Origin of the sequence: Mammaliicoccus sp. C-M13 (assembly GCF_022386845.1) — a bacterium.
GTDB classification, from domain to species: domain Bacteria; phylum Bacillota; class Bacilli; order Staphylococcales; family Staphylococcaceae; genus Mammaliicoccus; species Mammaliicoccus lentus.
In genome coordinates this window covers 1-55,221 of record NZ_JAJNHQ010000015.1, presented here as the reverse complement: position 1 = coordinate 55,221, position 55,221 = coordinate 1, and the positions used below count along the sequence as shown (strand labels likewise).

Below are 55,221 nucleotides of genomic sequence, written 5' to 3'. Positions count from 1 at the left end.
CTGAGACATTTTTAACGAATGTCTCAGCTTTTTTGTGGATAATGTTTATGAATGTTGCAAGACGAGGTCCACGTGCAACATACGAGGTCAAAATGTTGCAAGACGAGGTCCACGTGCAACATAGAAGGTTATAATGTAGCAAGACAGAGTCCACGTGCAACATACGAAGTCAAAATGTTGCGAGACAGGGTCCACATGCAACATAGAAGGTCAGAATGTTGCAAGACAAGGTCCACGTGCAACATAGAAGGTCAAAATGTTGCAAGACAGGGTCCACGTGCAACATACGAGGTCAAAATGTTGCAAGACAAGGTCCACGTGCAACATAGAGCTTAACAGCTGTTTACTAACATTATAATGAAACAGGCTGAGACATGATTTTGTCCCAGCCTGTTTTTTACTTGTGTGTTGAACTTTTGGCGCACTCTACATAAGGAAGCGCACTAGACAACTTACGGTAATTTATTGACCATATTAATTAACACGAACAATCAGCTAAACTAAAAATCCTATTATAATAGATATGATAAAAAATACAGTACTAACAACAACAAACGGTATCACCCAATCATATACATTTCTTTCTTTAAGATTTATATCCTTCATATTTGGATTCATTACTTCATCGTCTTCTAAATATGATTGTGAAGCTTTAGATTTCATGTGAAAGTTAAATTTACGTATTGCTTGTCTAGATACTTCTCCAACACCATCCTGTTTCATTGCAATAAGCCAACTAACTGCAAATAAAATAGTCATCATATAAAAGAAAATATTACTCGCTTGATCTAAATCCTTCATAAATACTAAACATAAAATTAAAAATATGCCTATGTAACTGAAGGTAAAAATACTCCAAAATTTCATAATTACCTACCTCTAACGTTAAGAATTAATTGTATTATAACAGATTGAAAAATATTTTTTATATTTTAAGAAACTTAATAAAAATATTTGTGTAATTTTACATATGTATATTTTATGTATGCAAATACATATAAATTAATCCTTTACTTGTAAAAATAGGTAATTATTATACTAGTATTGTATATTTATACCTATAAAATGAATAATTGCTTCGCGTTGTCGCTTTATTGTGATAAAACAACAAGTAGATATTGGGTAATGCTTATTCAAAATTCAGAATATTCGTGTTGATTTAAGTTGAATAAATTCTGTATAATGTATATAAATATTTCTGAATATTAAAAGAAATATGAATTCGATAAGGGGATTGGAGGCAAAACAATGGTTAAGTACACTTTGAAACGTATTCTTTATATGTTCATATCATTGTTTTTAATTATGACGATAACATTTTTCTTAATGAAATTGTTACCGGGTTCACCGTACAACGATGAGAAATTATCAGAAGAACAAAAAGTTATTATAAACGAAAAGTATGGTTTGAATGATCCTGTATCAGTACAGTATGCAAATTACCTAAAAAATGTAGCTAAAGGTGATTTCGGTATTTCATTCCAATACGATAACAGAGAAGTTTGGAGTTTAATAAAACCAAGACTAGGACCCTCTGTTGAAATGGGTACATACGCGATGATTTTAGGTACAATTACCGGACTATTGCTCGGTATAGTGGCCGCAATCAAGCAAAATACGATTATTGACTATGGAGCAACCTTCTTATCAGTTATTTTCATTTCGGTGCCGTCATTCGTTCTGGCAGTGTTGCTACAATATGTATTTGCTGTTGAATGGCAAATCTTCCCTGTAGCAGGTTGGAGTGGATTTATGACTGCAGTGTTACCATCCTTAGCTTTAGCAGCAGGTGTAACAGCAACAATTGCACGTTATATACGTTCTGAAATGATTGAGGTATTGGGCTCTGATTACATAGAATTAGCGAGAGCTAAGGGGATGTCCAGTTCAAGAGTAATATTCGGACATGCTGTACGTAATGGTTTAATTCCAATTATTACAATTATTGTTCCAATGTTAGCTGGGATTTTAACTGGTACATTGACAATTGAAAACATCTTTGGAGTGCCAGGACTAGGTGACCAGTTCGTACGTTCAATTCAAACGAATGACTATCCAGTTATTATGGCATTAACATTACTATTCAGTTTCTTATTTATAATTTCAATCTTTATTGTAGACGTATTGTATGGTCTTATTGACCCTAGAATTCGTGTTGAAGGAGGTAAAAAATAATGGCTAATAACGATCATGAGAAAGATAAATTAAACAATAGCGGTTATGACAATGCCTCAATCACACATTCTACACAAGGGGTGCCGGCTGAAAAGTTTGTTCTTCACGGTAGAGACAAAGTGGTTGAAGAGAAATTTGAAAGAAAGAGTCGTACATTCTGGCAAGATGCTTGGGCTCAACTAAAAAGTAATAAATTAGCAGTAATTGGTTTAATAGGGTTAGTATTACTTACTTTATTATCACTAGTTGGTCCACTTATGAATGATCATAAGTTTAGTGACCAAAACGTGTCACACGCTAACTTGCCACCAAAAATACCAGTATTAGATCAAGTTCCTTTCTTGCCATTTGATGGTACAGATAGAGACGGCTTCGATGTTTACGAAGGATCTAATGTAAATGAGAACTATTGGTTTGGTACAGATGAATTAGGACGTGACTTATGGACACGTACATGGAGAGGTACGCAAGTATCATTATTCATCGGTGTAATAGCAGCAGCATTAGATATATTTATTGGGGTAATATACGGTGCTTTATCTGGCTACTTCGGTGGTAGGACGGATGATATCATGCAACGTATTGTTGAGATATTATCTTCAATTCCAAACTTAATTGTTGTTATCTTGTTCGTGTTATTATTCGATCCGTCAATGTGGACAATTATTTTAGCCATGTCCGTTACAGGTTGGCTAGGTATGAGTCGTATTGTTCGTGGACAATTCTTAAAACTTAAAGAACAAGAATTCGTAATGGCTTCAAGAACATTAGGGGTATCAAATTATAAATTAATCTTTAAACATATTTTGCCAAACACACTTGGACCAATTATTGTAACGTCAATGTTTACAGTACCAAGTGCAATATTCTTCGAAGCATTCTTAAGCTTTATTGGTCTAGGTATACCAGCACCACAAGCATCATTAGGTTCTCTAGTTGATACAGGAAGAAAGATGTTATTGATCTTCCCACATGAACTATTTGTTCCAGCTGTGGTATTAAGCTTATTAATCTTATTCTTCTATCTATTCAGTGATGGTCTAAGAGATGCCTTTGACCCTAAAATGCGTAAATAATAAGGAGGAAATGAATTATGGCTAAGAGAATTTTAGAAGTAAATAACTTAAAAGTTTCCTTCGACATTGACGCGGGGGAAGTACAAGCAGTTAGAGGTGTAGATTTTTATCTTGATAAAGGTGAAACACTCGCAATTGTTGGTGAATCTGGTTCGGGAAAATCAGTTACTACAAAAGCTTTAATGCAATTACTACCAAGTAAAGTAGGCAGAATAAAAGAAGGTTCTATTTTATTTGATGGTAAAGATTTAGCGAAGTTAGAAGAAAAAGAAATGCAAAAAATCAGAGGTAAGGAAATAGGGATGATTTTCCAAGATCCAATGACTTCATTAAATCCAACTATGAAAATAGGAAAGCAAGTTATGGAACCTCTTATTAAGCACCAAAAATTATCTAAAAGTGATGCTAAGAAAAGGGCATTAGATATTTTAGATTTAGTTGGATTGCCTAACGCAAAGAATCGTTTTAATAATTTCCCACACCAATTTTCAGGTGGACAAAGACAACGTATTGTTATTGCAACGGCATTGGCTTGTGATCCAAAAATACTCATAGCGGATGAACCTACAACTGCTTTGGACGTTACTATACAAGCTCAAATATTAGAGTTGATGAAAGAGTTACAACATAAGATTGATACATCAATTATTTTTATCACCCATGACTTAGGTGTTGTGGCAAACGTAGCTGATAGAGTGGCTGTAATGTATGGTGGACAAATTGTAGAAACAGGTTCAGTAGATGAAATTTTCTATAATCCGAAACATCCGTATACTTGGGGGCTTCTATCTTCTATGCCAAGCCTTGAAACATCTCATGAAACAGAGTTGCTTGCAATTCCTGGTACACCACCAGATTTAATAAAGCCGCCTGTAGGAGACGCGTTCGCTAGGAGAAGTGATTATGCACTGGATATCGACTACAAGGAAGAACCGCCATGGTTCCAAGTTTCACCTACACATTTCGTGAAATCTTGGTTGTTAGATGAAAGAGCACCAGAAGTAGACTTACCAGAAGCGGTTAAAAATAAATTAAAAGAAACACCTGACCAGTTTGATAAGCCGAAGCGTGTAGAAAGGGTGACGTTCTAATGGCTGAGAAAAAAGAAATATTAATCGACGTACAGAATTTGAAACAATATTTCAACGAAGGCAAGAAAAATGAAGTAAAAGCAGTAGATGATATTTCATTCCAAATATATCGTGGTGAAACATTAGGTTTAGTAGGGGAGTCTGGTTGTGGAAAATCCACAACTGGACGAACACTTATTAAATTACATGATGCAACGGATGGAAAAGTTATATTTGATAATGTTGATATTCAAAACATCAAAAAACGTAAAGATTTATTAAAGTTTAATCGACGTATGCAAATGATTTTCCAAGATCCATATGCGTCTTTAAATCCAAGATTAAAAGTAATGGATATTATTGCTGAAGGATTAGATGTACATAAATTAGTTTCTAGCAACGAAGAACGAAAAAAGCGTGTTTACGAATTGTTGGAAACAGTAGGTTTAAATAAAGAACATGCAAATAGATATCCACATGAATTCTCTGGCGGACAAAGACAGCGTTTAGGAATAGCACGTGCTTTAGCAGTAGAACCAGAATTTATTATAGCAGATGAACCTATTTCAGCTTTAGACGTTTCAATTCAAGCACAAGTTGTAAACTTAATGCAAAGATTGCAAGAAGAAAAAGGAATTACATTCTTATTCATCGCGCATGATTTATCAATGGTTAAATATATATCAGATAGAATCGGTGTTATGTACTTTGGTAAATTAGTTGAACTTGGACCATCAGATCAAATATATAAACATCCACAACATGAATATACTAAATCATTATTGTCAGCTATTCCATTACCAGATCCAGAATCTGAAAGAACAAGAACAAGATCATCATACGATCCTGACGTACATCAATATACTGATGATGAAGAGCTAGAATTGAGAGAAGTAGGGCCGGAGCATTACGTATATTGTTCTGAGAAAGAATTTGCTAAGAAAAAAGAAAATTACAACAAGACATTTAATTTATCAGAAGCATAATATGTACTAATAGAATTATTATTACAACTAATTATTAATAATTTAAAAGTGTAAAATAACAATTATTTGAAAATTGTGTGAATTTCTATTGTTTTTCATACATTTTTAAAATATAATATTATTAAAGCTTCTGAATTTTCAGAAGACAGAAAACAAGGGGGAGTAACTATATGAGGAAAAGACTTTCTGTACTCATGTCAATCTTAGTTGCAGCTGTACTAACACTTGCAGCTTGTAGTGGTGGAGGTTCCAAAAAAGATGATAGTGGAGGTAAAGGCGGCGTTAAAAGTGAAAAATCTGAAAACGTCTTAAACTTATCTTCAACATCTGATATACCAACGATGGATTCATCGTTAGCTACTGACCAAGTTTCATTCTTTACATTTAACCAAACTTTAGAAGGGTTATACGTGTTAGATAAAGATGATAAACCTGTACCTGGTGTTGCGAAAGGCGATCCAGAGAAATCTGACGATGGCAAGACTTGGACGATGAAGTTACGTGATGATGCTAAATGGTCAAATGGGGACCCTGTAACTGCTCATGACTTTGTATATGCTTGGCAACGTACTGTAGACCCAGACACAGCTGCTGAATATGCATATATGTTTGAAAACATCGAAAATGCATCAGAAATTACATCGGGTAAGAAAAAACCTGAAGAACTAGGCGTAAAAGCTATCGATGATCAAACTTTAGAAGTTAAATTAGTGAAAGACGTTCCATGGATGCAAAGTTTATTCGCATTCGGATCATTCATGCCACAAAATGAAAAATTTGTCGAAAAACAAGGCAAGAAATTCGGTACTACAGCTGACACAACATTATCAAATGGTCCATTCAAAATGACACAATGGAAAACAGAAGACAATTGGAAATTAGAACCAAATGATAAGTATTGGGATAAAGACAAAGTTAAACTTAAAGAAGTTAACTATAAAGTAGTTAAAGAAGTACAAACAGCTATTAATATGTACCAAACAGGTAAATTAGATATGGTAGGCTTAGATGCTTCAAATGTTAGTAAGTATAAAGATAGAGAAGACTTCTCTACTGAACTCAACTCATCTAACTATTTCTTTAGAATTAACAATACTAAGAATAAAGACTTAAAAAATGAAGATTTAAGAAAAGCATTTGCTAAATCAATAGACAAGAAAGAATATGTAAATTCTTTATTAAATAATGGTTCAGTTCCTTCTGATAAATTAATGGTTAAAGACTTCGTTAAAGATGAAGACGGGAAAGACTACATCGATGGTGTTAAATCTCCATTAAACTATGATAAAGAAGAAGCTAAAAAACTATTAGAAAAAGCTAAAAAAGCAACTGGTAAAGATAAATTTGATATTGAACTATTAACTTATGATCAAGATGAATCTAAAAAAGCTGCTGAATTTGTTAAAGAACAAGTTGAGAAAAATTTACCAGGTGTTACATTAAAAATTAAACAACAACCGTTTAAACAGAAATTAGCTTTAGAATCTAAAGGGGACTATGATATCTCATTTGCTGGTTGGGGTCCTGACTATCCTGATTCAACAACATTCTTAGACTTATTTAAGAAAGATAGTCCACATAACCAAACTGGATATTCAAATGCTGAATATGATAAAGCGTTAAAAGAAGCAAATACTGATGAAATGCTGAAAGAAGAAAATAGCGAAAAACGTACTAAAATGTTACAAGATGCAGAAAGTAAATTCTTAGAATCTGCTTCTATTGGGCCACTTTACCAACAAGGTGTAGCACGTTTACGTCAACCTTATGTTAAGAATTGGCAACCACATAAATTCGGTGGTGACTACTCACTTAAAGAAGTAGAAATCGCAGGATCTAAATAATCAAACAATTAAGGCAATCGATGGGAACATTGATTGCCTTTTTGTATAAGCTTCTTAATTAATTAACTGAAAGCTATTAAATCACCAAATGTAAGGGGAGTAATAAAATGAAGAGAAAACTCACAGCTTTATTTGCAGTGATAAGTGCGATTATATTAACGTTAGCAGCATGCGGTAGCAACGAAAAAGAAGATAATAGCGATAACATTAAACAATCTAAATCCAAGAACGAATTAAATTTATCTTCTGGCGATGATATTCCTACTATGGATCCATCATTAGCTTCTGACCAAGTTTCATTTACGACATTTACACAAACATTAGAAGGTTTATATGTATTAGATAAAGATGATAAGCCAGTACCAGGTGTAGCAAAAGGTGAACCTGAAAAATCAAACGATGGTAAAACATGGACGATTAAGCTACGTGATGATGCAAAATGGTCTAATGGCGATCTAGTAACAGCTCACGACTTTGTATTTGCATGGAGACGTACTGTAGATCCAGATACTGCTGCTGAATTTTCATATATGTTTGAAAACATAGAAAATGCAAAAGAAATTACAAACAGTGATAAAAAACCTGAAGAACTAGGCGTTAAAGCAATTGATGATCAAACATTAGAAATTAAACTTGTAAAAGATGTTCCATGGATGGAAAGTTTATTAGCATTCAGCTCATACATGCCGCAAAATGAAAAATTTGTGAAAAAACATGGTGATGATTTTGGTACAACAGCTGAAACAACTTTATCAAACGGCCCGTTTAAATTAACAGAATGGAAATCTGAAGATAAGTGGAAATTAGAGAAAAATGATAAATATTGGGATAAAGATAAAGTTAAACTTAAAGATGTTAATATCAAAGTTGTGAAAAATACACAAACAGCAATTAATATGTACCAAACTGGTAAGCTAGATATGGTAGGATTGGATGCACAAAACGTAAAAAAATATAAAGATAGAGAAGACTTCTCTACCCAGTCTACTTCAGGAAGCTATTTCTTTAGAATTAACAAAGAGAAAAATAAAGATTTAGAGAATGAAGATTTAAGAAAAGCAATAGCAACATCAGTAAATAAAAAATCTTATGTCGATTCCTTATTAAACAACGGATCTAAACCATTAGATACATTAATGATTAAAGATTTCGTTAAAGATGGTAAAGGTAAAGATTATATAGATGGTGTGAAATCACCACTGGAATTTGATAAAGATGATGCTAAGAAATCACTTGAAAAAGCTAAAAAAGATTTAGGAAAAGATAAATTCACAATAGAACTCTTAACATATGATGAAGATGAATCTAAAAAAGCAGGAGAGTTCGTTAAAGAACAAGTAGAAAAAAATCTTCCAGGCGTTACATTAAAAATTAAACAACAACCTTTTAAACAGAAATTAGCATTAGAATCTAAAAAAGATTTCGATATTTCATTTGCTGGGTGGTTCCCAGATTATCCAGACCCAACAACATTCTTAGATTTATTTACATCTGATTCACCTCATAACCAAACAGGCTATGCTAATGAAGAATATGATAAAGCTTTGGAAGAAGCGAATTCAGATGAAATGCTTAAAGAAGAGAACGAAGATAAGCGAATTGAAAAATTACAAGATGCAGAAACGCAATTTTTAGATTCAGCATCTATCGCGCCGCTATTCCAAACAGGATCAGCACGTTTAAGACAGCCTTATATCAAAAATTGGCAAAACCATAAATATGGTGGAGATTATACCCTTAAAGAAGTAGAAATAAAAGGTGCTAAATAATATTTAATAGATAGAACCTTACAAAGCTTAAATGTTTTGTAAGGTTTTTTTATTTTATAAGTGGAATCACTAAATATATGAACAAGAAGAACATAATTTATACATATAATAGAAAAATTAAGTTGCGACAAATTATAAATATCTTTATAATTAAAGAAAGTTCAGAAAATGACTGAATTTTCAAAAATCGAATAAGGGGATATGTTTATGAGAAAGAAGAGGTTGAGATTAATTTCATTAGTACTTTTGTCGATAACTTTAGTTTTGTCAGCATGTAGCGGGGGTGGAAAGGAAAAGAAGGACAGTGATGCTGCAGGGGATGGCAAGTCATTACGTCTTATTTCAATTTCTGATATACCATCGATGGATTCAAGTTTAGCAACAGATGCAACTTCTTTTGATGTATTGAATAACACAATGGAAGGTTTGTACAAATTAGATAAACATGATAAAGCTATTCCGGGTATAGCGAAAGGAGATCCAAAGAAATCTGATGACGGTTTAACTTGGACGATAGAATTAAGAGATGCTGAGTGGTCTAATGGAGAGAAAGTTACAGCAAATGATTTCGTTTATGCTTGGAGAAAGTTAGTTACGCCAAAGACAGCTTCTGAATATGCATTTATCATGTTTGATATCGAGAATGCTGAAGATATTAATAAAGGTAAAAAGACACCTGAAGAGTTAGGTGTAAAAGCGGTTGATGATAAAACTTTAGAAATTAAACTTAATCGTGAATTACCTTATTATCAAGAGTTACTTACTTTCGGTTCATTTTTACCTCAAAATGAAAAGTTCGTTAAAGAAAAAGGAGATAAATACGGAACAACAGCTAAAGACACATTATATAATGGACCGTTTACTTTATCAGATTGGAAAACAGAAGATAATTATACTTTGAAGAAAAATGATAAGTATTGGGATAAAGGAAATGTAAAATTAGACAGTGTTAACTTCAAAGTTGTTAAAGAACCTCAAACAGCTTTAAATATGTATAATGCTGGTGATGTTGATGAAGCTTTAATACCAGCTGAAAACGTAAATAAATATAAAGACGATAAAGCTTATAATACCGAACTAGAAGCTAGAGTTTACTTTATGAGAATGAATCAAAAGGATGTACCAGAATTTAAAAATAAAGATTTAAGAATGGCAATTGCCCAATCGATTGATAGAGAACAATATGTTAAGAGTAATTTAAACAATGGTTCTAAACCAGCTAAAACATTAGTTCCGACCGAATTTGTAAAAGATACTAAAGGTAAAGATTATACTAAAGGCGTCGAAACAGAAAATAAATTTGATAAAGAATCAGCTAAAAAGCATTTAGAAAAAGCTAAAAAAGATCTTGGTAAAGATGAATTTACATTTGAATTATTAACTTATGATCAAGACAATGCCAAGAAAGACGCTGAGTACTTTAAAGAACAAATCGAACAAAATTTACCTGGTGTAAAAATTAAAGTTAAACAGCAACCGTTTAAACAAAAATTAAAATTAGAATCAAGTATGGATTATCAAATTTCATTTGGAAGATGGGCTCCTGATTATCCAGATGCTATGTCATTCCTAGAATTATTTACTAGCGATAATGTTATGAATGAAACTGGATGGAAAAACAAAGAATATGATAAGAAAATTGAGGATTCAGGAAATAAACTACTGAAGAAAGAGCAAGAACGTATTGAAGCAATGCAAGATGCTGAGTCATTGTTATTAGATGAAGCGACTATTATACCTATTTACCAACAAGGTAATGCACGTTTAACTCAAAGTTATGTTAATGACATTGAAAGACATAAGTTTGGGGGAGACACAGACTTAAAGCATGCAAGTAAGCAAAAGTAACAAATCATAGTTTAAATAAATAGAAACTAAGGGGATGAGTTACATGTCAAAAGGTATAAAAATTTTATCGATATTGTTAACTGCAGTTTTAGTATTGAGTGCTTGTTCATCAGGAGGAAGCGGTGGAAAAAGTTCAAAAGATGGTCAAACATTAAACCTCCAAATCAATGGAGATGTTCCAACAATGGATTCTGCAATGGCTACTGATGGACTTTCATTTGATATGTTTTTCCAAACGATGGAAGGTTTGTATACATTAGATAAAGACGATAAAGCTATTCCGGCTGTCGCTAAAGGGGAGCCGAAAATCACTAACGACGGTAAAAAGTGGACAGTTAAATTAAGAGAAAATGCTAAATGGTCTAATGGAGACCCAGTTACAGCAAATGATTTCGTATATGCTTGGAGAAAAGTAGTTGATCCAGATACTGCATCTGAATATGCTTATATATTATTCGACATTAAAAATGCAGAAGAAGTCAATTCTGGAGATAAGAAGCCAGAAGAACTTGGTGTAAAAGCTATAGATGACCACACATTAGAGTTCGAACTAACGAAGTCATTACCATACTATAAAGAATTACTTTCATTCGGTACGTTTATGCCGCAAAATAAAAAATTCGTTGAGAAACAAGGCGATAAATATGGTACAACTTTGAAAAACACATTATATAATGGTCCTTTCAAAATGACTGAATGGAAAACAGATGACAAAGTTACACTTGAGAAAAACGATGAGTACTGGGATAAAGATAAAGTTAAATTGGATAAAGTTAATTACAAAGTTGTAAAAGAAGCTTCTACTGCAGTAAATTTATACGAAACAAATAAATTAGACATTGTTGAATTACCTGCAGAACAAGTTAATAAATATAAAGATGATAAAGGTTACACAACGGAATTAGATACAATAACTTATTATTTCAAATTAAACGAAGATAAAGTTCCAGAATTTAAAAACGAAGACTTTAGATTAGCATTTGCAAAAGCAATTGATAAAAAAGCTTATGTAAAAAATAATTTAAATAACGGATCTATTCCAGCTGATAACTTTGTGCCAAAAGACTTTGTTAAAGACAGTAAAGGTAATGAATACCAAGATGGCGTTAAAAATGAAAATCACTACAATGTGAAAGAAGCTAAAGAACATTTTGAAAAAGCTAAAAAAGAATTAGGGAAAGATGAATTTACGATTGAATTAATGACATACGACAAAGATACAGCTAAAAGAGATGCTGAATACTTCAAAGAACAACTTGAGAAAAATTTAGATGGTGTAAATATTAAAATTAAACAACAACCATTTAAACAAAAACTTGATGTTGTTTCTAAAGGGCAATATGAAATGTCATTAGAAAACTGGATACCAGACTATCCTGACCCGATGACATTCTTAGAGCTTTATGTAACAGATGGTTCACATAACAACACAGGCTGGTCTAATAAAGAATATGACAAGATTATTAAAGCAGCAGACTCATCACTAGCTGAAAATCCAGATAAACGACTAAAAGAATTACAACGAGCAGAAGGTATGTTGTTAAACGAAGCGGGTATTGTACCGCTTTACCAAGTTGGTGTAGCTCAACTACAAAAACCAAATGTTAAAAACGTCGTTAATCACCAATTTGGTGGGGTATCTACATTGAAAGAAGCATATATTGAAAAATAAAAAATAATGCACAAATATTAAATAAGAGTTACTCATTTAGACTATGATGTTTAGACGAGTAACTCTTTTTATTATGGAAGTAACAATAAAGATTTTTATTATAATTAAGAATTAATTTACGAAATCTAATGTGTATTATTAACATCGCTGTCATTATGAATACATTGAGGGCCTCGTTATTGACACGTTTGGTAAGAATAGTCAATAAGGCTACCGTTATTGTCTCATAAAGTTGTTCCTAAATTATATTATATATTGGCAGTAGTTGATTGGATTGAAAATGCGTTCAAATCAAGCTTTTTCAACATTGCCAGTGTCGTCTATGAAAACTTTGTATAAAATATTGAGAGTTATAACGAATTTGTCTAGTGCTGTCACTTGCTCGGATAGTAAGAGTATGTGACTACTGGATCAAACTATATCAAGCGCAACCTTATATGAACAAAATTATAGATTTAAAAAATAAGCATATCACTTTCAAACTGTATTAATCAGTTAAGTAATATGCTTATTTATTTTGAGTTAGGATTGATCTTCTAGTCTCATAATTTTATGGTTATTTTCTTTTTCTACCTAATCCCATTGCATTTTCCATTTTTTTAAGCGTCTTATTAGCGACTTTACTAGCTTTATCTCTACCTTGATCAAGGATTTCGTCTAGAATATCTTTGTTTTCATAGAAATAGTTATATTTTTCTTGGAAGTCTGTTAAGAATCGTTTAACTTCTTCTGATAAATCGGTTTTAAAATCTCCATAACCTTTGCCCTCATATTGTGCTTCTAATTCTTCAACAGTTTGACCTGTGATACTAGAGTATATGACAAGTAGGTTACTTATGCCTGGTTTGTTCTCTTTATCGTATTTAACAATACCATCAGAGTCAGTTACGGCACTTTTTATTTTTTTAGCGGCAACGTTTGGTTCATCTAATAATGAAATAAAGTTTTTCTGATTATCATCACTTTTACTCATTTTTTTAGTTGGATCTTGTAAGCTCATAATTCTTGCACCGAATTTCGGCATATGAATAGAAGGTTTAGTTAAAATATCATTGTATTTAGTATTAAAACGATCTACTACATTTCTAGTTAATTCTAAATGTTGTTTTTGATCGTCGCCTACTGGAACGATATTTGTATTATATAGTACAATATCAGCTGCCATTAAAGGTGGGTAAGTTAATAAACCTGCTGGGATACCTTGAAATTGTTTCTGAGCTTTATCCTTATATTGTGTCATTCTTTCCAATTCACCAATTGAAGATATTGTTGTTAAAATCCAACCTGCTTGAATGTGAGCAGGTACTTCAGATTGGATAAATAATGTTGCTTTCTCATGGTCGATTCCGGAAGCTAAATAAATAGCTGCTAACTTACGTGTGTTTTCACGTAATTTTAGTCGATCTTGAGGTACTGTTATTGCATGTTGATCTACAATACAGAAATAGCAATCATAATTATATTGAATTTCATTGAATTGTTTCAGCGCACCAATGTAATTTCCTATTGTAGGAATCCCACTAGGTTGGATGCCAGAGAATAAAGTTTCCATTAAAAAAATGCCTCTTTTCTACATAATTTCTTTCTACTATTATAACAGTATTTTATTAATTTGTAAGTTGTGTTATTCTTAATGAGTAGGGAAATGCGCAATTTACACTGAATTAATCAATAATTTATTCGCTTTTTAATGAATTATTAGTTTTTTCTCATTTAATTTTAATCTTTGAGTTATATAATATATTTATAGCGTTAAGATAGGAATTAAACAAAGTGAGCATTTATGTTTAACCTAGTGCTATATAGGGTAAATGATATATAAGTGGAATATAATCTTATAAAGTTCACTGACGTTTAACATAAATAATATTCAATTAGGAGAGTGAGATGTATGGTAACATTATTTACTTCACCAAGTTGCACATCTTGCCGTAAAGCGAAAGCATGGTTACAAGAACATGACATTCCGTATACGGAGCGTAATATTTTTTCAGAACACTTAACATTAGATGAAATTAAATCAATCTTAAAAATGACAGAAGACGGAACAGATGAAATTATTTCAACTCGTTCTAAAACATATCAAAAATTAAATGTGGATATCGATACATTGCCACTACAAGAACTATATACAATTATTCAAGATAACCCAGGACTATTACGTCGTCCAATTATCTTAGATGATAAACGTCTACAAGTTGGTTATAACGAAGATGAAATTCGTCGTTTCTTACCACGCAAAGTGCGTACATTCCAACTTTTAGAAGCTCAACGTATGGTTGACTAATTTGGTCTAATATTAGAATTATGGCTCCTGTTTACAGGGGCTATTTTTGTGTATAAAAATAAAAGAAAATAGTTCGAACAAATTACTGTTAAAATGTAAGAGTTTATAATACAATGGATGTACTATTCCTAGAGTAAGGGAGTGTGACATTATGAGAATAGAACGAATTGATGAAACAACGGTAAAATTATTTATAACTTATCAAGACATCGAAGCACGAGGTTTCAAGAGAGAAGATTTATGGACCAACCGCAAACGTGGTGAAGAATTTTTCTGGTCAATGATGGATGAAATTAATGACGAAGAAGAATTCGTAGTCGAAGGCCCGTTATGGATTCAAGTGCATGCATTCGAAAAGGGTGTAGAAGTTACAGTTTCTAAGTCTAAAGGCGATGAACTGTTAAATATGACTGATGAAGAATCTAATGAACAATTAGAATATCAAGTCAATGATTTCTTATCTCAAGCACTCGATTCCGATCAAAATATTGGAGAACTCTTAAACGATCAAGATGAAGAAACTAGAAAGCAATTTGTTCCTAAAGATATAGGATTGCTTGTTAGATTTGAAGAGTTAGAAGATATTATTGAATATGCACATTATAATGAACATAAAGACTTAGTATTTACAGACTTATTATATATGTTAGACAACAAATATTATTATTATGTACAATTTGATCAAATAGATAATGAAGAAATTATTAATGATTTCTACGGACAACTATTAGAGTATGCAAATCCAACTCAAGTGTCTAAATTATATTTAGATGATTATGCTAAGGTTGTTATGAGTTATAATGTAATGGGTCAAATCACGAGATATTTTGAACCAAAAAATCAAATTAAAAATAAGTAATTTTAACACCTCTTTACGTTTAATAAAGTAAAGAGGTGTTTTTTTATGCTTATGGGATTAAATACTAGAAATGAACTTGTATATGCTCAACATGCAAAATCCAATGAATTGTATAGATGTCCTGAATGTAATTCAGAGTTAATTCTTAGACGTGGAAAGCATACTATTGCTCATTTTGCTCATAAATCTAATAGTTATTGTTTAAAAAACGTTTATAAGAAAGAAACTTTAGCCCATTTTGCATCTAAGCACCACATTTATTCAAGTTTAAATAAGAAAGTACAAATAGACATGGAATATTATTTGCATGAAATCGAACAAATACCAGACATATTGATAAATCGTAACCTTGTTATAGAGTTTCAATATTCACCAATTAATCTAGAGTTGTTAGATAGCAGAACAGCAGGATTTAGGGCTTTAAATTTAAATGTGATTTGGATAAGTAAACCGGCGAATGAGTATAATGGGATATTAAAGTTAAGTTATTTTGGAGCTGCTCTCATCAATCATACGCATCGAACACTTATTACATATGATTATAATCGTAAGTTGCTAATTAAATATGATCAATTACAATCATTAGATATTTCCCATTTTATTTATAGAAAGAATATCATAAAATGGGAAGATTTATTACAAACACATAATGTATCAAGAGTGCCAACATTTCTTTTGAATGATAATTTTTATAATAATTATCTTGGAAAATGTAGACAAACAAGAAGTGTTTTAGAACCAACTTTATCCTTATTATATCAATCTGGTCTCATACATAAGAATAGACCTAAATTTTTAGGAATAATTGTACCTGAACAATTATATATTTTAACGAATGCTATAACGTGGCAATGTTATTTATATTTAGAAATTAATAAAGGTACGTTTACTTTTGAACGTTTTAATTCTTTCATTAAATTTAGAACTTTTAATAATGTGAACTATTCCAAGGAAGACATTTTAAAAAGCGCCTTGAAGTCATATTTATCAATACTTAATAAAATGACTTTATCACGTGCAAAAAAATGAGATTAATGAGAAAATTATTAATATGAATGTCAAAGGAGGCTATTAATATGGCAAAATTAATTACTAGGGAAGAACAAGAAGAAAAGTACACTTGGGATTTAACAACAATATTTTCTTCAGATGAAGCATACGAAGAAGCTTTCAATGAATTAGAGTCTTATTTAGGGAAAGAACAACAGTATAAAGGACATTTGAAAGATAATGCTGAAACACTATATAACGCTCTATTATTAGATAGTGAAATTGACGAGAAATTAGGTAAAGTATATGTCTATGCACATTTAAAGCACGATCAAGATACTGCTAATGATAAATACGCTGGATATGAAGCAAAAGCTGCAACTTTAGCTAATAAATTTGCAAGTGCATGGAGCTTTATTTTACCTGAATTAATGTCTATAGATGAAGATACATTAAATCAGTTCGTTGAATCACATGACGGATTAAAGAGATACCAATTTGATATTGAAAAATTAAATAAAAAGAGACCTCATATTTTAGGCGATAAAGAAGAAAAAATATTAGCTGAAGCGGGCGAAGCATTGCAAACGCCAAGTAATGTTTTCGGTATGTTCAATAACGCTGATTTAACATTTAAACCAGCAATTGATAAAGATGGTAATGAACACGAATTAACGCAAGGAACATATATAAAACTATTAGAATCTGAAGATAGAGTATTAAGAAAATCAGCATACGATAATGTATATGAAGCTTATGGTAGTCATAATAATACTTTAACAGCTACTTTAAGTGGTAAAGTAAAAACAGCTATATTCAGTTCTAAAGTACGCAATTATGATTCTGCTAGACAACAAGCATTATCTAATAATTTCATACCAGAAGATGTATACGATAACTTAATTGAAACTGTACATAAACATCTACCTTTATTACACCGTTATACAGAATTAAGAAAAGAATTATTAGGTTTAGACGAAATGCATATGTATGATATGTATACACCATTAGTTCAAGATTCTTCATTTGATATGCCTTACGAAGAAGCTAAAGATTGGATGGTTAAAGCATTACAACCAATGGGGCAAGAATATATAGAAGTTGTTGAAGAAGGATTGAATAATAGATGGGTAGACGTTTATGAGAATAAAGGTAAACGTTCAGGTGGTTATTCATCTGGTGCACATTTAACTAATCCATTTATTTTATTAAACTGGACAGATTCAATTTCTGACTTATTTACGCTAATTCATGAATTCGGACATTCTGCTCATAGTTACTTTAGTCGTAAACATCAATTATCAAATGAAAGTGATTATTCAATCTTTGTAGCAGAAGTTGCATCTACAACAAATGAAGCACTTTTAAGTGAATACATGGATAAAAACTTAGAAGATCCTGAAAAACGTAAATATTTATTAAACCAAGAACTTGAAAGATTTAGAGCAACATTATTCAGACAAACAATGTTTGCTGAATTCGAATATTTAATCCATAAAATTGTAGAAGACGGCGAACCTTTAACGGCTGAAAGATTAAATAATGAATATGCTGAACTTAATAAAAAGTATTTTGGTGACGCTGTTATAACAGATGACAATATTGCTAAAGAGTGGTCTCGTATCCCACACTTCTATTATAATTTCTATGTTTATCAATATGCTACAGGATATAGTGCTGCACAAGCATTAAGCAAACAAATTTTAGAAGAGGGCGAACCAGCTGTTAAAAGATATATCAATGAATTCTTAAAAGCAGGAAGCTCAGATTATCCAATTGAAGTATTGAAAAAAGCTGGTGTCGATATGACATCTACACAACCAATCGAAGAAGCGATGGAAGTATTTGAAGAGAAATTAAATGCCTTTGAAAAACTGGTTAAAGGCGAATAAAAGCATGTACACGTTTCCAATATGACAAGTGTGTGACAAATAGAAAAATACGATGTTTTCTGTTGAATTATGTGTACATAGCATGTTATATTACGTATATGAAATTAATCACATAACAAACATACCCCTTTGTTTGAAGTGAAAAATTTCTCCCATCCCCTTTGTTTAAGCACCGTGTAATCAGACACGGTGTTTTTTATTTATTCGTTCATAGTTAACATCCCAAAAGTTATCTATTAGGCAATAGCCCAAAAGATTAATTAATCTTTCATGCATGAGTATGGGTGATTAAAATTCATACTCAAATTAAAAGGATTTATCCATTAGGTGAAAACCTACGGATAAATCCTTTTTTATTTCGGTATTAATAAGTAAGAATGTGATTTTGCGAATCAATAATATAAAAATAGTGACCTGAAAGTTGCAAGAGTAGCTCAACGTGCAACATAGAGTACTTCTTATCCCTAGATTTCTGAATAAAAGTGAATTATCATCGCTCCTCATACAAAAACAGCCAAAATTCTTATTATCTAAAGAATTTTGGCTGTTTTTATAATGCTTTCCCAATCCCGTTTGATTTGAGTCTAATAAACTTATTGTCCAAGGCTCAGTTTGTAAATTTCATTTCTTATATTTCCAGAAGTCTCCATGAATAGATTCTTGTTGTTCAATGTAACCTTGTAATTGTAATTTTTTAAGTTCTCTTTTTACAATTTTCTCTGGCCACTCATATATTGTTGCTATTTCTTGTTCGGAAACGAGTTTTTGTGATTGTATATATTCGATTAGTTTAGGTGGAAGTTGTTTCTCAACTTCTGTCCCGATTAATTCTTGAATGATATACGTATAAATATGATAAGGATATGTTCCTTCGACTTTTAAACCTTCTGAATGTATATCTTCATTAAAGAATACAAGGGAAGGTGTCATATCTACATCCATTTCTCGAGCAATATGCATGTCCGTCTGTAGACTTTCTGTTAAAGCTTGTTCTTTTAAATCATTTATAAAAACAGATAAGTCTATTCCCGATTTAAAAGCGCATTTTCTAATAAGTTCTGTTGTAATAATTTTTTCATGAGGTATAATCTCATTCTGAATTAAATTTAAAAATCTTGTAGCTCGATTATGTCCTTGTAATTCAGCAGCTTTAAAAGCTAGTGCTATATTATCAAATTCACATGTACTTTGAGCCTGACATTTAGTTAATACTTTAAGAGATGGGTTCAAAATCTGACGAATCTTTACGTATTTTTGATATTCTATTTTTAACTTTGCTAATGTAGAAGAAAGATTAAAACAATCTTCGCAAAATGGATCGAAAAATGAATATATTTCTATTTTGCTTGCTGGTGTTAAATCAGCATTACTTTGTTCATTAGCATGGATTAATCTTAATTCTTCGGCCATATTATCCACCTTCAACTATATTAAGCGTTAACCATGTGATTTGCAGTTAGCTTAAGTCTTTCAAATAAATATTCTTGTATATCTCTTTCTAAATGAGATGTCGTAAGTGCTTTTTCCATATTTTCTAACCATGCATCTCGTTCTTTAGTTGTTATTTTAAAAGGCATGTGACGTTGACGTAACATAGGGTGTCCATGTTCTTCTGTATATAAAGCAGGACCACCTAAAAATTGTGTTAAGAATTGTTTTTGTTTACGACTTGTTTCTGCAAAGTCACCAGGGAAAAGATGATTAATCCGTGTATCCTTTTCTACAAGGTAATAAAAGTGATCAATCATGTCGTATAAATCTTTGGGGTCGATTACTTCATATGGAGTCATAATTTCACCTTTTCTTGCTTATTTCAATCTTGATAATATTAATATAACATGTTCTTATATATTTAAAAGTAATTCGACTTGTAATCAAAACAAATTCATGTTGATTGACTTTGGGCGTCAAAAAAGCGTTTCACTTTGTTATCTGGTTTACGATTTTCAATTTGATGTTCAGCAAGTAGCTCTAAAAAGGCTTCTTTTCCTTTATTATAGTCTGTTACTTCAAATTCCAATTCGAAATCTTCTTTCCCTAAATATTCGCTATGATCTAAAACGAGAAGGCCTGTATCTAGGCTTTTTTCTAATCTATATGTGGTTAAGTCGCCCAAGAGCTTTAGTTCATTTAAGGGAACTTGTTGTTTATTTAATATTTCAGAAATATTTTTTGGTAAAAAATGTTTGTCTAACGGTTCATTTATTGGTGGTAAACTGTCTACTACTTCGTTGTACTCTAGTAAACCCACTTTTTGTGGTACTTTTAAAGTCATTTCATATTGCTTGTTTTTCTCACGTATTCTTAGTGCCATTTTTTGAGAAATGATATCGTGGTTTTCTGTATCTATGTAGTGATTTGTTTGTTTAAAAGGTTCGTTTTGTTTAAAATAATATTGTTTTAATGATGAATATTCTTCTCGAGTAAGTAAATTTTTAAACTCTATTTCTAATTCTTGTCCCATTGTCTTTAACACTTCCTTTAATACTATTATTATAGAAGATAATAGGTTAAACAAGTAATTATATAAAAATAGAGTCATGTTATGAATCTTTAAATTAAAATGTGTTAAAATGAATGGGAATAAGGAGGAACAGTCATGCGTATTTATGTAAATGAAATTAAAATTAATGATAATCAAATACAATGTTATACTGACCAACCAACTGATGGATTAAAGCCGGCTGAACATATGATTGTTGATAGCGATAATCTTGCGTTTGTATATATGCTAGACAGTGGGGAGCAATATGATTATTTATTATTTGTCGAAGAAACATGGTCAATGATTCACGAGAATTTTGATAAAGAGGTCATCGTGAACGATCATTTAATATTAACTTCATTTAAAGAAGAAATGGAATTTTTACTAGACAACATCGCAGATAATCACAACTATGGTAAAGCATTTGTCGCTTCTGTAGAAGAAGCATTTGAATTAAACAAAGCGGAGTGATGGTTATGAATCAATGGGACGAATTTTTGGCACCATATAAACAAGCAATTGACGAGTTGAAGATTAAATTGAAGGGGTTACGTAAACAATACGAATCTTTAGATAGACCTTCGCCAATAGAATTTGTTACAGGTCGCGTAAAGCCAATTTCAAGTATTATTGATAAAGCAAATCAGCGTAACATACCTTTCGATAGATTAAAGGAAGAAATGTATGATATTGCAGGTTTAAGAATGATGTGTCAATTTGTTGATGATATAGATGTTGTTGTGGAATTACTAAGACAACGTCAAGATTTTGAAGTGGTAGAAGAACGAAACTATATTCAATACACTAAAGAAAGTGGATATCGTTCATACCACGTCATCATAAGCTATCCTATTGAAACATTACATGGTAAGACAACTGTTTTGGCTGAAATACAAATTAGAACGTTAGCAATGAATTTTTGGGCAACAATTGAACATACTTTAAGATATAAGTATGACGGTGCTTATCCTCCAGAAATAAGGAATAGGCTTGAAAGAGCAGCAGAAGCAGCATTTTTATTAGATGAGGAAATGTCTGAAATTCGTGAAGAAATTCAAGAAGCTCAAAAATATTATTCTAGACAGAAAAGCAATAAACATAATCATGATTGAGGGGTGAATGCTGTGAAATATAATATTTTGTCAAAAGGTGACTCTAAGTCTAATGCGTTAATGTACAAAATGAAAAACCATATGACTGATTTTAATATGGTTCAAGATGAAGAATCTCCTGATATTGTAATTTCGGTAGGTGGAGATGGTACATTATTGCAAGCATTTCACCAGTATAGTCACATGCTAGGGGATGTAAGTTTTGTCGGCGTACATACAGGACATTTAGGTTTCTACGCTGACTGGCTACCGCATGAAGTTGAAAAACTTATTATTGAAATTAATAACTCTACATATCAAGTAATAGAGTATCCATTGTTAGAAGTAATTGTTCGTTATAAAAAGGGTGGATATGAAACAAGATATCTTGCTTTGAACGAAGCGACAATCAAAACAGATGATGGTGCGACATTAGTTGTGGATTTAGTATTGAGAGGAGAACAATTTGAACGCTTTAGAGGTGATGGTTTATGCGTATCTACACCGTCTGGCTCAACTGCTTATAATAAAGCATTAGGTGGTGCTTTAATACATCCATCTTTAGAAGCAATGCAAATTGCAGAAATCGCGTCTATAAACAACCGAGTGTTTAGAACAGTTGGATCACCACTAGTATTACCTAAACATCACGTTTGTCACATACATCCAGTTAATCAAGATACATTACAAGTTACGATTGATCATGTTAACGTTAAACATAAAAATATTGAGTCTATACAATATAGAGTTGCAAATGAAAAAGTGAGATTTGCTAGATTCAGACCTTTCCCATTTTGGAAAAGAGTGCATGATTCATTTATCTCAAATGAGGATTAACATATGAAAACTTTACAATATAATGCAACATCGACTATGTTGTTAAAGACATTTTTATATGACAAAGGCATATCTAAAAAGAGTTTAAGCGCCATTAAGAAAAATGGTGCTTTATTTGTTAATGGGGAACATGCAACTGTAAGAAAAGTATTAGAACAGGGGGATAAAGTAGAAGTATGTTTACCGAATGAAACGCCAAGCATTAATTTAGAGCCTTGTGATATTACATTAAATATATTATATGAAGACGAATGGTTAATTATAGTGTCTAAACCAGCTATCATTAATACAGCACCTTCGAGAGAACACCCGCACAATAGTTTAGTTGAAGCGGTGCTATACCATATGAATAAAAATGAAGAACAAACAATACCACATATCGTTACACGTTTAGATAGAGGGACAAGTGGTATAGTTATATTTACGAAACATCAACTATTGCACCATATGATGTCACAAACGGTTATTAATAAATATTATTTAGCAATTGTTCATGGTTTAGTGCAACGAAAAAGTGACGATATCATTGCACCTATAGCGAGAGCGAGACATTCTATTATAGAAAGAGAAGTTTCTGATTCGGGAAAATTTGCGCATACATATTACGAATTATTGAACCAAAAAGATACGCGCTCATTATTAAAATTACAATTATTTACCGGAAGAACACATCAAATCCGTGTTCACCTTTCACACATTGGCCATACTATTGTAGGAGATAATTTGTATGGTTCTGATGAAACAGCTTACTCTCACCAGCTATTACAATGTCATGTTGTGGAATTTGAACACCCAATTACGAAAAGAAAAATTTATATTGAAGATGATGTCCATTATCACTTATAATACGTAGATGTGCTATAATGAATTGAATTTTTTAAGAGGAGGTGGCAAGATTGGCAAACGAAAATAATGAGCAATATGTCGAAGATGAAGCATTTGATAAAGAACAGTTAGATGCTTTATTAGAGAACAATGATATTGATCAATTTCGAGAAGAATTTTTACGCTTACATACTTATGATCAAGGTGAATACTTTGAAATATGTGATGACACCTTTAAGCAAAAAATATATCAATTTCTTTCACCTAATGAAGTTGCGGATTTCTTTGAAACCACTGAATTAGATGACGAAGAATATGAAGAAATATTTCAAAATATGTATGCCAATTACGCGAGTGAAATGTTAAGTGATATGTCTTACGATAACGCAGTAGATATTCTAAACGTGTTATCTAGGAATAAAGTTGCCACTTTGCTCACGCTTATGAACCGGGAAGACGCACGTGAAATTAAAGCGTTACTTCATTACGAAGAAGATACTGCCGGCGGTATCATGACAACAGAATACATTTCAGTTTATTCTACAATGTCTGTAAAGGAAGCTATGTTTTATGTAAAAGAACAAGCGCCTCAAGCAGAAACAATTTACGTTATTTTTGTTGTAGATGAGAATAAAAAACTAGCTGGTGTCATTTCACTACGTGATTTAATCGTCGCAGAAAACGACGCATATATCGAAGAAATTATGAGTGAACGTGTAATTAGTTCTAATGTAGCAGATGACCAAGAAGACGTAGCTCAAACGATGCGAGATTACGATTTAATTGCATTACCTGTTATTGATTATCAAGATCATTTATTAGGTATTATAACAATCGATGATATTTTAGATGTTATGGATGAAGAAGCAAGTGAAGACTACTCTAAATTGGCCGGTGTGTCTGATATAGACTCTACTAACGATACTGTGTTTCAAACAGCAATGAAACGTTTACCTTGGTTATTAATTTTAACAGTATTAGGTATGATTACAGCATCAATACTAGGCCAATTCGAAGAAACCTTATCTCAAGTAGCTTTATTAGCAGCTTTTATCCCAATAATTAGTGGTATGAGTGGTAACTCAGGCACGCAATCTTTAGCCGTTTCAGTACGTAATATATCCACAGGGGAAATTGATGAGCAAAGCAAATTCAAGCTCGCTTTACGTGAATCAGGCTCCGGTTTATTAACTGGTTTCTGCTGTGCACTTAGTTTATTTCTAATTATTATTTTATTATACAGAGAGCCAGTTTTGGCGTTGATTGTTTCCATCAGTCTTACAATTGCAATGACAGTTGGTACATTAATGGGAGCAATCATACCTATGTTTATGAATAAAATGAATATAGATCCTGCAGTAGCAAGCGGCCCGTTTATAACGACAATTAATGACATTATTAGTATGTTAATATATTTTGGTTTAGCAACTGCATTTATGTCATATTTAATATAAGGAGAAAAATATGGAACATTCTAGTTTTACTTCGCTAGTAATAGTGGTAGTAGCAGCATTTTTAACCCCTATACTAGTCAATAGACTTAAAATATCTTTCTTACCTGTAGTCGTAGCCGAAATTATAATGGGGATTATAATTGGTGATTCTTTATTTGGTCTAGTTAAAGAGGATGCTTGGTTATCCATTTTATCTACACTTGGATTTATCTTTTTGATGTTTTTAAGTGGTTTAGAAATTGATTTCAATGCATTTAAGTCAAAGAAACATTCAGAAGATGAAGAAGCGAATAAAATTCCAAGCAATTTATCTTTAATGACTATCGTCTTTTCAATGATTATGATTTTATCTATATTTTTAGCATTTGTATTTAAATGGACAGGTTTAATCGATGATGTTTTACTTATGGTTATTATCATTTCAACAATAAGTCTAGGCGTAGTTGTTCCAACGCTTAAAGAAATGAATATTATGCATACGAGCATAGGTCAGTTTATTTTACTAGTAGCAGTTGTAGCAGATTTAGTAACGATGATTCTATTGACTGTTTACGGTACGATAAACGCAAAAGGTGATTCACCGCTATGGTTAATAACGATTTTAATCGCATTTGGAATTGTATTTTACATAATTGGTGGCTATTTCATTAAATCACCGTTCTTAAAAAAGTTAACTTCAGGAACAACACAAATAGGGATAAGAGCAGTATTTGCACTTATTATACTATTGGTTGCTTTAGCTGAAGGCGTAGGGGCTGAAAATATACTTGGTGCCTTCTTAGCAGGTGTTATTGTTTCATTGCTTGGTCCAGATCAAGATATGATAGAGAAATTAGATTCATTTGGATATGGGTTTTTCATACCAATATTCTTTATCATGGTCGGTGTAAATTTAAACATACCTTCTTTAATAAAAGAACCAGGCTTGTTGCTTATCATACCTTTATTGTTTATTGCTTTCTTAATTTCAAAATTAATACCAGTAAGTATTATTGGAAAATGGTATGATATGAAAACAACAATTTCATCAGCATTTTTATTAACATCAACACTTTCTCTTGTAATTGCAGCTGCTAAAATTGCTGAACAATTAGGCACTATTTCACCTGAAATCTCAGGTATACTTGTGTTAAGTGCAGTTATAACATGTGTGTTTGTACCAATAGTATTCAAGAAGTTATTCCCAATACCAGAAGAAACTAAAGTAATTGTTAAAGTAAGTTTCATTGGTAAAAACCAACTGTCTATACCAGTTGCTCAAAGTATTCATTCACACATATATCAAACGACTATGTTCTTTAGAAAAGACTTAGCTGATCATCGTAATTTAGATGAAAGTATTAAAACACATGAGTTAGATGATTATGTTGAAGAAGAACTAATAGAGCTTGGGTTATTTAAATCAGATATCATTGTTTGTTCTGCAAATGATGATGCTATTAATAAAAAAGTAGCTTTAATGGCTCATAAACATGGTGTTAAACGAATTATTTGTAAGCAAGAAAACATTTCAGAAGATGATGAATTACACGATAAGAACATTGAATTCTTTAGTAGTTTCTTAAGTAATAAGATATTACTTAAAGGTTTAATTGAATCTCCAAACGTACTGAACTTATTAAGTAACGTAGAAACATCACTATATGAAATCGAAATGAAAAATCACAGTTACCACAATGTGTTATTACGTTCATTTCCTTTTGCAGGCGATATCATTTTCGTACGAATTATTAGAGGAAAAGATTCAATCGTACCGCATGGTGATACAGAATTACAATATGGAGATAAACTGATTGTTACAGGTTCGAAAGAATATGTATCAGAACTAAAACAAGATATGGAATTCATTTGATTTAAAGTGAAAATGAGGAGTGAAACTTGCTTCTCATTTTTGCTTTTTTCTAAATGAAAATAAAGGTATTATGCTTGTCAGGTGGTATGACCAGTGGTATCATTACCAGTGAATGTAAAGAATAATATACATATTAAAGGAGTTAAATGAATGTTTAATTTAGAAGGAAAAACATATGTCATTATGGGTATTGCTAATAAGAGAAGTATTGGTTTCGGCGTAGCAAAAGTATTAGATGAACTTGGTGCTAAATTAGTATTTACTTACAGAAAAGAACGTAGTAAAAATCAACTTGAAAAATTATTCGACGAACTAAAAAACCAAGATGAAGCATATTTATATGAATGCGATGTTCAACAAGACGATCACGTTGTAAATGCTTTTAAAGAAATAGGCGATAAGTTCGGTAAAATAGATGGCGTTTATCATTCAATTGCTTTCGCTAATATGGAAGATTTACGTGGTAGATTTAGTGATACAACAAGAGAAGGATTCTTACTTGCACAAGACATCAGTTCTTATTCTTTAACAATTGTTTCAAGAGAAGCTAAAAAACTTATGCCTGAAGGTGGCAGTATCGTTGCTACTACATACTTAGGCGGAGAATTCGCTGTTCCTAACTATAATGTTATGGGCGTAGCTAAAGCAAGTTTAGAAGCAAATGTTAAATATTTAGCAAGTGATTTAGGCGCAGATAATATCCGTGTTAACGCAATTTCTGCAGGACCTATCCGTACTTTAAGTGCTAAAGGTGTAGGTGGATTTAACTCTATCCTTAAAGAAATTGAAGAACGTGCGCCATTACAACGCAATGTAGACACAGAAGAAGTAGGTAAAACAGCTGCTTACTTGCTAAGTGATTACTCTAGCGGTGTAACTGGTGAAAATATTCATGTTGATTCAGGTTATCATATCGTAAAATAATTATTAGTTTGGGAAGTATACTAGTCTCATAAATAGTGCTCACAATTCGTTGTTGTTTAACCTTCGAATTGTGAGTTTTTATTTATATGAAATGATATTTAAAATGGGAGAGAGATTTCGTAACCCGCCCCGGTCAGGATGACTAGGATTGAAAAAAGCTTGATATAAGTGCATTTTCAATTTAATTAGCTACTGCCACTATAATAAAGAGGTCTGATACATTGTAATGTTTCAGACTTAAATGCAAAAATACAGGCCGATAAAATAAATTATCGACCCGCAAACGCAAAAATACAGGCCGATAAAATAAATTATCGAACCGCAAAATGAATATAGCTTGAAAGAAGGGCAGCGTACACTAAAAAAGCCGAAACACGAACGCCGTGTTTCGGCTTTTTAAATAGTCATTATTTTAAATCATTATCTACTATTGGATCATCTTCTACCGTTCTCGATGCTGTTGAACTTATTGATTGTCTATGTGTGTATACATTTCTAACAATTGTCTTAATAACAGCATAAGTTGGTACAGCAATTAAAATAGCTACGAATCCTCCTAAATTACCAGCTGCTAATATAACAGTAATAATTGTTAGGGGATGAATGCTTAAAGTCTTACCCATAATATTTGGTGTAATAACATTACCTTCTAATTGCTGACAAATTAACGTAATAATACTTACCCATATAAACATCACTGGGTCTTGAATTATTGAAATAATGGCTGCTGGTATGAAAGCTAACCATGGTCCCAGGAATGGTATCATATTAGTTACTAATGCGAGCAAGGCAAGTAATAGAGCGTAGTCTAAGCCTACAAATGTATAACCGATATAAAGTAAGACACCTAAGATTAAACTGACTGTTACTTGGCCTTGTATATAAGCTTGTAGCGTTTGGTTAATGTCTTTACATAAATTAACTACGAACCACTTTGTACGTCCTCTAAATGGTTTAGCGATAAACGGGATAAATCTTTCATGATCTTTCAACATATATATTAAGAAGAAAGGTACTAAAATTAATAAGAAAAGTGTTGATACTAATGAAGATATATATCCAAATAAGTTTGAAAGCATATCTGTCACAATACCACTAATACTTTCTATAGAGTCATTAATTTTTTGAGAAATGTTATCTGGTAGTCTATCTCTTTGTTGTAAAGCATAATCTACTGCATTTTGTACTTCACGCTGGATGTAAGGCATGTTTCTAATTAAATTGTTAATTTGATCTGTTACTAGAGGTGCAACTATAGAAATGAACAACATAATAACGAATACTAATGCAATCATTAAAATAGTGATGCTGCCCCATCTAGGTATTTTTCTTTTTTCTAACATTTTTTGGAATGGTAAACAAATATAGAATAAGAAACCACCTAATAATAAAGGTAATAAAATCGATTGAACAATAACAATGATTGGATAAAAAATCTGATTAATTTCCATAAATACTTTTATGATTAGAAATGTTAGGAGAATGGCGATTCCTGAACGGAACCAAGCTTTATTTAACAAGAGCGTACCTCCTTTAATCTAGTTTTGTATACCATTATATTATAAGCGAAAAATGAAAATTGACAATGATAATTGGAAATACTTTTAAATCTATATTCGTAAATTAATCTATATTAATTTTAAGTTGTACGGATTAGAATAAATATTAATCTTTCATGAATAGAAAGTTAATAGTATTTTAAACTATATTAATATAAAAAAAGATTAAATCAACAAAGAAAACGCTTACAAATATTATAATTATTAAGTGAAAAAATATATTGATTGTGTTTTTATACATGGTATAATCATAACAAGATAATTTCCAAATTTTCAGAATTCAGAAATTATCTTACAGGCTTACAACAAAGGGGAGATTATTATGGAATCTATTGTTAGCTTTGCCAATGATATAGTGTGGAGTAAAGCCCTTGTATATGGTTTATTACTTACAGGAATTTTATTCTCATTTATGATGCGATTTTTTCAAATTAGACATTTTAAAGAAATGATAAGGTTAATGTTTCAAGGGGAAAAATCACCTACAGGTATTTCTTCATTCCAAGCGATAGCAGTTTCATTAGCTGGTCGTGTTGGTACTGGTAATATTGTAGGTGTTGCGACAGCGATTTTCATCGGTGGTCCTGGTGCAGTATTTTGGATGTGGGCAACCGCGTTCTTAGGTGCTAGTTCAGCTTTCATCGAATCAACGCTCGGCCAAATTTATAAAAGAGATATTAAAGGTCAATACCGTGGGGGTCCTGCTTACTATATAGAAACTGGTATAAAGGGTAAAGCAGGAAAAATTTACGCAGTTATTTTTGCACTTGTTACAATACTTTCAGTAGGATTGTTATTACCTGGTGTTCAATCAAATGCGATTGCCTCTTCAATGAAAAATGCATTCGGTTTGAATGCGTGGATTATAGCTATTGTTTTAGCAATATTACTAGCGTTAATTATTTTTGGTGGTATTAAATCAATTGCAAATGTAGCAACGGCAGTTGTTCCGTTTATGGCTATTATTTACATAGGTTTTGCAATATTAATTATTATTCTTAATATAGATGCAGTTCCTTCGTTAATTGCGCTTATATTTAAATCAGCCTTTGGAGCTGAAGCAGCATTTGGTGGTATATTTGGTGCCATGATTGAGATAGGTGTAAAGCGTGGACTGTACTCAAATGAAGCAGGTCAAGGTACTGGGCCTCATGCCGCTGCTGCAGCAGAAGTTTCACATCCAGCAAAACAAGGATTAGTACAAGCGTTCTCTGTATATATTGATACATTATTAGTGTGTACAGCAACAGCATTAATGATTTTAATGACTGGTACATTTAATATTACAGATGGTGCTACAAATAAAGATGGATCGCCACATTTAATTCATGATAATGGAATTTATGTAGAAAGTGCTGATGGTAGTAAAGATGTGAGTGGTACAGCAATGTATGCACAAGCAGGGATAGATAAAGCATTCTCAGGAGATGACTACACATTTAGTCCAGGCTATTCTGGAATAGGTTCATATTTCATCGCATTAGCGTTATTCTTCTTTGCTTTCACAACTATACTCGCATATTACTATATTGCAGAAACCAACGTCAGCTTTATAGTCCCCTCCGACAAGCAGAAAATATGGATAAATCTTGTGCGGGTAGTGCTCATAGCTGCCACAATTTATGGTTGTGTTAAAACGGCGGATGTAGCATGGATGATGGGTGACTTAGGTGTTGGTATGATGGCGTGGTTAAATATTATTGCAATATGGATACTACACAAACCAGCATTACGAGCACTTAAAGATTTCGAAAGGCAAAAGAAAGAAAAAGGTTCAGGAAAATATGCAATATATAGACCCGATCCAAATGAAGTTCCAGATGCAAAATTTTGGCATGAAGATTATCCAAAACGTTTAAAAGAATTTGATATTAAAGAATAATTTATAAATATCAAACGCTTTCAAATATGCGCTCTCTACTGTACAATGTATTTATATGTATAGTTGGGAGCGTTTTTTATGGATAAAAAAGTAGGTCTAGTTGATCAAATTAATTTAGAAAGTAAATTTTTAGAAAGGGAAGTGACAGTCTCAATCTATTTACCCAAAGATTATACAGATTTGTATAAACATCATGTGATTATTACTTTTGATGGTCGTGATTTCTTCCAATTCGGCCAAATACATCGAACGTATGAAAAGCTAAGATCTGCGAATCAAATAGATAAAGCAATCATAGTAGGTGTTCACTATGAAAGTGTCGAAGAAAGAAGAAAAGAATTTCATCCAGATGGTTCGCATAGAAAAGAAATGTCAAAATTTGTTGTGAAAGAGCTTTGTCCTTATATTGATAAAACATTTTCTACGTTGAAAGTGGGAAATGCTAGAATACTATTAGGCGATAGTTTAGCAGCAAGCATTGCTTTATTAACAGGTCTAGAATACCCACATCATTTTAGTCAACTAGGTTTATTTAGTCCAATGATTAACGATACCGTTACAGAAAAATTTAAAGCGTGCTCATCATTAGGGTTGTTAAACATTAAACATTATATTGGAAAAGAAGAAAATCATTTTAAACTGATTAGTGGCAATTATGCTGATTTTCTTACGCCAAATAGAGCTTTTAGTGAACTTTTACAAAAATATAACATAACTTACGAATATAGAGAATTAGAGGGTGGGCACACATGGAAAACATGGAAACCACACTTAGAAGACATGTTAAGTTACTTTTTAAGTCATCAAAAACAGAAAAGTTTGATATAATAAAATAGAAGACAAACAAAGGAGGAAGTATCATTATGAAATTAGGCATCGTACTTATTCCATCAAAACCATTCCAAGAAGCAGTGAATGCTTATCGTAAAAGATACGATAAACACTATGCGTTAATTAGTCCGCATATTACTATTAAAGAAAAGTTTGACATTGAAGACAATGAACTAGACAAAGTTAAAGATAGACTTGCGGAAACTGCTAAACAACATCAACCAGTAAACATTCAAGTATCAAAGGCGTCTAGTTTTACGCCAACTAAAAACGTAATATACTTTAAAGTAACAAAAACAGATGAATTAGAAGCATTGTATAATGAATTTAATAATAGTGAATTCTATGGTGAAAGCACACATCCATTTGTCCCACATTTTACAATTGCACAAGGTCTTTCTAGCCAAGAGTTTGAAGACATCTTTGGGCAAGTTAAAATGGCTGGTATCAATCATTCAGAAACAATTGATACTATTAAATTAATGAAACAAAATGACGATGAAACATGGTCTGAAGAAGCATCTTATACATTAGGATAAAATTAAACAATATAAGACATAATTATATTTTTTAAACAGATTATTCTAGAACTTAATTGTTCAATAAAAAAACAGAGGATATTCCACTTAAAATGGATATCCTCTGTTTTTTTATATAGTATTTGATCTTTTCTTTCTTCGGACATTTAAAAAGTATATACCATAAAATAAAGCTAAGAATAAGAAAATTAAACTTGAAGCATAAATTGTATAGTATACGTCAGCGAATATTTCTGAAATAACGCCACCTAGTATAGGTCCAATCATCGTACCAAAACCTTGTACGCTGTTGAATACACCCCATGTTTCTTCTTGTACTTTTGTATCTATATGACTAGCCATAAATGTATTCCATGCTGGCAATAATAGGCCGTAAATCGTACCGATTAATAGGGCGATTGTTATAACAATAAATAGCTGTGTTAATAAAGTTAATCCAAAAATAAATGAACTGTAAGCTAAGAAGCCTATAAAAATAATGATATGAGTAAATACTTTAGCGTATTTATCCATCAGTTTTGAAAAGAATAGCATCGAAATTGTACAACCAATACCACCAACTATCAAAATAATCGTATATTCTAAGGTTGTTACACCCATATGTTTAGTTGCGTATGTTGGTAATATTGGAACAAGCATTCCTATTGAAGCACCTTGTAAAAATATACCTGGGAATAATAATAAATGTCTCTTTGTAACATCTACAATTTCTGTTAATTGCTTTTTTACAGATTTACTTTCATAATCAGTCAATTGTACTTTAACAAAGTAGAACAATACCCAAGCGACTAATACACATAATGCCATCATAAATGAAAATTTAGTTGGATGTAATTTGAATAATAAATTCATAAATATCATACCTGAAAGCATACCGACTAACCAACTAAAGTAAACATAACCCATTTGTTTACCACGTGATGATTCTTCTACGCTTGAAAGCATAATCACCCATATAGGACTGACTGCAATTCCGAGTAAAATAGCACTCAGAATATAAATAACAGGTGATGGGAAGAAAATAATTAATGCTAAACTTGTAAATGCTAATAAAAAACCACTAGTTAAGATTACAGTTGGACCGAATCTTTTTAATAGAAAACCAATTACGAAATTTGTTAACGCGTCACTTATAAAATGTAAAGAAATTGCTGTAGAAGTAATACCAACAGTCACTTTCGCTGTAGTCGTTGGTAGAAATGGTAAATAACTTAATATATACATACCTCTAGCAAATTCCATCATAAATAAAATGACGAGCATTATCCAAAAATCTTTTTTATAGAATGATTTACCTGATGAAGTATTTTGCATACATAGGGACCTTTCCATAAATTTCATTGTAAGTAAGTGAATCGCTTAGTAATGAAAGTAAATCCTTACAAATTGTTTCAGTTGGTTTTTCTAAATAGTTTTCTTCTAGTAGTTGTGTCATTTCTTTAAGTTCTTCAGGTTGATTTACAAGTGAAATAACTAATTTAGTAGCTTCTTCAGGTGTGTTAGCAACTTTCCCATATCCTTTTTCACTAAAGTATTCAGCATTCTCTAGTTCTTGTCCTGGAGCAGGGTTAAGAAAAATTAATGGTAAGTGTCTAGCAAACGCTTCAGATATTGTTATACCACCAGGCTTCGTAATCATCAGTTGGCTAGAAGCCATCCACTCATTCATATGTTTTGTATAACCTAATATAAGTACGTTTTTATTACCTTTAAAGTATTGAGCTAAATCAGAGCGTAAAGATTTATTGTTTCCACAAATCATGACTACTTGAGAGTCTTTAGCATGCGCATCAATTTTTTCAATCATAGATGAAAAACCTGTAGAAACTCCAAATGCTCCAGCGGACATTAATATAACGCTTTTATTTGGATCTAAATTTTGTTTCATTAACCAATCATGACGATTGATAGGTTCTTCAAACTGTTTTGAAATAGGTATTCCTGTAACTCTAATCGATTCTGAGTCGATACCTATTGAATTAAACTCTTCTTTCAAATCTTTAGTCGCTACATAATAGCGATTTGAGTGTGGTGTAACCCAGTTTTTATGCAAACGATAATCAGTCATAACTGTAGCAATAGGTATGTTCAAATTAAATTGTTCAGTCAAAACAGATACTACTGGCGTAGGGAAAGTCAGTAATATTAAATCTGGTTTCTCTTTAATTAGTAAATTTAACAATTTATTTAATCCATAATATTTATAAAAACACTTATCTATTTGTTCAGGACGACTATAGTAGAAAAATTTATACATATTTCTAAAATATTTGAAGCTATTAATGTACCATTGTTTCGCAATAGAAGTCATAATAGGATGTGCTTCAAGAAATAAATCATGTTGAATGACAGTTAAATGATCAAGATTCATTTCACCAAATTGTTTCACAATACTATTCGTTACTTGTAAATGACCGTTACCAAAAGAACCGGTAATAATCAATAATTTTTTGTTTTGAGAAACCATTAGCCACACTCCGTATTTGTATTTATTATCTATGATAGTTTAACGTATTTTCCTTAATTTGTGAAAAGATATTGCATTTATTACATAATCTATACAGTTTCTTATGATTATCTCAACATTTTTATCAATAATTGTTTAGTTAATATGATATTTTCATTTAATTTTGATTTTGAGTAATCTTGAGAAAGTAATACAGGTAACATCACACTAATCGTTTGACTAGCCATCATTCGAAAGGCTAAATCAGCGGGTATATCTTTATCAATTTGATTGTTGTCTTTTAAATTTTGAATATATTGAGAAATAGTGGGTCCGATTGATTGCTTAACAACATCAGTCATTATATTACGAAAATCTGTATTATACATTATTTCTCCAAAAATTATTTTTATTATATTTTTATTATTATCAATGAATTTTATTCTATTATCTACAAATGTGTCAATAAATGCATCTAAATTATCACATTTTGATAATTCTGAACTGAATTCTTTTAACACTTCAGGAGCAACTACCGATTTATATAAAGGTAATAATCCTGCATATAATAATTCATTTTTTGTTTTGAAATGTTTATATACAGTGCCTTCAGAAACTTTTGCCATTCTCGCAATGTCTTTTGTCGAGGTATTATAAAATCCACGTTCACTAAATAATACCGTTGCGCTATTTAATACTGCTTTTTGTTTTTCACTTATTTGTGATTGCTTTTTTAGTTGTTCGTTCATAATTTCTTTAATAGAGCGATTCATAATATAAACCTACACTTTCCGATATCTTTTCATACCTAATATATTTAAGACTAGCAACAAGACAAATATTAGGAAGAGAATAATCCAATTCACATATATATCTGATATTTCATAACCTCTGATCATAACGTTTTGGATTGCATCGCCAGCGTAATAAAGTGGCATTATATGTGCAATATATTGCAATGTTTTGTGCATTGAGTCTACTGGTATTATACCCGCAAAAAACACTTGTGGAACAATAGCTAGAGGTATAAATTGAATCATTTGAAATTCAGATGATGCAAAAGTTGATAATAACAAGCCTAAAGTTAAAGCAATAAATGAAATCAATATATTTGTTATAAATACGAGCGCAATATTTCCTTCTGTTGTCATCTGTAATACATATATTGAATAAATAACAATTAATGCTGTTTGAATAACAGCAAATGTACCATAACCAATTATATAACCTATAATAATTTGATATTTCTTAATTGGAGAGGATAGTGTACGGTCAAGTGTGCCTGAAGTTCTTTCTTTCAGTAAGGAAATACCTGAAATTAAAAAGGTAAAGAAAAATACAAAGAATGCAATTAAAACTGGGCTGATTGTATCAAAATAATTCGTATCTTTATTGCCATGCAAATAGTGATTTGATGTTTCAATTTTTTCGATTTTTGGTTTGTCTTGTTGAGGTAAATCTTGTTTTATGTTGTCTGGTAACTTTTTCGTTATTTCACTTAACATTTTACTTTGATTATTTAACGCATTTGTTAACTGATTGATATTTTTACTGACCAAAATTTGATTAACCTTTAACTTTAATTGATTCGTTACACTAGGGTCTGAATTTTCATAAGTAATAGAATACTCGTGATTACTTTCTTCTACAAAACCATCTAGGTCATCATTTTTAAATTTATCTTTTAAATTTTTATAATCATCATATTGAACTGTTTCAATATTTTTATCATGTAATTGGTTTATTAAATGTTCATTAGCTTGATACGTGCCGATTTTTAACTCTTTAGATTCATCTGAGTAATTAAACAAGAAATAAATTAATGTTAAGATGAGCAGTGGGGCAACGAGCAGAAGCATTAGTGTACGTTTATCTCGCAACACTTGTTTAAATATTCTTGTTGCTATATTAAGCATCTACACCATCTCCTAACTCAAGAAAAACTTCTTCTATCGTGTTGACTTTAAATGATGATTTTATTTCATCAGGTGAACCGTAAGAAATAATATTGCCGTCTCTCATTAATAATAGTCTGTCACATTTATCCGCTTCATCTAACACGTGAGTCGTGACGAGTATCGTTTTTCCTTTATTACGTTCCTCAAATAAATCGTTCCATATAGATTTTCTTAATTTTGGGTCTATACCTACAGTAGGCTCGTCTAAAATTAATATTTTTGGGTTTTGAATAAAACTAATAGCGAGAGAAAGTCTTCTTTTCATACCTCCAGAAAAAGCACTTACTTTTTTCTTGCGTTCATTATATAAATTCACCATCTCTAAAGCACGTTGTATATTGGTTTGTAAATTTTGTTCTTTAGTAATATATAATTTTCCAAAGAATAACATGTTCTCGTAAGCAGTTAAATCTTCGTATAATGCATCACTTTGCGCCATATATCCAATTGAACGTAAAATTTTACGGTTAGGTATGTCGACATCTTCAATCGTAATATTACCTGAATCAATGGCTTCCATTCCTAAAATACATTTTATGAGCGTTGTTTTACCAGCACCAGAAGGGCCAATCAAACCAGTGATACAACCTGGTTCAAAATGTGTTGTCATATCATTTAATATATTAACTTTTCCGTATGACTTAGTTATATTATCTACTTTTATCATTATGAACACCTCTTTTAATTTAAAAGTGAGTACTCACTCATTTTACAACTAGATATATCTTAAGTCAAAACTATAAAATCATATAAAGAAAGTGTATAATAGACCTATTGAAAATAAAGGAGAAATAACGATGAAAGTTGAGACGTTATTAAACAAAATAAAATTAAAGCAAGTTTATGGGAATACAAACCAAGAAGTAAACGATATTACAACTGATTCTAGAACTGCAACTGAAAAATCTATATTTGTAGCCTCCCGAGGTTATACAGTAGATAGTCATGAATTTATCCCTAATGTTATTGAACAAGGGTGTACTGTAATCGTAAGCGATAGATATATTGAATTATCTGAAGAAGTACTATTAATTGTTGTAAAAGATACATTAAAAATAGCAAGTATTTTTAGCCATATAATTTTTGAATATCCAAGCCAAAAATTAAAAACAATAGGTGTTACTGGAACGAATGGTAAGACGACAATAGCAACGATGGTACATCATTTAACTAGAGCGCTTGGTAAAAATAGTGCTTATCTTGGAACAAATGGGTTTCAAATTAATGAAACTGTAACGGAGGGTGTGAACACGACACCGGAAACAGTTACATTAACTAAACATATATCCGAGGCTGTTAAGCAAGAATGTGAAAGCATGACTTTTGAAGTATCTAGTCACGGTCTAGTAATAGGTAGACTAAGAGGCGTAGAGTTTGATATTGCGATATTTTCAAACTTAACACAAGATCATTTAGATTTTCATGGAACAATGGAAGCATATGGTCATGCCAAATCATTATTATTTAGCCAATTAGGCCAAGACTATAGAAAAGATAAATTTGTCATATTGAACGCTGATGATGCTTTTTCTAAAGAGCTAGAGCCGGTTACTCCATTTGAAATATTTACATATGGAATAGACAATGAAGCTGATTTTATGGCTCAAAATATTAATGAATCTATCAATGGCGCGACATTTACTTTAACAACGCCATTTGGTGAATATGAAGTTGAATCTCCGTATTTAGGTAAATTCAATATTCTTAATTTATTAGCGAGCCTTCTTGGTGTTTGGGTGCAAGGTTATGATTTAAAAGAAATCATTAAAGCTGTTAAACAGATGCCCCCAGTTGAAGGACGTTTAGAAGTATTAGATAAAAACCTACCGATTGATTTAATTATTGACTATGCACATACATCTGATGGTATCGATAAATTAATTGATGCTGTAAAACCTTTTGTTAAGCAAAAATTGATATTCTTAATAGGTATGGCTGGAGAAAGAGACTTAACAAAAACACCTGAAATGGGTAAAATAAGTTGTCGAGCAGATTACGTTGTATTTACACCAGATAATCCAGCAAATGATGATCCGAAAATGTTAACAGCAGAATTAGCTAAAGGAGCGACACACCAAAACTATGTAGAATTTGAAGATAGAGCAGAAGGTATTAGGCACGCTATTGAAATTTCAGAACCAGGAGATACAGTGGTATTAGCATCAAAAGGAAGAGAACCTTACCAAATTATCCCAGGACATATTAAAGCACCTCATAGAGACGATTTAATTGGTCTAGAAGCAGCTTATGAAAAATATGGAGGTAAACCTAGTGAAGATTAGAGAAAGCCATTCTGATAACTTAAAATGCAAAGTTTTTATATATGAGAATAAAAAGGAAGAATATTTTGTTATTTCTATTCCAGATTTATTTTGGTCTATCCAAATCGATTATGACTTATTCGGTGAATCATTAATTGAACATCTGTATATACATTTGTTTAATATATTAGATGAAGAAGACGCAAACGAATTAGCGAATAGAATTAGCCATTGGACATCCGAATTATAAGGAGAAATGAATTGTGACAATAAAAGAAGAAGTAGAAAGTAGAAAAACCTTTGCGATTATATCGCATCCAGACGCTGGTAAAACGACGTTAACAGAGAAATTATTACTATTCGGGGGTGCGATAAGACAAGCAGGTACCGTTAAAGGTAAAAAGTCAGGAAAATTTGCTACGAGTGACTGGATGAAAGTAGAACAAGAGCGTGGTATTTCAGTAACCAGTTCTGTTATGCAATTTAATTACGATCACTATAATATCAATATTCTAGATACACCAGGACACGAAGACTTTTCGGAAGACACATATAGAACATTGATGGCTGTAGACAGTGCTGTCATGGTAATTGACTGTGCTAAAGGGATAGAGCCCCAAACTTTAAAATTATTTAAAGTATGTAAAATGAGAGGAATCCCTATTTTTACGTTTATTAATAAACTTGACCGTATGGGTAAAGAACCATTTGAATTACTTGAAGAAATTGAAAAAACTTTAGAAATTGAAACATATCCTATGAACTGGCCAGTTGGAATGGGTCAAAATTTCTTCGGTATTATAGATAGAGAAGAGAAAACTATTGAGCCATTTAGAGATGAAGAAAATGTACTACATTTAAATGATGATTATGAATTAGAAGAAGATCATCCAATTAAAAATGATTCACAGTTTGAACAAGCTATTGACGAATTGATGTTAGTTGAAGAAGCGGGTGAAACATTCGATAAAGAAATGTTGCTTGCTGGAGAGTTAACACCTGTATTCTTTGGTTCTGCATTAGCTAACTTTGGTGTACAAAACTTCTTAAATGCCTATGTAGACCATGCACCAATGCCAAATGGTAGAAAGACTGAAGAAGGTGAAGTAGTTGATCCATTTGATACAGATTTTTCAGGCTTTATATTCAAGATTCAAGCAAATATGGATCCAAAACATAGAGATAGAATCGCATTTATGCGTGTCGTGAGTGGAGCCTTTGAACGAGGTATGGATGTAACATTGCAAAGAACGAAGAAAAAACATAAAATCACACGTTCAACTTCATTTATGGCTGATGATACACAGACTGTTAACCATGCAGTGAGTGGGGATATAATCGGACTGTATGATACTGGTAATTATCAAATAGGAGATACACTTGTAGGAAATAATCAGAAATTCCATTTCGAAAATTTACCACAGTTTACACCTGAAATCTTTATGAAAGTTAGTGCGAAAAACGTTATGAAACAAAAACATTTCCATAAAGGTATTGAACAATTAGTACAAGAAGGTGCTATTCAGTTGTATAAAACATTACACACGAACCAAATTATACTCGGTGCTGTTGGACAGCTACAATTTGAAGTATTCGAACATAGAATGAAAAACGAATATAATGTTGACGTTGTAATGGAACAAGTTGGTAAGAAAATAGCTAGATGGATTGAAAACGAAAAAGATATCAAAGATAATATGAACTCTAGCCGTTCAATATTAGTAAAAGATCGTTATGATAATTACGTATTCTTATTTGAAAATGAATTTGCTACAAGATGGTTTGAAGATAAATTCCCAGAAATTAAATTATATAGTTTGTTATAAACAAAAAAACAATGTATAATAACGAAGAAAACTAAATAGACCTACGACTTTGTCGAAGGGGAGTAACTTTAGAATGTAAATTCTAGCATATTATCGTCATTACGAAACGCAAGTTTCCGGTAATATGGGCATGTTATAAATGTTAAGTGAGACCTTTGCCTTTTATTAGGCATGGTCTCTTTTGTTTTGCAAAATAAAAATTGGAGTGTGAGAATGATGGATCCAAGTTTATTGCTCAGCTATGGTTGGGTTTTAGTCGTATTGGTCTTTCTTGAAGGTTTATTAGCTGCAGATAATGCAGTTGTAATGGCAGTAATGGTAAAACATTTACCTGAAGATTTAAGGAAAAAGGCATTATTTTATGGTTTATTAGGTGCATTTGTTTTCCGTTTTATTTCGTTATTCTTAATTAGCTTCTTGGCTAATTTCTGGCCAATTCAAGCAGCAGGGGCACTTTATCTTATTTATATGTCTGTTAAGAACTTAATAGATTTTAAAAAGCATAAAGATAAAGAGATCAAAACGCCCGATGATGTTGAAGAAAGTGATGAGAACTTTACCGAAGAAGAATTCCCTTCTGATAGTGAAGGTCATCATAAATTGAAGAAGAACTTCTGGATGACAGTATTAAAAGTTGAATTTGCAGATATCGCATTTGCTATAGACTCTATGTTAGCGGCATTTGCAATCGCGGTTACATTACCAGCTTTAGGTATTCATTTTGGCGGAATGGACTTAGGACAATTCAGTGTAATGTTCATCGGTGGTATGATGGGTGTAATCATTATGAGATTCGCTGCAACATATTTCGTAGAATTATTAAATAAATATCCGAATTTAGAAGCAGCAGCTTTCGCTATAGTTGGTTGGGTAGGTATAAAGCTACTCGTTATCGTATTAGCACATGATGAAATTGCATTGATACCACATGATTTCCCACATGGTATTGTATGGCAGTCTATTTTCTGGACAGTTTTATTAGCATTAGTGATTATCGGCTGGATTACATCAGTTCGACATAATAAAAAATCTTCATAACTAGTTATTTACGAGGGAGTGAGATAGAGTTCTCATTTTGCTAAAAACTTCGTAGCCCACCATAGGAAGAATTACTAGTAATGAAAAAAGTTTGATATAAGCACTTCGTTAATTTAGTTTTTGTCATTATTAATTAAATTATGCGAAGTGCTTTATATTTTTATAAATATGGAGTTGATATACTGGTCTAACGTGCAAGAAATTCGAGACAAGCCCGTTACATTTTCTAACGAGCTAGTGTTTTTAAACAAGCCCGTTAGCGTGATATTTTTCATGATTGCAATGTAATTTTAACTTAAATACATATGGTAAACTGGTCTAACGTGCAAGAAATTTGAGACAAGCCCGTTACATTTTCTAACGAGCTAGTGTTTTTAAACAAGCCCGTTATCGTAATATTATCTACGATTTAGTGAAGTGTTGACGCTTGAGGGAATAATATGAGTTAGGAAATACGTCCTAACCAATTGTTTTTATCAACAAAGAAGAGCTTATATAAAAATTTTACCTATAGCCAAAAGTACAAGTTTAAGGTAATGTTAATTTTTCGTAAATTTATTATAAATTTTTATGTGCAAATTTGCTTGAATGCAATGGATTTAGGTTAAATAATTTTGCATTATATGGCATAATAGATACATTAAGTGTTTTGGTTGAGGAGGACAAGAAATGTCACAAAAGAAACATGTCATTCCTAGAAATGAATATAAGAGACAAAGACGTGAATTCTTTCATAATTCAGAACGTGAGGAAAGAATAAGACAAGAACGTAAAGAAGACGAATTAAGACGTGCTCATGAAAAAGAACAACAAAAGAAAAACGAACAACGTGTTAAAGAAAATATGCAAAAGGCACGTATTGAAAAATTAACAAAAGAAGAAATTAAAAAGCAGAAAGAAGAATCAAAGGATCATCCAACGTTAGATTTAGATGATGAAAGATTAGAATCCAGTCATGAAGGTAAATTTTCTAAAGAAGGTTCATCTATTGAAGATGATGTTTCCTCAACAGAAAATACTGAAGATTCATTTGAAAATCTAAAAGATAACCAAAATCTAGATGATTCAGAAGAAATCAAATATAAGAAAGTACATAATCAATCAAATAAGCTGAATAATAAGCAAGAGAATGAATTCGAAATAAATAAACAACGCGGCGCCGAACATGATGAAAAGGTAGAAAAGAAATCTCAAAATGATAAAAATATACTTAATATCATCTTATCGAAAATTGAAAAGCATTGGCCGATAATCGCTATTGTATTAGCTATTATACTTATATTCATATTAGTTTGGAGTATATTCCAAAATGTTAACCCACCAAATGAAAGTCGTAAATCTATAGAAGAGAAGCAATCTCAAAAAGGTTTCCAAAAACCAATAACAAATGTAATGGAAGCTGTTGAGAAGTCTAAAAACTCTGTAGTTGGTGTTTCTCATGAGGATTCAGATATCTCAAGTAAAACTGAATCCTCTCAAAAAGAGAAAGAAGAAAATAGCGGTGTAGGATCAGGTGTAATTTATAAAATAGAAAATAATAAAACATACATAGTGACAAATTCACACGTTATATCTAATGATAAATCACCAGTTATTAGTGGTGAAAATGGTAAAAGGTATAAAGGTACTGTAGTAGGGTCGGATCAATGGTCTGATATTGCTGTTGTTACAATTCCCACAGATAAAGATGCTAATTTTAAACCAATTAAATTTGAAGACTCTGATAACTTAATACTTGGAGAATCAGCTATTGTTATTGGTAGCCCATTAGGGGCGGAATTCCAAAATAGTATTTCTACAGGTGTAGTTTCTGGTTTAGATAGAACCGTTCCTATTGATTTTAATGGGGATGACGAATATGATTGGGAAATAAAAGCAATACAAACTGACGCAGCTGTAAACCCCGGTAATTCAGGCGGGCCTATATTAGATGCACAAGGTAATTTAATTGGTGTAGTATCATTAAAAATTGATATGCCTAATGTAGAGGGTATGGCTTTTGCTATTCCTTCAAATGAGTCTGCTGAATATATCAAGAAATTAGAAAAAGATGGTAAAATCAAACGACCAGAAATGGGCATTATGGCTCAAAATTATAAAACTTTAAAATCTGACGAACAATCGCAAATAACACTGCCTAGTAAATATAACTCTGGTATGGTTGTAACTGGTATTGATGAAAAAGGCAATGCTCAAAAAGCGGACGTTAAATTCCATGATGTTATTGTAGAAATGGATGGCAAAAAAATAGAAAATAACCTTGAATTCCGTAAAGAATTGTATAATAATCATAAGTCAGGTGAAGAAATTAAGCTTAAACTTATCCGAGAGGGTAAAGAAATAACTAAGACATTAACTTTAAAATAAATAGAGGTGACAATTTGTGTCCATTATTAAATACTTTTTTCAAAAAATGACGCCGCAACAAGGTATTGTTTTGTATTATTTGGCCGCAATAATTGTCGCCTTTTTATTATTGAATTTACCTTATGTTGTAAAACCAGGTGTAAATATTGAGCCTGTAGATACTTTATTTGTAGCAGTGTCTGGAGTCAGTGTTACAGGACTAACTCCTGTAGTTATTGGAGAAACATTTACGACTTTTGGACAAGCAGTTATATTAGTCATACTGAATATTGGTGGTATTGGTGTCATGGCTATAGGGACATTGCTCTGGGTTATATTAGGTAAGCATATAGGACTTAGAGAAAGACAGCTTATTATGCTAGATAGTAATTCAACTGCAATGAATGGCGTTGTAAAATTAATATTAGATATTGTAAGAACGATTTTAATGATAGAAATTATTGGGGCTATTTTATTATCTTTTTATTTTTATAAAGTTATTGGGTCTGTGAATGAAGCTATACATCAAGGTATCTTTGCTTCAGTTTCTGCCACGACGAATGGTGGACTAGATATTACTGGAGACTCGTTAGCACCATATGCGAATGATTATTTTGTTCAAACGATTATAATGTTGCTTATTATGCTAGGCGCAATAGGTTTCCCTGTTTTAATAGAAGTTAAAACTTATATGAAAAATACTATACCAAACTTTAGATTTTCATTGTTTACGAAAATTGCGAGTGCTACATATTTATTTTTATTTGTATTAGGTACGATAGTCATTTACCTATTTGAATTCTCAAATACATTTAAAGGAGCTACTTGGCATAAATCATTGTTTTATGCGATGTTTCAATCATCTTCAACACGAAGCGCCGGTTTATCAACCATAGATTTAACTCAATTTTCAGAAGCCACCAACTTTTTCTTAGGGGGGTTAATGTTTATCGGTTCATCTCCAAGTTCTGTTGGTGGAGGTATTCGTACAACAACATTTACTATACTAGTATTATACTTAGTTAACTTTAGTAATGGACGAACGACAATTAAAGCTTTTAATCGGGAAGTACATCCGATAGATATACAAAGATCATTTGCCGTTATTTCATTAGCATTAGCTATCACATTTGTCGGTGTACTTGCGATTGTGAGGTTCGAAGATGGAAAACATGATTTATTATCTATTTTCTTTGAAACCATGTCGGCATTTGGTACATGTGGCTTGTCCATGGGTATTACAGATGGATTGCAATTAGGATCGAAAATAGTAATCATGATACTCATGTTTATAGGTCGCGTAGGATTATTATGTTTCGTTGTAATGTTAGGTGGAAAATCAACGCCAGATAAATTCCATTATCCTAAAGAACGTATACAAATAGGTTAGTATTAAAAAAGGAACTTTTCGTTTAGAAATTTTAACGAAAAGTTCCTTTTTATTTTGGGTCTGCTACTGCTATTAGAGGTCTATTACATATATAGTTTTTAGAAAGTGGTAACGAAATAGTAAATGTTGTTCCTTCTCCTTCTTCAGAATGAACGTATATTTTACCATTCCAATCTTCTATTAATTTCTTACTTAAATATAGGCCGAGGCCACTTCCTGAAGATTTCGTTGTGAAAAATGGCTCAAATATGTTTTGGATTGTTTCTTTTGTAATACCTGCACCATTATCTTTAAATTCTAGTGTTATATTGTTATTAGAATCTATGTTCAAATTAATAGTTATATTTGCAGCTGTTGTTTGTAGTAAAGCGTCTTTAGAGTTTTGGAATAAATTTATCAATATTTGTTTCAACTGGTCTTCTGATAAATATGAATAAACAGGTTTATCAGGTAAGTTGAGTATAACGTTGATATTATTCTGTTCAAGTTCATACTCTAAGAATGCTTCCACATCTTGGATTGTTTGTACGATATTAATATTTTTATACTCTAGGTTTGTTGGTTTACCTAAATATAAAAACTGTGTAACGATATCATTTATACGTTCTAGCTCTTCGGTTATAATATTGAAATGTGTATCTAATTTATTTTTATCATATTTCATTCTCGTTAATTCTATAAATCCATTGATACTTGTCAGGGGATTTTTAATTTCATGAGCAGTATTTGCAGCTAATGTCCCTATTAGTCTAAGTTTTTCATTATTTGCTTGTTCTATTAAACGCTCGTGTTCTATCCTTTCTAAGCGACTTTTATACACTAATGCAACGATTGTTAATAATAAAAATATAACTAAAAATATTAATAAACTTGGAATTACTATTCTTGAAATGAAAAAGTATTGTCCAGAAATATTTACCAAGAATGGTAAGTCTTTATATACATAGTTGATGGATTTAGAGTTTTTAAATTCAGGTCCAATTTGATAAATTTCTGTTCCATTAATCGATTGAATATTAATATTCAATCGGTTTGAAATAAGTTTTATCTCATCTTGAAATGCGTTCATATTAATTTCAACAGCTGATGTATAATCTTTATTTTTAACTTTTAGTTGAGTTGTTAAAAGTAGTATATCTGAATTTTTAAGAGATTTCTTTTTAGTTCTTAATTCGTCTTTATTAGAAACTGGAAAACGATGTTTATAAGTTTGATATTCTTCTATATCTGTATAGCCCTTACCTTTAGAGTCATATACAATATTATCTTGATTATCTATTATGTAAATGTGATCAATCCATCTGTATCTCGTGTGATTATCTTCTAAAAATTTATTTATAAAGTCTTCATTATTCGTATTAGATAATATAGTCGTTAAAGACTCTGAAATACTATCTGCTTGAGTAATGAAAGTTCCTATTTTTAAATCTATGATCTCTTTTGTAGCATCTAATCTTTGATGTATCCTAGTGGTATAATTTTTGTTTAATACCCAACCAATTAATACTGAAACAGTTAAAGCAACGATAATATTTAGAATGATTATTCTTTTAAATGATTTCATAAACGTCTCCTACCTCTGCTGATGTTATTCTACCAAATTAGCAGAAAAAAACATAACTCTTTTTAAAAATGGTAAAATAAAATAAAAGGGGGAAAAACATTGAATACTAATGAAACTGTGACAATTGATTTGTTAGCTACTTCTGACTTACATGGACAAATAGGTAGGAAAGGAATAAGTGGTAATATATTAAAAATGGCTACTTATGTTAAGCATAAGCGTAAGACAAATCATCATGTATTATTACTTGATAATGGTGGTATGTTATCTGGTTCAATGTTTGCATTTTACTATGCTCAAATTGCGCCGTATAAACGTAATCCAATGATTAAGATTATGAATGATATGAAATTTGATGCGAGTGGGGTTAGCCCAGATGAATTTAACTTCGGGTTAGATTTTTTAAATCGTTCAATTGCTTTAAGCCGTTTCCCTTGGTTAGCAGCTAATATAGAACATAGCAAAACAAAAGAACCTTATTTTACAACACCTTACACTATAAAATATGTCGATGGAATTAAAATAGGAATTATAGGATTTACTTCAAGCGGTTTAATGGAGAATAAAAATGTAGAATTAGAGAACGAAGTAACTGTTGGAGAATCAATGGTATCAGCTAAGAGATGGGTGAGGTATTTACATGAGAAAGAAAGCCCTGACTTTTTAATTATGCTGTATCATGGTGGATTAAATACTTATACAGATAAAAGTAATTACAGAGCTTATTATAGTCATAATGCTGAAAATATGATGAAAAGCACTGAAGGTGTGAACGTTATTATAACAGGGCATCAAGAGCATGTAGTTGATATGAAAGTGGCTGAAACTCACTTTATCCAACCAGGAAAAGATGCGACTAATATCATTGATATGTCTATACAATTTAAGAAAAGAACAAATTCTGTAGAAATCATAGATTCTTCTATTAAGCATGTTGAAATTTCAAGTTATCCTGAAGATAGAGACTTATTAGAACTTACTTATTTTGATCAAAAAGCTGTACAACACTGGGCAGAACTACCTGTAGTAGACATGCCAGTTATATTAGATTATAAAGATATAAAAGATTTGTTTATAGAGCCACATGTATTTATTCAATGCATTCAAAATAGTATGCAGAGAGCATTTAACAATGTGGATTTTGTTTGTGCACAAATAGGTAATCCTGAAGGTAAAGGTTTAAGGGGTGAAATTCAAAATAAAGATGTCTATCATTCTTATATTCACACGGATAAGCCAATCAAAATCACTTTATCAGGCAAAGAAATAAAACGTATTCTTGAGAGAACGGCTACAGCATTAAGTAATCAAAATGGTGAAGTTTATTATAACGAGGAGATTCTTGAACCTACATTGATGACCGTTTGGAAAGGGTTTAACTATACAGTTAATATAAATAAACCAATTGGTCACCGCATAGTTATGGAAGATGTTGATTTAGAAAGTGAATATATAGTTGTCATGACAGATTATTTATATAGAAATGTAAAAAATATTATTTCAGGAAATGATTATGTTATGTCTAAAAAGACAGTCATTGAATATATAATAGAAGAATTATCAGAAACTAAAGGTAGAATAGAACTAGACCATCATTTTGAAATCATAAAATAAAAACAACAATCCATTGATTAATTTGGCAATGGATTGTTGTTTTAAATTTTGACTTAAACTTGTATGTTTCAAAATATTTTAACTAAATATAATTACGAGTATGATAATAGCTGCTACTTGAGCTATATATGATGTAATAATTCGTTTCGTGTAAAAATATAAAGTAGACAATATTAATTGAGCTAATAAAATAAATACAAAGATAGGAATATTACCTAAGTATAAAAATAATGAGCTTGAAGCTAATGCAGCGATTACAATTGCAATAATAGGTTGAGATAGTTTTTGTTGCAATTGATTTTGTAATATTGTTCTAATATATAGTTCGTGACAAGGAATTGCGATTACAATAGTTACAAGCATTTGCCATTTATAGAAAACACCAGCGCGCATTAATTCTTTAAATAGTGCTTCATAAGACAGACCACTATAAATGAGTGATAATAAAAGCTGCAATAAGACTAAAAATATTGCGCCTATTAAACCGTACCCAATAGATTGTAATAATCGTTTAGATTTAATTTCTCTTTGGTAAAATATATAGCTTATTCCAGCAATTAGCATAATACCAGTATATAAATACCAGAACACTTCTTTTTCACCTTTCATAATAAATAATAAAATATGAAAGAGGACGAAGCTTGAAATAAACCATATTAATTGAGCATTAATTTGTTTTTTCACTATTATCCCTCATTAGAAATTATAGTATAACGCTTATGGTTTACTACTGTTTTTTCTGGTAATTCCAAACTTTCGAAGTTATCCATAATTGTTAAATCTACGATAACTGAGTTTTCATTAATTTTTTCAACGCGTCCTTTTAAGCCATCTTGAAATTCTATGATATTTCCTACTTCTGCAATTGTCATTTTAATCCTCCTAAATAATACTAAGAAACATTATACTAAATTACCTATACATATAAAAGTAAAATGTGAATATACCTCTATATTATCACAAACATTTCATACATATGATTAATTCAACATATGGTAATATAATATTGAGGCTGATTGGGGAAAAATAAGGAGGAAATATGAATGAAATTTATAAGTAACAATGGTATTACCGATCCAATGATTAACTTGGCTATGGAAGAATATGTACTCACTTCTTTGCCTAAAGACGATAGCTATTTCTTATTCTATATTAACCAACCATCTATAATTGTTGGTAAAAATCAAAATACAATTGAAGAAGTTAATCAATCTTACGTTGAAGAACATAATATCAAAGTTGTAAGAAGGATTTCTGGCGGTGGAGCAGTCTATCATGATTTAGGTAATCTAAATTTCAGTTTTGTGACGAAAGACGATGAAGATAGCTTTCACAATTTTGCTAAATTCACACAACCAATAGTAGATGCTTTAAATGAAATGGGTGTTAAAGCTGAACTATCTGGTCGAAATGATATCCAAGTAGGAGAAAGAAAGATTTCAGGAAATGCAATGGTTAAACAAAGAGATAGAATGTTCTCTCACGGCACTTTAATGTTGGATAGTGAAATAGAAGAAGTTGTAAATGCATTACGTGTTAGTGAAGCAAAAATTAAATCAAAAGGTATTAAATCAATTCGATCAAGAGTTGCAAACATTCAAGAATTTCTTGAAGAGCCTATGGATATTGAAACATTTAAACAGCGTATTCTAACTTCAATATTTAAACAACAAGGTAGTGAAGAAGTAGAGGAGTATCACTTAACTCAAGAAGATTGGGATAAGATTAACGAACTTAGTCAAAATAAATACCAAAAGTGGGAATGGAATTACGGTAAAAATCCTAAATATAACTTTGAAAGAAGTCACAAATTTGATAGAGGACTTATTCAAATTAAATTGGATGTTAAGAAAGGTAATATTGAACATGCAGCTATTTTCGGTGATTTCTTTGGTGTAGGGGATGTTAAAGATATTGAAGATGCTTTAATAGGAGTACAACATCAAAAATCATCTATTACTGAAGCTTTAAAAGATGTAGATGCATTTTATTATTTTGGTGATATCAAAAAAGAAGATATTATTGATTTAATGTTATAAAGAAAGGAGACTATTTTTGATTTGGGTCAAAAGTAGTCTCCTTTTATGTTCTAGTATTTAAATGACAATTCACGATTGTAAATCCTCCAATTGAATTAATTCTTCACTGTATTGATCGAACAATTCATTATTTCGATTTACAAGTGCTTCATCAATTAAAATAGCTAATTCACGCTTTCGATTTTCACGAAGTGCAGAGTCAATAACAAGTTCAACTGATAAATCATTTAAGTTATTAACAAACGTTTCTAGACTTTGGTGTTTAACTTGTGAATATTGTTTCATTTTCAACAACCCCTTGACTTTATTTGTTAAAATTATAGCGTATTTATTTTCTAAATGCAATGAATATTCAGAAATTTTAAAAACTTTCGCTATTTGATTGAAAAGCTAACTATAGACCTCTATATTTATATTATAATTAAGTGTTTGTAATATTCAAACTTTTATGCTCAACCTTATTTTACCATGTGAAAATAATAAAATAAAATATTAATAATGTAAAGATATGTAATTTTTTATTAAAGGAGAGAAATTAAATGTTTAAATTTAAAAAGTGGGACCATATACAATTATCAGCACCTAAAGGATCTGAAGATACAGCAAGAGAATTTTATGCAAATAAATTAGGATTTAATGAAATAGAAAAACCGAAATCTTTACAAGGTAACGGCGGTGTTTGGTTGAATATTAATGATATAGATTTACACATCGGTATTGAAGAGGAATTTAATGCTTTAAGGAAAGCTCATCCAGCTATTAATATTGAGAATTTAGAAGCATTTAAAATTTATTGTGACGAAGTGAATATTAAATATCAATCTGATGATAGATTTCCAGGGGCAAAAAGGATTTTTATTAGAGATCCCTTTAATAATAGATTAGAGTTCATAGAAAAAATATAGAATTTTAATAAAAAAGTATTGACCATAATTTAATATTTGTATATATTTAAATTAAATATAAAGAAAAATTACTAAGGGAGGAGGGAAATTAAATATAGTATAAAATTTTTAATAAAGTAGTATAGTAATACAAATAATTGTAAAGGAGGTCGTCTATGGAAAAATATATTATTAAACAAAATACTGTTTATATACATGGTATAAAAATAGATAATCATATTGTTCATTCTGAAATATGTGAAGCAGGAAAAGATCCGTTTATGGTAAAATCAAAGCCACAAGAAATAATGAATCAGTCATGCCGTTTTTATGGCGAACATTTCAATGAAAGAAAGCAATTTACAAAAAGACTTACGAATATCACAAGTAAACCTCCAATATTAGTTTCACCTATCATTTCTACTTATTTCTTTTGTACAAACTCCGAAAGAACTCCAGAAAATACTTGGTTAAATCTTCTTTATGTTAAAGAATTCATCCCATTAAAAGGTAATAAAACAAAAATTATATTAGAAAAAGCACCTTCTATTATATTTAATATATCTAAACATGTTATAAATCATCAATATTTGAATTGCACATGTTTACATTATAGAAATCATCGTAAAAATTTATTCATTAGAGAACTTAATTCTGTGAATTTAGGGTTAAATCAGGAGGGATATAATGTGCTAGATGTTATTGATTTTTATTTAAATAAAAATAATTACAAAAAATAAATGGATAATAATAAATAATGGGATATGTGACACTAGAAGTGTAAATATTCCGTTATTTATTTTAAGTTTACTCTTGAAATTATGACCATGCTTGATATAATAGTATTTGTGCTTGATAAAATCATATTAATCCACAGTAGCTCAGTGGTAGAGCTATCGGCTGTTAACCGATCGGTCGTAGGTTCGAATCCTACCTGTGGAGCCATGGAGATGTACTCAAGTTGGCTGAAGAGGCGCCCCTGCTAAGGGTGTAGGTCGTTCTGCGGCGCGAGGGTTCGAATCCCTCCATCTCCGTTATATAGTCTGTAACCATTATGGTTGCAGGCTTTTTTGTTGTGTGAAAATAAGTATTACATCTATTTTGTAAATGATTTTATTATTGAGATAGATATTTTAGCCTCTATAAGTTTCAATTTAATAGATAATACTAAAATCAAGATTTCAAGATATATAATAAATAAATGATATCTAAATTAATTCATAAGAGAATTTATGCATTAAATTCTATATTAATTTATAGGAATACTGAATGAAAAATATAAAAAATAAGTATTGAAAAAAATGTAAAATTAATATAATATAAAAAAGTGAGAAGTTCCTCACAATAAATGTAAAATCATTAACTTTCACCTTGAATAATCATATATTGAAAGTGGGAATTAATGAATTTTATAAGTTATATATTTTAGATATTATACAAGAAAAAGAAGAACAAGATGAAGTATTTTGAATACTGGAGAAGAACATTCGATTATAAAGCTCAATCGCAATTAACAGATTTATTTATTTATATAGGGATTAATATTTTAATATTAGCTTTTATATTTATATTCGCGCTATTAGGTCCATTAACTTGGGAAAATACACTTGTTAATTTATATTATATTTGTCTAGTATTAATGTTATTCCCAACTGCTTCATTGTTAGTTAGAGTTATAAAAAGCAATAAAAAAACTAATAATCAATTAAAATAGTGTTAGTAAAAATATTGATTCATAAGTAGAGGGAATCTTTAAAAGATTTCCTCTTTTTTATTAAGAAATATATTTCCAAAATATAAAAGTGTATAATGTATAATAAATTTACATTTAGGGGGTATACACATGACTGTTAAATTAGTATTTATGAATCAAGCTGATTTTGCTGACTTTAAAGAACATTCTTTAATGAGTTTTGCGAATGAACAGGTTAAAAGCGGTGCTTATGAAAAAGAAAATGCTATCGCTAGATCAAGGAAGTATTTTGACGAATTGTTGCCTGATGATTTGAATACGAAAGAACATAAAATATTTACTGTTTATAAAGATGAATACAAAGTGGGTACGTTATGGATTAGGGTATTTGAAAAGAACCATGCATTAAGAGCATTTGTTTATGATATTGAATTATTTGAAGAATTTAGAGGACAAGGTATAGGTACTCAAACAATGGAAGCACTTAATGAATACTGTAAAGAAATGGGTGTGGATACTATTAACCTACATGTGTTTGGACATAATAAAAGAGCTTTATCAGTGTATGAAAAAGTAGGTTTCAAAACAACAAATTATTATATGGAAAAGAAATTGTAATATAATGGACTTTGTAAAGATAATAGTTACGGAGTGATAATTTTTGTTGAATTTGAAAGAATCGCGTCATATGTATTTAAAAGGTGAAGATAGGGCAGTGCTGTTGCTACACTCATTTACAGGCACTACAAGAGACGTTAAAGATTTGGCTTATAATCTAAACAAACAAGGATTTACGTGCTATGTACCGGCTTATAAAGGGCATGGGCTTAGTATCGAAGCGTTTTTAGATTACCAAATCGATGATTGGTGGAATCAAGTCTTAAAAAGCTATCAGTTCTTAATAGATGAAGGTTATGAAGAAATTAACGTTTTAGGCGTATCCTTAGGTGGTTTATTTTCATTGAAACTCTCAGAGGAAAAGGATATAAACAAAAGTGTTATTATGTCAGCACCTAACAAAAAAGATAATAATAATATTAAGAGAAGAATAAAAAGCTATGGTGAACGGATGAATTACATACAAAATTTAGACGAGAATGAAAGCAAAAGACAAATAGCTTTGATAGATACTTACGATGAAGGTGCAACTAAATTTTGTGATTATATAGAAGATATCATGACTAATTTAAATAAAATACAAAATCCAATTAGCATTAAGTATGGTGAGCGAGATCAACAATCTTATAAAGAAAGTGCAGAATACATATATGAACATGTGAGTAGCAATGAAAAAACTTTAACAGCATATCCGAATTCATCACATCTTATAACGCGCAGTGAGGATAAGGATGAAATAGAAGAAAATATTATAGCATTTTTGAAATAAAAAGACCGAGACATTTATATGTCTCGGT

The 55,221-nt window shown here is 31.1% G+C and carries 50 protein-coding genes and 2 tRNA genes; 37 read left to right on the top strand and 15 right to left on the bottom strand.

Annotated elements, in window-relative coordinates:
* Window positions 1–495: 495 nt before the first annotated feature.
* Window positions 496–867: a DUF3899 domain-containing protein gene (locus tag LQ615_RS11490; RefSeq protein WP_064204847.1), complete on the bottom strand. Its 372-nt coding sequence runs from the start codon at window positions 865–867 to the stop codon at window positions 496–498.
* A gap of 381 nt (window positions 868–1,248) precedes the next feature.
* Between LQ615_RS11490 and opp3b the strand changes: the two genes are divergently transcribed.
* From opp3b to LQ615_RS11450, 8 genes are all read left to right on the top strand, one after another.
* Complete coding sequence (gene opp3b, locus LQ615_RS11485; protein ID WP_016999393.1) at window positions 1,249–2,175, top strand: oligopeptide ABC transporter permease; 927 nt, start codon at window positions 1,249–1,251, stop codon at window positions 2,173–2,175.
* Window positions 2,175–3,251 carry an oligopeptide ABC transporter permease gene (opp3C, locus tag LQ615_RS11480; protein ID WP_016999392.1) on the top strand — a complete coding sequence of 359 codons (1,077 nt, stop codon included), beginning with the start codon at window positions 2,175–2,177 and terminating at the stop codon, window positions 3,249–3,251. The genes opp3b and opp3C overlap by 1 nt, the downstream gene beginning before the upstream one ends.
* Window positions 3,252–3,268: 17 nt before the next feature.
* The gene (locus tag LQ615_RS11475; RefSeq protein WP_016999391.1) at window positions 3,269–4,342 is read left to right on the top strand and encodes an ABC transporter ATP-binding protein; all 1,074 of its coding nucleotides are present in this window, start codon (window positions 3,269–3,271) and stop codon (window positions 4,340–4,342) included.
* A complete protein-coding gene (locus LQ615_RS11470; protein ID WP_064211100.1) occupies window positions 4,342–5,307 on the top strand; it encodes an ABC transporter ATP-binding protein in 966 nt (321 codons plus the stop codon). Before LQ615_RS11475 ends, LQ615_RS11470 begins: the two co-directional genes overlap by 1 nt.
* A gap of 170 nt (window positions 5,308–5,477) precedes the next feature.
* Window positions 5,478–7,151 carry a peptide ABC transporter substrate-binding protein gene (locus LQ615_RS11465; RefSeq protein ID WP_016999389.1) on the top strand — a complete coding sequence of 558 codons (1,674 nt, stop codon included), beginning with the start codon at window positions 5,478–5,480 and terminating at the stop codon, window positions 7,149–7,151.
* 107 nt (window positions 7,152–7,258) lie between these two features.
* Window positions 7,259–8,920, top strand: a complete 1,662-nt coding sequence (locus LQ615_RS11460) for a peptide ABC transporter substrate-binding protein (protein ID WP_218729782.1) — start codon at window positions 7,259–7,261, stop codon at window positions 8,918–8,920.
* A gap of 207 nt (window positions 8,921–9,127) precedes the next feature.
* Window positions 9,128–10,768: a peptide ABC transporter substrate-binding protein gene (locus LQ615_RS11455; RefSeq protein WP_239704082.1), complete on the top strand. Its 1,641-nt coding sequence runs from the start codon at window positions 9,128–9,130 to the stop codon at window positions 10,766–10,768.
* A 43-nt stretch (window positions 10,769–10,811) separates the two neighbouring features.
* Complete coding sequence (locus tag LQ615_RS11450) at window positions 10,812–12,440, top strand: peptide ABC transporter substrate-binding protein (protein ID WP_064204854.1); 1,629 nt, start codon at window positions 10,812–10,814, stop codon at window positions 12,438–12,440.
* 556 nt (window positions 12,441–12,996) lie between these two features.
* On the opposite strand, the gene trpS is transcribed toward LQ615_RS11450, so the two are convergent.
* Window positions 12,997–13,992, bottom strand: a complete 996-nt coding sequence (gene trpS, locus LQ615_RS11445; RefSeq protein WP_064204855.1) for a tryptophan--tRNA ligase — start codon at window positions 13,990–13,992, stop codon at window positions 12,997–12,999.
* Window positions 13,993–14,331: 339 nt separating this feature from the next.
* Here trpS and spxA point away from each other — a divergent pair, with 339 nt between their 5' ends.
* The 4 genes from spxA (at window position 14,332) to pepF (ending at window position 18,468) form a co-directional block, all read left to right on the top strand.
* Window positions 14,332–14,727, top strand: coding sequence for a transcriptional regulator SpxA (gene spxA, locus LQ615_RS11440; RefSeq protein WP_239704083.1), 396 nt, complete (start codon window positions 14,332–14,334; stop codon window positions 14,725–14,727).
* A 151-nt stretch (window positions 14,728–14,878) separates the two neighbouring features.
* Window positions 14,879–15,586 carry an adaptor protein MecA gene (gene mecA, locus LQ615_RS11435; protein ID WP_016999379.1) on the top strand — a complete coding sequence of 236 codons (708 nt, stop codon included), beginning with the start codon at window positions 14,879–14,881 and terminating at the stop codon, window positions 15,584–15,586.
* A gap of 45 nt (window positions 15,587–15,631) precedes the next feature.
* Window positions 15,632–16,615 (top strand): competence protein CoiA, encoded by a 984-nt coding sequence (locus LQ615_RS11430; protein WP_070045155.1) that lies wholly within the window; start codon window positions 15,632–15,634, stop codon window positions 16,613–16,615.
* A 47-nt stretch (window positions 16,616–16,662) separates the two neighbouring features.
* Window positions 16,663–18,468 (top strand): oligoendopeptidase F, encoded by a 1,806-nt coding sequence (gene pepF, locus LQ615_RS11425; RefSeq protein ID WP_070045154.1) that lies wholly within the window; start codon window positions 16,663–16,665, stop codon window positions 18,466–18,468.
* Between the two features lie 621 nt (window positions 18,469–19,089).
* Here the strand turns inward: pepF and LQ615_RS11420 are convergent.
* From LQ615_RS11420 to LQ615_RS11410, 3 genes are all read right to left on the bottom strand, one after another.
* Window positions 19,090–19,878, bottom strand: coding sequence for a DsbA family protein (locus LQ615_RS11420; protein ID WP_239704085.1), 789 nt, complete (start codon window positions 19,876–19,878; stop codon window positions 19,090–19,092).
* Between the two features lie 20 nt (window positions 19,879–19,898).
* On the bottom strand, window positions 19,899–20,258 hold the full coding sequence (locus LQ615_RS11415) for a globin domain-containing protein (protein ID WP_064211107.1): 360 nt from the start codon (window positions 20,256–20,258) through the stop codon (window positions 19,899–19,901).
* 95 nt (window positions 20,259–20,353) lie between these two features.
* Window positions 20,354–20,932 carry a CYTH domain-containing protein gene (locus tag LQ615_RS11410; RefSeq protein WP_070045153.1) on the bottom strand — a complete coding sequence of 193 codons (579 nt, stop codon included), beginning with the start codon at window positions 20,930–20,932 and terminating at the stop codon, window positions 20,354–20,356.
* 135 nt (window positions 20,933–21,067) lie between these two features.
* Between LQ615_RS11410 and LQ615_RS11405 the strand changes: the two genes are divergently transcribed.
* From LQ615_RS11405 to fabI, 7 genes are all read left to right on the top strand, one after another.
* Window positions 21,068–21,424 carry a UPF0738 family protein gene (locus LQ615_RS11405; RefSeq protein WP_016999373.1) on the top strand — a complete coding sequence of 119 codons (357 nt, stop codon included), beginning with the start codon at window positions 21,068–21,070 and terminating at the stop codon, window positions 21,422–21,424.
* Between the two features lie 5 nt (window positions 21,425–21,429).
* Window positions 21,430–22,065, top strand: coding sequence for a GTP diphosphokinase (gene yjbM / locus LQ615_RS11400; RefSeq protein WP_016999372.1), 636 nt, complete (start codon window positions 21,430–21,432; stop codon window positions 22,063–22,065).
* A gap of 12 nt (window positions 22,066–22,077) precedes the next feature.
* A complete protein-coding gene (locus LQ615_RS11395; protein ID WP_016999371.1) occupies window positions 22,078–22,881 on the top strand; it encodes an NAD kinase in 804 nt (267 codons plus the stop codon).
* Window positions 22,882–22,884: 3 nt separating this feature from the next.
* A complete protein-coding gene (locus LQ615_RS11390; protein ID WP_070045152.1) occupies window positions 22,885–23,727 on the top strand; it encodes an RluA family pseudouridine synthase in 843 nt (280 codons plus the stop codon).
* Between the two features lie 50 nt (window positions 23,728–23,777).
* Window positions 23,778–25,160: a magnesium transporter gene (mgtE, locus tag LQ615_RS11385; protein ID WP_239704086.1), complete on the top strand. Its 1,383-nt coding sequence runs from the start codon at window positions 23,778–23,780 to the stop codon at window positions 25,158–25,160.
* 10 nt (window positions 25,161–25,170) lie between these two features.
* Entirely contained in the window at window positions 25,171–27,012 is a 1,842-nt protein-coding gene (locus tag LQ615_RS11380; RefSeq protein WP_064204861.1) for a cation:proton antiporter domain-containing protein, read from the top strand.
* Between the two features lie 150 nt (window positions 27,013–27,162).
* Window positions 27,163–27,936, top strand: a complete 774-nt coding sequence (gene fabI, locus LQ615_RS11375) for an enoyl-ACP reductase FabI (RefSeq protein WP_016999367.1) — start codon at window positions 27,163–27,165, stop codon at window positions 27,934–27,936.
* Between the two features lie 407 nt (window positions 27,937–28,343).
* Here fabI and LQ615_RS11370 read toward each other — a convergent pair whose 3' ends face one another.
* On the bottom strand, window positions 28,344–29,456 hold the full coding sequence (locus LQ615_RS11370) for an AI-2E family transporter (RefSeq protein WP_017000866.1): 1,113 nt from the start codon (window positions 29,454–29,456) through the stop codon (window positions 28,344–28,346).
* A gap of 361 nt (window positions 29,457–29,817) precedes the next feature.
* On the opposite strand from LQ615_RS11370, the gene LQ615_RS11365 reads away from it, so the two are divergent.
* The 3 genes from LQ615_RS11365 to LQ615_RS11355 all read left to right on the top strand — a co-directional run bounded on the left by LQ615_RS11365 (window position 29,818) and on the right by LQ615_RS11355 (window position 32,747).
* A complete protein-coding gene (locus LQ615_RS11365) occupies window positions 29,818–31,377 on the top strand; it encodes an alanine/glycine:cation symporter family protein (protein ID WP_275584025.1) in 1,560 nt (519 codons plus the stop codon).
* A gap of 78 nt (window positions 31,378–31,455) precedes the next feature.
* Window positions 31,456–32,205, top strand: a complete 750-nt coding sequence (locus LQ615_RS11360) for an alpha/beta hydrolase (protein ID WP_017000864.1) — start codon at window positions 31,456–31,458, stop codon at window positions 32,203–32,205.
* Between the two features lie 35 nt (window positions 32,206–32,240).
* Window positions 32,241–32,747 carry a 2'-5' RNA ligase family protein gene (locus LQ615_RS11355; RefSeq protein WP_017000863.1) on the top strand — a complete coding sequence of 169 codons (507 nt, stop codon included), beginning with the start codon at window positions 32,241–32,243 and terminating at the stop codon, window positions 32,745–32,747.
* Between the two features lie 111 nt (window positions 32,748–32,858).
* On the opposite strand, the gene ltaA is transcribed toward LQ615_RS11355, so the two are convergent.
* The 5 genes from ltaA to LQ615_RS11330 all read right to left on the bottom strand — a co-directional run bounded on the left by ltaA (window position 32,859) and on the right by LQ615_RS11330 (window position 37,818).
* On the bottom strand, window positions 32,859–34,061 hold the full coding sequence (gene ltaA, locus LQ615_RS11350) for a lipoteichoic acid biosynthesis MFS flippase LtaA (protein ID WP_017000862.1): 1,203 nt from the start codon (window positions 34,059–34,061) through the stop codon (window positions 32,859–32,861).
* Window positions 34,039–35,214 (bottom strand): diglucosyl diacylglycerol synthase, encoded by a 1,176-nt coding sequence (locus LQ615_RS11345; protein ID WP_017000861.1) that lies wholly within the window; start codon window positions 35,212–35,214, stop codon window positions 34,039–34,041. The genes ltaA and LQ615_RS11345 overlap by 23 nt, the downstream gene beginning before the upstream one ends.
* 107 nt (window positions 35,215–35,321) lie before the next feature.
* Window positions 35,322–35,966, bottom strand: a complete 645-nt coding sequence (locus tag LQ615_RS11340; protein WP_064204864.1) for a TetR/AcrR family transcriptional regulator — start codon at window positions 35,964–35,966, stop codon at window positions 35,322–35,324.
* A gap of 9 nt (window positions 35,967–35,975) precedes the next feature.
* Complete coding sequence (locus LQ615_RS11335; RefSeq protein WP_103268897.1) at window positions 35,976–37,109, bottom strand: ABC transporter permease; 1,134 nt, start codon at window positions 37,107–37,109, stop codon at window positions 35,976–35,978.
* A complete protein-coding gene (locus LQ615_RS11330) occupies window positions 37,102–37,818 on the bottom strand; it encodes an ABC transporter ATP-binding protein (RefSeq protein ID WP_017000858.1) in 717 nt (238 codons plus the stop codon). Before LQ615_RS11330 ends, LQ615_RS11335 begins: the two co-directional genes overlap by 8 nt.
* Window positions 37,819–37,948: 130 nt before the next feature.
* Here LQ615_RS11330 and LQ615_RS11325 point away from each other — a divergent pair, with 130 nt between their 5' ends.
* The 6 genes from LQ615_RS11325 to LQ615_RS11300 all read left to right on the top strand — a co-directional run bounded on the left by LQ615_RS11325 (window position 37,949) and on the right by LQ615_RS11300 (window position 46,012).
* Window positions 37,949–39,433: a UDP-N-acetylmuramoyl-L-alanyl-D-glutamate--L-lysine ligase gene (locus LQ615_RS11325; protein WP_239704087.1), complete on the top strand. Its 1,485-nt coding sequence runs from the start codon at window positions 37,949–37,951 to the stop codon at window positions 39,431–39,433.
* Window positions 39,423–39,662, top strand: coding sequence for a YueH family protein (locus tag LQ615_RS11320; protein ID WP_064204868.1), 240 nt, complete (start codon window positions 39,423–39,425; stop codon window positions 39,660–39,662). Before LQ615_RS11325 ends, LQ615_RS11320 begins: the two co-directional genes overlap by 11 nt.
* 13 nt (window positions 39,663–39,675) lie before the next feature.
* Window positions 39,676–41,238 (top strand): peptide chain release factor 3, encoded by a 1,563-nt coding sequence (locus LQ615_RS11315; RefSeq protein ID WP_239704088.1) that lies wholly within the window; start codon window positions 39,676–39,678, stop codon window positions 41,236–41,238.
* Between the two features lie 216 nt (window positions 41,239–41,454).
* Complete coding sequence (locus LQ615_RS11310) at window positions 41,455–42,276, top strand: TerC family protein (RefSeq protein WP_026023726.1); 822 nt, start codon at window positions 41,455–41,457, stop codon at window positions 42,274–42,276.
* Between the two features lie 669 nt (window positions 42,277–42,945).
* Entirely contained in the window at window positions 42,946–44,643 is a 1,698-nt protein-coding gene (locus LQ615_RS11305) for a S1C family serine protease (protein WP_239704089.1), read from the top strand.
* Window positions 44,644–44,659: 16 nt separating this feature from the next.
* A complete protein-coding gene (locus tag LQ615_RS11300; protein ID WP_239704090.1) occupies window positions 44,660–46,012 on the top strand; it encodes a TrkH family potassium uptake protein in 1,353 nt (450 codons plus the stop codon).
* A gap of 49 nt (window positions 46,013–46,061) precedes the next feature.
* On the opposite strand, the gene LQ615_RS11295 is transcribed toward LQ615_RS11300, so the two are convergent.
* A complete protein-coding gene (locus LQ615_RS11295) occupies window positions 46,062–47,576 on the bottom strand; it encodes an ATP-binding protein (protein WP_239704091.1) in 1,515 nt (504 codons plus the stop codon).
* 99 nt (window positions 47,577–47,675) lie between these two features.
* On the opposite strand from LQ615_RS11295, the gene LQ615_RS11290 reads away from it, so the two are divergent.
* Window positions 47,676–49,190 (top strand): bifunctional metallophosphatase/5'-nucleotidase, encoded by a 1,515-nt coding sequence (locus tag LQ615_RS11290; protein WP_194200925.1) that lies wholly within the window; start codon window positions 47,676–47,678, stop codon window positions 49,188–49,190.
* A 78-nt stretch (window positions 49,191–49,268) separates the two neighbouring features.
* Here the strand turns inward: LQ615_RS11290 and LQ615_RS11285 are convergent, their stop codons facing one another.
* Both LQ615_RS11285 and LQ615_RS11280 read right to left on the bottom strand, forming a co-directional pair.
* Entirely contained in the window at window positions 49,269–49,874 is a 606-nt protein-coding gene (locus tag LQ615_RS11285; RefSeq protein WP_064204873.1) for a CPBP family glutamic-type intramembrane protease, read from the bottom strand.
* Between the two features lie 2 nt (window positions 49,875–49,876).
* Complete coding sequence (locus LQ615_RS11280) at window positions 49,877–50,062, bottom strand: YkvS family protein (RefSeq protein ID WP_017000707.1); 186 nt, start codon at window positions 50,060–50,062, stop codon at window positions 49,877–49,879.
* Window positions 50,063–50,233: 171 nt separating this feature from the next.
* Between LQ615_RS11280 and lplA the strand changes: the two genes are divergently transcribed.
* A complete protein-coding gene (gene lplA / locus LQ615_RS11275) occupies window positions 50,234–51,229 on the top strand; it encodes a lipoate--protein ligase (protein ID WP_064211116.1) in 996 nt (331 codons plus the stop codon).
* 69 nt (window positions 51,230–51,298) lie between these two features.
* Here lplA and LQ615_RS11270 read toward each other — a convergent pair whose 3' ends face one another.
* On the bottom strand, window positions 51,299–51,514 hold the full coding sequence (locus LQ615_RS11270; RefSeq protein WP_017000704.1) for an IDEAL domain-containing protein: 216 nt from the start codon (window positions 51,512–51,514) through the stop codon (window positions 51,299–51,301).
* Window positions 51,515–51,768: 254 nt separating this feature from the next.
* Between LQ615_RS11270 and LQ615_RS11265 the strand changes: the two genes are divergently transcribed.
* From LQ615_RS11265 to LQ615_RS11235, 7 genes are all read left to right on the top strand, one after another.
* Window positions 51,769–52,134: a VOC family protein gene (locus LQ615_RS11265; RefSeq protein WP_239704092.1), complete on the top strand. Its 366-nt coding sequence runs from the start codon at window positions 51,769–51,771 to the stop codon at window positions 52,132–52,134.
* 155 nt (window positions 52,135–52,289) lie between these two features.
* On the top strand, window positions 52,290–52,853 hold the full coding sequence (locus tag LQ615_RS11260) for a competence protein ComK (RefSeq protein ID WP_070045141.1): 564 nt from the start codon (window positions 52,290–52,292) through the stop codon (window positions 52,851–52,853).
* Between the two features lie 130 nt (window positions 52,854–52,983).
* Window positions 52,984–53,058, top strand: a tRNA-Asn gene (locus LQ615_RS11255).
* 1 nt (window position 53,059) lies between these two features.
* Window positions 53,060–53,147, top strand: a tRNA-Ser gene (locus LQ615_RS11250).
* A gap of 422 nt (window positions 53,148–53,569) precedes the next feature.
* Window positions 53,570–53,827 (top strand): hypothetical protein, encoded by a 258-nt coding sequence (locus tag LQ615_RS11245; RefSeq protein WP_231055886.1) that lies wholly within the window; start codon window positions 53,570–53,572, stop codon window positions 53,825–53,827.
* A gap of 129 nt (window positions 53,828–53,956) precedes the next feature.
* On the top strand, window positions 53,957–54,424 hold the full coding sequence (locus LQ615_RS11240; RefSeq protein ID WP_064204878.1) for a GNAT family N-acetyltransferase: 468 nt from the start codon (window positions 53,957–53,959) through the stop codon (window positions 54,422–54,424).
* Window positions 54,425–54,467: 43 nt separating this feature from the next.
* Window positions 54,468–55,193 (top strand): alpha/beta hydrolase, encoded by a 726-nt coding sequence (locus LQ615_RS11235; protein ID WP_239704093.1) that lies wholly within the window; start codon window positions 54,468–54,470, stop codon window positions 55,191–55,193.
* Window positions 55,194–55,221: the final 28 nt, after the last annotated feature.

Coding starts and splice junctions, on each gene's coding strand:
- LQ615_RS11450 (WP_064204854.1), top strand. CDS start 10,812: ATGTCAAAAGGTATAAAAATTTTATCGATATTGTTAACTGCAGTTTTA.
- LQ615_RS11465 (WP_016999389.1), top strand. CDS start 5,478: ATGAGGAAAAGACTTTCTGTACTCATGTCAATCTTAGTTGCAGCTGTA.
- LQ615_RS11420 (WP_239704085.1), bottom strand. CDS start 19,878: ATGGCCGAAGAATTAAGATTAATCCATGCTAATGAACAAAGTAATGCT.
- LQ615_RS11280 (WP_017000707.1), bottom strand. CDS start 50,062: ATGACAATTGCAGAAGTAGGAAATATCATAGAATTTCAAGATGGCTTA.
- LQ615_RS11325 (WP_239704087.1), top strand. CDS start 37,949: ATGAAAGTTGAGACGTTATTAAACAAAATAAAATTAAAGCAAGTTTAT.
- LQ615_RS11475 (WP_016999391.1), top strand. CDS start 3,269: ATGGCTAAGAGAATTTTAGAAGTAAATAACTTAAAAGTTTCCTTCGAC.
- pepF (WP_070045154.1), top strand. CDS start 16,663: ATGGCAAAATTAATTACTAGGGAAGAACAAGAAGAAAAGTACACTTGG.
- LQ615_RS11410 (WP_070045153.1), bottom strand. CDS start 20,932: ATGGGACAAGAATTAGAAATAGAGTTTAAAAATTTACTTACTCGAGAA.
- fabI (WP_016999367.1), top strand. CDS start 27,163: ATGTTTAATTTAGAAGGAAAAACATATGTCATTATGGGTATTGCTAAT.
- LQ615_RS11310 (WP_026023726.1), top strand. CDS start 41,455: ATGGATCCAAGTTTATTGCTCAGCTATGGTTGGGTTTTAGTCGTATTG.
- yjbM (WP_016999372.1), top strand. CDS start 21,430: ATGAATCAATGGGACGAATTTTTGGCACCATATAAACAAGCAATTGAC.
- LQ615_RS11240 (WP_064204878.1), top strand. CDS start 53,957: ATGACTGTTAAATTAGTATTTATGAATCAAGCTGATTTTGCTGACTTT.
- mecA (WP_016999379.1), top strand. CDS start 14,879: ATGAGAATAGAACGAATTGATGAAACAACGGTAAAATTATTTATAACT.
- LQ615_RS11390 (WP_070045152.1), top strand. CDS start 22,885: ATGAAAACTTTACAATATAATGCAACATCGACTATGTTGTTAAAGACA.
- LQ615_RS11345 (WP_017000861.1), bottom strand. CDS start 35,214: ATGGTTTCTCAAAACAAAAAATTATTGATTATTACCGGTTCTTTTGGT.
- spxA (WP_239704083.1), top strand. CDS start 14,332: ATGGTAACATTATTTACTTCACCAAGTTGCACATCTTGCCGTAAAGCG.
- LQ615_RS11305 (WP_239704089.1), top strand. CDS start 42,946: ATGTCACAAAAGAAACATGTCATTCCTAGAAATGAATATAAGAGACAA.
- LQ615_RS11355 (WP_017000863.1), top strand. CDS start 32,241: ATGAAATTAGGCATCGTACTTATTCCATCAAAACCATTCCAAGAAGCA.
- lplA (WP_064211116.1), top strand. CDS start 50,234: ATGAAATTTATAAGTAACAATGGTATTACCGATCCAATGATTAACTTG.
- LQ615_RS11330 (WP_017000858.1), bottom strand. CDS start 37,818: ATGATAAAAGTAGATAATATAACTAAGTCATACGGAAAAGTTAATATA.
- LQ615_RS11245 (WP_231055886.1), top strand. CDS start 53,570: ATGAAGTATTTTGAATACTGGAGAAGAACATTCGATTATAAAGCTCAA.
- LQ615_RS11490 (WP_064204847.1), bottom strand. CDS start 867: ATGAAATTTTGGAGTATTTTTACCTTCAGTTACATAGGCATATTTTTA.
- LQ615_RS11470 (WP_064211100.1), top strand. CDS start 4,342: ATGGCTGAGAAAAAAGAAATATTAATCGACGTACAGAATTTGAAACAA.
- LQ615_RS11455 (WP_239704082.1), top strand. CDS start 9,128: ATGAGAAAGAAGAGGTTGAGATTAATTTCATTAGTACTTTTGTCGATA.
- LQ615_RS11405 (WP_016999373.1), top strand. CDS start 21,068: ATGCGTATTTATGTAAATGAAATTAAAATTAATGATAATCAAATACAA.
- LQ615_RS11415 (WP_064211107.1), bottom strand. CDS start 20,258: ATGACTCCATATGAAGTAATCGACCCCAAAGATTTATACGACATGATT.
- opp3b (WP_016999393.1), top strand. CDS start 1,249: ATGGTTAAGTACACTTTGAAACGTATTCTTTATATGTTCATATCATTG.
- LQ615_RS11365 (WP_275584025.1), top strand. CDS start 29,818: ATGGAATCTATTGTTAGCTTTGCCAATGATATAGTGTGGAGTAAAGCC.
- LQ615_RS11380 (WP_064204861.1), top strand. CDS start 25,171: ATGGAACATTCTAGTTTTACTTCGCTAGTAATAGTGGTAGTAGCAGCA.
- LQ615_RS11270 (WP_017000704.1), bottom strand. CDS start 51,514: ATGAAACAATATTCACAAGTTAAACACCAAAGTCTAGAAACGTTTGTT.
- ltaA (WP_017000862.1), bottom strand. CDS start 34,061: ATGCAAAATACTTCATCAGGTAAATCATTCTATAAAAAAGATTTTTGG.
- opp3C (WP_016999392.1), top strand. CDS start 2,175: ATGGCTAATAACGATCATGAGAAAGATAAATTAAACAATAGCGGTTAT.
- LQ615_RS11360 (WP_017000864.1), top strand. CDS start 31,456: ATGGATAAAAAAGTAGGTCTAGTTGATCAAATTAATTTAGAAAGTAAA.
- LQ615_RS11295 (WP_239704091.1), bottom strand. CDS start 47,576: ATGAAATCATTTAAAAGAATAATCATTCTAAATATTATCGTTGCTTTA.
- LQ615_RS11260 (WP_070045141.1), top strand. CDS start 52,290: ATGGAAAAATATATTATTAAACAAAATACTGTTTATATACATGGTATA.
- LQ615_RS11460 (WP_218729782.1), top strand. CDS start 7,259: ATGAAGAGAAAACTCACAGCTTTATTTGCAGTGATAAGTGCGATTATA.
- LQ615_RS11265 (WP_239704092.1), top strand. CDS start 51,769: ATGTTTAAATTTAAAAAGTGGGACCATATACAATTATCAGCACCTAAA.
- LQ615_RS11430 (WP_070045155.1), top strand. CDS start 15,632: ATGCTTATGGGATTAAATACTAGAAATGAACTTGTATATGCTCAACAT.
- LQ615_RS11335 (WP_103268897.1), bottom strand. CDS start 37,109: ATGCTTAATATAGCAACAAGAATATTTAAACAAGTGTTGCGAGATAAA.
- LQ615_RS11340 (WP_064204864.1), bottom strand. CDS start 35,966: ATGAATCGCTCTATTAAAGAAATTATGAACGAACAACTAAAAAAGCAA.
- trpS (WP_064204855.1), bottom strand. CDS start 13,992: ATGGAAACTTTATTCTCTGGCATCCAACCTAGTGGGATTCCTACAATA.